This is a genomic window from Anoxybacillus sp. CHMUD (genome assembly GCF_013096965.1).
GTDB classification, from domain to species: domain Bacteria; phylum Bacillota; class Bacilli; order Bacillales; family Anoxybacillaceae; genus Anoxybacillus; species Anoxybacillus kestanbolensis_A.
Genome location: NZ_SDLG01000009.1, coordinates 1 through 57,671 on the forward strand (window position 1 = coordinate 1; position 57,671 = coordinate 57,671).

Annotated in this window: 53 protein-coding genes, 1 pseudogene and 2 other annotated features (1 of these 56 running past the window's edge); of the genes and pseudogenes, 17 read left to right on the top strand and 37 right to left on the bottom strand. The window is 40.9% G+C overall.

All coding sequences use genetic code 11. The features are described from left to right. Nucleotides 1-501: 501 nt before the first annotated feature. The 3 genes from ETB99_RS07910 to ETB99_RS07920 form a co-directional block, all read right to left on the bottom strand. A complete protein-coding gene (locus ETB99_RS07910; RefSeq protein ID WP_006320794.1) occupies nt 502-693 on the bottom strand; it encodes an alpha/beta-type small acid-soluble spore protein in 192 nt (63 codons plus the stop codon). Nucleotides 694-755: 62 nt separating this feature from the next. Continuing rightward, nucleotides 756-1,949, bottom strand: coding sequence for a tRNA uracil 4-sulfurtransferase ThiI (gene thiI, locus ETB99_RS07915; RefSeq protein ID WP_171700349.1), 1,194 nt, complete (start codon nt 1,947-1,949; stop codon nt 756-758). Further along, nucleotides 1,946-3,097 (bottom strand): cysteine desulfurase family protein, encoded by a 1,152-nt coding sequence (locus tag ETB99_RS07920; RefSeq protein ID WP_171700350.1) that lies wholly within the window; start codon nt 3,095-3,097, stop codon nt 1,946-1,948. The genes thiI and ETB99_RS07920 overlap by 4 nt, the downstream gene beginning before the upstream one ends. A gap of 177 nt (nt 3,098-3,274) precedes the next feature. Between ETB99_RS07920 and brnQ the strand changes: the two genes are divergently transcribed. After that, the gene (gene brnQ / locus ETB99_RS07925) at nt 3,275-4,603 is read left to right on the top strand and encodes a branched-chain amino acid transport system II carrier protein (RefSeq protein WP_077429278.1); all 1,329 of its coding nucleotides are present in this window, start codon (nt 3,275-3,277) and stop codon (nt 4,601-4,603) included. Nucleotides 4,604-4,626: 23 nt separating this feature from the next. Here the strand turns inward: brnQ and ezrA are convergent, their stop codons facing one another. Next, a complete protein-coding gene (ezrA, locus tag ETB99_RS07930) occupies nt 4,627-6,318 on the bottom strand; it encodes a septation ring formation regulator EzrA (protein ID WP_171700351.1) in 1,692 nt (563 codons plus the stop codon). A 166-nt stretch (nt 6,319-6,484) separates the two neighbouring features. Here ezrA and hisJ point away from each other — a divergent pair, with 166 nt between their 5' ends. After that, complete coding sequence (hisJ, locus tag ETB99_RS07935) at nt 6,485-7,282, top strand: histidinol-phosphatase HisJ (protein WP_077429276.1); 798 nt, start codon at nt 6,485-6,487, stop codon at nt 7,280-7,282. Between the two features lie 5 nt (nt 7,283-7,287). Beyond that, a complete protein-coding gene (locus tag ETB99_RS07940) occupies nt 7,288-7,773 on the top strand; it encodes a GAF domain-containing protein (protein WP_129000736.1) in 486 nt (161 codons plus the stop codon). Nucleotides 7,774-7,799: 26 nt separating this feature from the next. Here ETB99_RS07940 and ETB99_RS07945 read toward each other — a convergent pair whose 3' ends face one another. Further along, the gene (locus ETB99_RS07945) at nt 7,800-9,647 is read right to left on the bottom strand and encodes a sensor domain-containing diguanylate cyclase (protein WP_216366116.1); all 1,848 of its coding nucleotides are present in this window, start codon (nt 9,645-9,647) and stop codon (nt 7,800-7,802) included. Between the two features lie 380 nt (nt 9,648-10,027). Between ETB99_RS07945 and rpsD the strand changes: the two genes are divergently transcribed. Next, nucleotides 10,028-10,630: a 30S ribosomal protein S4 gene (gene rpsD, locus ETB99_RS07950; protein WP_077429273.1), complete on the top strand. Its 603-nt coding sequence runs from the start codon at nt 10,028-10,030 to the stop codon at nt 10,628-10,630. Nucleotides 10,631-10,666: 36 nt separating this feature from the next. Here rpsD and tyrS read toward each other — a convergent pair whose 3' ends face one another. Beyond that, on the bottom strand, nt 10,667-11,926 hold the full coding sequence (tyrS, locus tag ETB99_RS07955) for a tyrosine--tRNA ligase (RefSeq protein WP_077429272.1): 1,260 nt from the start codon (nt 11,924-11,926) through the stop codon (nt 10,667-10,669). Between the two features lie 52 nt (nt 11,927-11,978). Beyond that, nucleotides 11,979-12,203, bottom strand: a binding site (T-box leader). A gap of 138 nt (nt 12,204-12,341) precedes the next feature. On the opposite strand from tyrS, the gene ETB99_RS07960 reads away from it, so the two are divergent. Beyond that, nucleotides 12,342-15,128 (top strand): transglycosylase domain-containing protein, encoded by a 2,787-nt coding sequence (locus ETB99_RS07960; protein WP_171700353.1) that lies wholly within the window; start codon nt 12,342-12,344, stop codon nt 15,126-15,128. Between the two features lie 25 nt (nt 15,129-15,153). Here the strand turns inward: ETB99_RS07960 and acsA are convergent, their stop codons facing one another. Continuing rightward, nucleotides 15,154-16,872 (bottom strand): acetate--CoA ligase, encoded by a 1,719-nt coding sequence (acsA, locus tag ETB99_RS07965; RefSeq protein ID WP_171700386.1) that lies wholly within the window; start codon nt 16,870-16,872, stop codon nt 15,154-15,156. A 167-nt stretch (nt 16,873-17,039) separates the two neighbouring features. On the opposite strand from acsA, the gene ETB99_RS07970 reads away from it, so the two are divergent. From ETB99_RS07970 to ETB99_RS07980, 3 genes are read left to right on the top strand one after another with little or no spacing between them, the layout of a single operon-like run. Further along, a complete protein-coding gene (locus ETB99_RS07970; RefSeq protein ID WP_171700354.1) occupies nt 17,040-17,672 on the top strand; it encodes a GNAT family N-acetyltransferase in 633 nt (210 codons plus the stop codon). A gap of 19 nt (nt 17,673-17,691) precedes the next feature. Next, on the top strand, nt 17,692-18,336 hold the full coding sequence (locus tag ETB99_RS07975) for an acetoin utilization AcuB family protein (RefSeq protein WP_004889004.1): 645 nt from the start codon (nt 17,692-17,694) through the stop codon (nt 18,334-18,336). Then, entirely contained in the window at nt 18,333-19,505 is a 1,173-nt protein-coding gene (locus ETB99_RS07980; RefSeq protein WP_171700355.1) for an acetoin utilization protein AcuC, read from the top strand. The genes ETB99_RS07975 and ETB99_RS07980 overlap by 4 nt, the downstream gene beginning before the upstream one ends. Before the next feature lie 72 nt (nt 19,506-19,577). Here the strand turns inward: ETB99_RS07980 and ccpA are convergent, their stop codons facing one another. Both ccpA and ETB99_RS07990 read right to left on the bottom strand, forming a co-directional pair. Beyond that, the gene (gene ccpA / locus ETB99_RS07985) at nt 19,578-20,576 is read right to left on the bottom strand and encodes a catabolite control protein A (RefSeq protein WP_004889002.1); all 999 of its coding nucleotides are present in this window, start codon (nt 20,574-20,576) and stop codon (nt 19,578-19,580) included. A 150-nt stretch (nt 20,577-20,726) separates the two neighbouring features. Next, nucleotides 20,727-21,809: a bifunctional 3-deoxy-7-phosphoheptulonate synthase/chorismate mutase gene (locus ETB99_RS07990; protein WP_004889001.1), complete on the bottom strand. Its 1,083-nt coding sequence runs from the start codon at nt 21,807-21,809 to the stop codon at nt 20,727-20,729. 150 nt (nt 21,810-21,959) lie between these two features. Between ETB99_RS07990 and ETB99_RS07995 the strand changes: the two genes are divergently transcribed. Next, nucleotides 21,960-24,116 carry a cell division protein FtsA gene (locus ETB99_RS07995; protein ID WP_171700356.1) on the top strand — a complete coding sequence of 719 codons (2,157 nt, stop codon included), beginning with the start codon at nt 21,960-21,962 and terminating at the stop codon, nt 24,114-24,116. 22 nt (nt 24,117-24,138) lie between these two features. Here ETB99_RS07995 and ETB99_RS08000 read toward each other — a convergent pair whose 3' ends face one another. Next, entirely contained in the window at nt 24,139-25,254 is a 1,116-nt protein-coding gene (locus ETB99_RS08000; protein WP_171700357.1) for an aminopeptidase, read from the bottom strand. Nucleotides 25,255-25,382: 128 nt separating this feature from the next. Between ETB99_RS08000 and ETB99_RS08005 the strand changes: the two genes are divergently transcribed. From ETB99_RS08005 to ytxJ, 3 genes are read left to right on the top strand one after another with little or no spacing between them, the layout of a single operon-like run. After that, on the top strand, nt 25,383-25,775 hold the full coding sequence (locus ETB99_RS08005; protein WP_077429265.1) for a DUF948 domain-containing protein: 393 nt from the start codon (nt 25,383-25,385) through the stop codon (nt 25,773-25,775). Nucleotides 25,776-25,787: 12 nt separating this feature from the next. Further along, nucleotides 25,788-26,138 (top strand): hypothetical protein, encoded by a 351-nt coding sequence (locus ETB99_RS08010; RefSeq protein WP_004888997.1) that lies wholly within the window; start codon nt 25,788-25,790, stop codon nt 26,136-26,138. Then, a complete protein-coding gene (ytxJ, locus tag ETB99_RS08015; RefSeq protein ID WP_004888996.1) occupies nt 26,125-26,454 on the top strand; it encodes a bacillithiol system redox-active protein YtxJ in 330 nt (109 codons plus the stop codon). The genes ETB99_RS08010 and ytxJ overlap by 14 nt, the downstream gene beginning before the upstream one ends. An 11-nt stretch (nt 26,455-26,465) precedes the next feature. Here ytxJ and murC read toward each other — a convergent pair whose 3' ends face one another. The 8 genes from murC to ETB99_RS08055 form a co-directional block, all read right to left on the bottom strand. Beyond that, on the bottom strand, nt 26,466-27,767 hold the full coding sequence (murC, locus tag ETB99_RS08020; RefSeq protein WP_077429263.1) for a UDP-N-acetylmuramate--L-alanine ligase: 1,302 nt from the start codon (nt 27,765-27,767) through the stop codon (nt 26,466-26,468). Between the two features lie 160 nt (nt 27,768-27,927). Then, nucleotides 27,928-29,037 carry a nicotinate phosphoribosyltransferase gene (locus ETB99_RS08025; RefSeq protein WP_004888994.1) on the bottom strand — a complete coding sequence of 370 codons (1,110 nt, stop codon included), beginning with the start codon at nt 29,035-29,037 and terminating at the stop codon, nt 27,928-27,930. A 71-nt stretch (nt 29,038-29,108) separates the two neighbouring features. Beyond that, entirely contained in the window at nt 29,109-31,274 is a 2,166-nt protein-coding gene (locus tag ETB99_RS08030; RefSeq protein WP_171700358.1) for a DNA translocase FtsK, read from the bottom strand. Nucleotides 31,275-31,347: 73 nt separating this feature from the next. Further along, nucleotides 31,348-31,968, bottom strand: a complete 621-nt coding sequence (gene ytpR, locus ETB99_RS08035) for a YtpR family tRNA-binding protein (RefSeq protein ID WP_171700359.1) — start codon at nt 31,966-31,968, stop codon at nt 31,348-31,350. Beyond that, nucleotides 31,968-32,771 (bottom strand): DUF1444 domain-containing protein, encoded by an 804-nt coding sequence (locus ETB99_RS08040; protein ID WP_129000747.1) that lies wholly within the window; start codon nt 32,769-32,771, stop codon nt 31,968-31,970. The genes ytpR and ETB99_RS08040 overlap by 1 nt, the downstream gene beginning before the upstream one ends. Beyond that, nucleotides 32,764-33,090, bottom strand: a complete 327-nt coding sequence (locus ETB99_RS08045) for a thioredoxin family protein (protein ID WP_226373800.1) — start codon at nt 33,088-33,090, stop codon at nt 32,764-32,766. The genes ETB99_RS08040 and ETB99_RS08045 overlap by 8 nt, the downstream gene beginning before the upstream one ends. Continuing rightward, the gene (locus ETB99_RS08050) at nt 33,087-33,614 is read right to left on the bottom strand and encodes a DUF84 family protein (protein ID WP_129000748.1); all 528 of its coding nucleotides are present in this window, start codon (nt 33,612-33,614) and stop codon (nt 33,087-33,089) included. The genes ETB99_RS08045 and ETB99_RS08050 overlap by 4 nt, the downstream gene beginning before the upstream one ends. 12 nt (nt 33,615-33,626) lie before the next feature. Next, nucleotides 33,627-34,694: a M42 family metallopeptidase gene (locus ETB99_RS08055; RefSeq protein ID WP_077429258.1), complete on the bottom strand. Its 1,068-nt coding sequence runs from the start codon at nt 34,692-34,694 to the stop codon at nt 33,627-33,629. Between the two features lie 106 nt (nt 34,695-34,800). Between ETB99_RS08055 and ETB99_RS08060 the strand changes: the two genes are divergently transcribed. Further along, on the top strand, nt 34,801-35,097 hold the full coding sequence (locus ETB99_RS08060) for a PepSY domain-containing protein (protein WP_226373799.1): 297 nt from the start codon (nt 34,801-34,803) through the stop codon (nt 35,095-35,097). 23 nt (nt 35,098-35,120) lie between these two features. On the opposite strand, the gene ETB99_RS08065 is transcribed toward ETB99_RS08060, so the two are convergent. Both ETB99_RS08065 and trmB read right to left on the bottom strand, forming a co-directional pair. Further along, nucleotides 35,121-35,960 (bottom strand): YtnP family quorum-quenching lactonase, encoded by an 840-nt coding sequence (locus tag ETB99_RS08065; protein WP_171700360.1) that lies wholly within the window; start codon nt 35,958-35,960, stop codon nt 35,121-35,123. 80 nt (nt 35,961-36,040) lie between these two features. Then, nucleotides 36,041-36,691: a tRNA (guanosine(46)-N7)-methyltransferase TrmB gene (trmB, locus tag ETB99_RS08070; RefSeq protein WP_129000750.1), complete on the bottom strand. Its 651-nt coding sequence runs from the start codon at nt 36,689-36,691 to the stop codon at nt 36,041-36,043. Nucleotides 36,692-36,763: 72 nt separating this feature from the next. Between trmB and ETB99_RS08075 the strand changes: the two genes are divergently transcribed. Next, a complete protein-coding gene (locus ETB99_RS08075) occupies nt 36,764-37,033 on the top strand; it encodes a YtzH-like family protein (RefSeq protein WP_064214285.1) in 270 nt (89 codons plus the stop codon). Here the strand turns inward: ETB99_RS08075 and ETB99_RS08080 are convergent. From ETB99_RS08080 to pepV, 8 genes are all read right to left on the bottom strand, one after another. Beyond that, entirely contained in the window at nt 37,025-37,801 is a 777-nt protein-coding gene (locus ETB99_RS08080; protein ID WP_129000751.1) for a phosphotransferase family protein, read from the bottom strand. The genes ETB99_RS08075 and ETB99_RS08080 overlap by 9 nt on opposite strands. Before the next feature lie 81 nt (nt 37,802-37,882). Beyond that, nucleotides 37,883-40,003 carry a type I pullulanase gene (pulA, locus tag ETB99_RS08085; protein WP_171700361.1) on the bottom strand — a complete coding sequence of 707 codons (2,121 nt, stop codon included), beginning with the start codon at nt 40,001-40,003 and terminating at the stop codon, nt 37,883-37,885. 209 nt (nt 40,004-40,212) lie between these two features. Beyond that, nucleotides 40,213-41,169, bottom strand: a complete 957-nt coding sequence (locus ETB99_RS08090; RefSeq protein ID WP_077429252.1) for a glucanohydrolase — start codon at nt 41,167-41,169, stop codon at nt 40,213-40,215. A gap of 35 nt (nt 41,170-41,204) precedes the next feature. Continuing rightward, nucleotides 41,205-41,876, bottom strand: coding sequence for an LrgB family protein (locus ETB99_RS08095; RefSeq protein WP_077429251.1), 672 nt, complete (start codon nt 41,874-41,876; stop codon nt 41,205-41,207). Further along, on the bottom strand, nt 41,873-42,250 hold the full coding sequence (locus ETB99_RS08100; RefSeq protein WP_004888980.1) for a CidA/LrgA family protein: 378 nt from the start codon (nt 42,248-42,250) through the stop codon (nt 41,873-41,875). Before ETB99_RS08100 ends, ETB99_RS08095 begins: the two co-directional genes overlap by 4 nt. A gap of 22 nt (nt 42,251-42,272) precedes the next feature. Then, nucleotides 42,273-42,803: an RNA 2',3'-cyclic phosphodiesterase gene (thpR, locus tag ETB99_RS08105; RefSeq protein ID WP_077429250.1), complete on the bottom strand. Its 531-nt coding sequence runs from the start codon at nt 42,801-42,803 to the stop codon at nt 42,273-42,275. Between the two features lie 32 nt (nt 42,804-42,835). Continuing rightward, on the bottom strand, nt 42,836-43,987 hold the full coding sequence (locus ETB99_RS08110) for an MFS transporter (protein ID WP_171700362.1): 1,152 nt from the start codon (nt 43,985-43,987) through the stop codon (nt 42,836-42,838). An 86-nt stretch (nt 43,988-44,073) separates the two neighbouring features. Beyond that, a complete protein-coding gene (gene pepV / locus ETB99_RS08115) occupies nt 44,074-45,474 on the bottom strand; it encodes a dipeptidase PepV (protein ID WP_171700363.1) in 1,401 nt (466 codons plus the stop codon). A gap of 173 nt (nt 45,475-45,647) precedes the next feature. On the opposite strand from pepV, the gene ETB99_RS08120 reads away from it, so the two are divergent. Then, complete coding sequence (locus ETB99_RS08120) at nt 45,648-45,869, top strand: DeoR family transcriptional regulator (RefSeq protein ID WP_012574138.1); 222 nt, start codon at nt 45,648-45,650, stop codon at nt 45,867-45,869. Nucleotides 45,870-45,907: 38 nt separating this feature from the next. Here ETB99_RS08120 and ETB99_RS08125 read toward each other — a convergent pair whose 3' ends face one another. Then, nucleotides 45,908-46,630 (bottom strand): pseudouridine synthase, encoded by a 723-nt coding sequence (locus ETB99_RS08125; protein WP_171700364.1) that lies wholly within the window; start codon nt 46,628-46,630, stop codon nt 45,908-45,910. 106 nt (nt 46,631-46,736) lie between these two features. Between ETB99_RS08125 and ETB99_RS08130 the strand changes: the two genes are divergently transcribed. Beyond that, nucleotides 46,737-46,985, top strand: a complete 249-nt coding sequence (locus ETB99_RS08130) for a hypothetical protein (RefSeq protein ID WP_077429246.1) — start codon at nt 46,737-46,739, stop codon at nt 46,983-46,985. A gap of 14 nt (nt 46,986-46,999) precedes the next feature. Here the strand turns inward: ETB99_RS08130 and ETB99_RS08135 are convergent, their stop codons facing one another. Then, entirely contained in the window at nt 47,000-48,625 is a 1,626-nt protein-coding gene (locus tag ETB99_RS08135) for a putative polysaccharide biosynthesis protein (protein WP_171700365.1), read from the bottom strand. A 100-nt stretch (nt 48,626-48,725) separates the two neighbouring features. Here ETB99_RS08135 and ETB99_RS08140 point away from each other — a divergent pair, with 100 nt between their 5' ends. Continuing rightward, nucleotides 48,726-49,991: a BaiN/RdsA family NAD(P)/FAD-dependent oxidoreductase gene (locus tag ETB99_RS08140; RefSeq protein ID WP_171700366.1), complete on the top strand. Its 1,266-nt coding sequence runs from the start codon at nt 48,726-48,728 to the stop codon at nt 49,989-49,991. 37 nt (nt 49,992-50,028) lie between these two features. Here ETB99_RS08140 and ETB99_RS08145 read toward each other — a convergent pair whose 3' ends face one another. The 7 genes and pseudogenes from ETB99_RS08145 to dgt form a co-directional block, all read right to left on the bottom strand. Next, nucleotides 50,029-50,325: a rhodanese-like domain-containing protein gene (locus ETB99_RS08145; RefSeq protein WP_077429243.1), complete on the bottom strand. Its 297-nt coding sequence runs from the start codon at nt 50,323-50,325 to the stop codon at nt 50,029-50,031. A 58-nt stretch (nt 50,326-50,383) separates the two neighbouring features. After that, a complete protein-coding gene (gene leuS, locus ETB99_RS08150; RefSeq protein WP_171700367.1) occupies nt 50,384-52,801 on the bottom strand; it encodes a leucine--tRNA ligase in 2,418 nt (805 codons plus the stop codon). Between the two features lie 62 nt (nt 52,802-52,863). Further along, nucleotides 52,864-53,076, bottom strand: a binding site (T-box leader). 210 nt (nt 53,077-53,286) lie between these two features. Further along, nucleotides 53,287-53,862: pseudogene (locus ETB99_RS15300) on the bottom strand (UPF0236 family transposase-like protein). Nucleotides 53,863-54,011: 149 nt separating this feature from the next. Further along, nucleotides 54,012-55,163 carry a 3-phenylpropionate MFS transporter gene (locus tag ETB99_RS08160; protein ID WP_216366119.1) on the bottom strand — a complete coding sequence of 384 codons (1,152 nt, stop codon included), beginning with the start codon at nt 55,161-55,163 and terminating at the stop codon, nt 54,012-54,014. Between the two features lie 11 nt (nt 55,164-55,174). Next, nucleotides 55,175-55,798, bottom strand: coding sequence for a dienelactone hydrolase family protein (locus tag ETB99_RS08165; RefSeq protein ID WP_171700368.1), 624 nt, complete (start codon nt 55,796-55,798; stop codon nt 55,175-55,177). A 70-nt stretch (nt 55,799-55,868) separates the two neighbouring features. After that, entirely contained in the window at nt 55,869-57,128 is a 1,260-nt protein-coding gene (locus ETB99_RS08170; protein ID WP_238583539.1) for a cytochrome P450, read from the bottom strand. A gap of 29 nt (nt 57,129-57,157) precedes the next feature. After that, nucleotides 57,158-57,671, bottom strand: partial view of a dGTP triphosphohydrolase gene (gene dgt / locus ETB99_RS08175; RefSeq protein ID WP_171700369.1) — the final stretch only. 710 nt of this gene lie beyond the right edge of the window; the window shows 514 of its 1,224 coding nt (coding positions 711-1,224); its start codon lies beyond the right edge, outside the window — the gene reads right to left on this strand; it ends in the stop codon at nt 57,158-57,160.

Sequence of the window (57,671 nt, forward strand, 5' to 3'; positions counted from 1 at the left end):
AAGCGGACGTTTGTTTGTGTCTAACACAAAAACCATAGAGTCCTCCCCTTTCCTCTGCATAAAGCAGGTCATATTCTCCTCGACCATGTTATAGATGCTTGTTATGTGCAAGACACTAGCGCTACCCACCACGCTTGTTTAACCTTGCACGACAGAGGAACGGGCTGGAGAAGCACCCGAACGTGTCATGACATCTATAACGTAGGCTCTGTTTCAAGCCTTGGTCTGGTCAACATGGGGCTTACAAGCCCATGACTTTAGTCATTGGGTTGTTGACTCTCCCATTTCAACGCCATTCGGTTTGGATCGTCCGCATACTTTTCAAACTCGCTTGTTAAATTGTACTTTTCTGGTGCAATTAAATTCATTTTCCTCTCCCCCTTACCGTATGATACAAAAAAATTATACAAAAAAATCGAATAATTTTGTATAATTTTTCTAAAAATTTTTAAAAAATAAAAAACTCGGTAGGATGAACTACCGAGTTTTTTCACCTAACATTTATTTTTGACTACCTAATTGTTGTTCTGCCATTTTCACGAGGCGTTTCGTAATCTCGCCACCCACAGAACCGTTTGCTCGCGCAGTTGTATCTGGGCCTAACTGCACGCCAAACTCTTGAGCGATTTCATATTTCATTTGGTCAATCGCTTGTTGCACACCAGGGACGAGCAATCGATTTCGATTTGCCATTTGTCTTCACCCCCTTGTAACGATAGGTTGTGCAAAACAAATGGACTCTATGCATCTCCTCGTTAAAATAGCTCGTCCAATGGTTGATCTGGTTTCAATGTAATCGTTTCGACGCGAGCAACTGTTTCAGCAATCATCTCATCTAAAGGTAAAAATTGTTCATATTGGATTACCTTCTCTTTTTTCGGCTTCGTTTTTGGTGCTTTTGGCGTAAAAATTGTACAGCAATCTTCATACGGTCGAATCGAAATATGATGTGTACCAATTCGCTCAGCAATCGCAATAATTTCCGTTTTATCCATCGAAATAAGCGGACGAAGAATCGGTGTCGTTGTCACATCGTTGACAACAACCATACTTTCAAGTGTTTGACTAGCAACTTGTCCTAAACTTTCTCCTGTCACGATCGCCAGTCCGTTTTGTTTTTTACGAATTTCATCTGTAATGCGCAACATCGCACGCCGCGTAGCGATCAACGAATAATTTTCCGGCACTTGTTTATAAATGGCTTGTTGCAACTCTGTAAACGGTACAATATGAAGACGAATCGTACCACCAAATTCCGTTAAACGCTGCGCTAAGTCGATCACTTTTTGCTTCGCTCGCTCACTTGTGAATGGGGGGCTAAAAAAGTGAACAGCCTCAATTTGCAAGCCGCGCTTCATTGCTAAGTATCCAGCTACAGGGCTGTCGATTCCGCCTGAAAGCATCAACATCGCTTTTCCACTCGTTCCAACAGGTAAACCACCCACTCCTGGTACATCGTATGCAGTAATATACGTTCCTTCTTTCCGCACTTCTACGCGAACATCTATGTCTGGATGATGGACATCAACCGTTAAGCCCGTTGTGTTTTTCAACACATAACTGCCCAGCTCATAGTTTAATTCATTTGTTGTAACTGGAAATTGTTTATCTGCTCTTCTTGCTGATATTTTGAATGTTTTCCCTTCGTATGGAAATTGTTTCACGAAAAATAATGTTGCTTCTTTTATTTTTTGCAAGTCGTTCTCTGTCTTTAATGCCAAACTTAACGATTGAATACCGAACACTTCTTGCAATTTTTCGATGACAGGTTGCGGTGGTGTATGATGTAGTCGAATGTACATCCGATCGCGCAACGCTTCAATTTGAAGGTTCGGAAAATGTTTCAATTTTTTTGCTATATTTCGTTTTAAACATCGTACAAATTGTAAACGATTTTTTCCTTTTGTCGACATTTCACCGTAACGAATTACAATATGATCATACGTCATTTCGTTCCCCTCACTACTATTTTTAATCGTTCATATGCTTGCTCAATGGCTTCAATAATGATTGGGACATGCTCCATTTGTTGTTCGTATGATAAACTTATGCGAATCGAACGCTCCGCCCGCGTTTTTTCGATTCCCATCGCTAACAATGTTTTACTTGGCGCTTTTTTACGGGATGAACAAGCTGATGTTGTCGATACGTATATATGTTGCTTTTCTAATTCATGAACAAACGCCTCTGATTTAATTCCTTCTAGTGAAAAATGAATAATATGTGGAGCTGATTGTTCAAATGGCGTGTGAACACGAATACCTTCAATCGTTTGTAAGCGTTCGATGAGCGCTCGTTTCATTTTCTCAAGTCGATCATATGCCTCATGATACTTTTCCACCGATAATCGTAACGCTTTCGCCATCGCAACAATAGCAGCGACATTTTCTGTTCCTGAGCGCAATTGCATTTCTTGTGCCCCTCCCGATAAAAGCGGAGAAAGGCGCACACCTTCGCGAACGTACAAAACTCCTGCTCCTTTTAGACCGTGAAATTTATGCGCCGATACCGAATATAAATCAACGTTTGCCTGTTTCAAATGAAGTGGTACTTTCGCCGCACCTTGCACCCCATCAACATGAAATAGCACTTTCGGATATTTTTTTAACAACATGCCAATTTCTTCAATTGGTTGGATAGAGCCGACTTCGTTATTTACATGCATAACGGAAACGAGAATTGTATCATCACGCAACGCTTGTTCAATGTGCAACGGCGAGACAATCCCACGTTCATCAACAGGTACATATGTAACTTGAAACCCGAGTTGTTCAAGCTGTTTGCACGCTTCTGTTACAGATGGATGTTCAATCGCCGTTGTAATGATATGGCGGCCGCGCTGCTGATGTTGCCAAGCCGCACCTTTAATGGCTAAATTGTTTCCTTCCGTCCCACCTGATGTAAAAATCACTTCGGTCGGCTTCACCTCGAGCAAACGTGCGATTTGTTCTCTCGCTTGCGTGAGCAGTCGCTCGGCTTGCATACCTAGTCCGTGTAGCGAAGACGGATTGCCAAAATAATCGCTCGCGACTTTTAAAAAAGATTGTAGCACTTCTGGAAACGGTTTTGTTGTGGCGCTATTATCTAAATATATCATCGCCCAAACCTCCATTACGTTCGTATACAAACAGCCTTCTTATATTATCACATCCTTATGCAAAAAAGAAATAATCAAAGAATATTTTAAAGATTGAAACTTTTTATAAAAACGACAAAATTTTTATTTTGTATGGTAGTATATATGCTGGTACGGAGACAACAAAGGAGGATCAGCATGTCGAAAAAAGATTTAATAGCTGTCGGTTTTATGTTATTTGCTTTATTTTTTGGCGCTGGTAACATGATTTTCCCTCCAGCTCTCGGGCAAGCAGCAGGGGAAAACATGTGGCTTGCCATCGTAGGTTTTTTAATTACCGGTGTCGGATTGCCAGTTTTAGCAATAATCGCGATTGCAAGAACAGGGAACGACTTGCAACAATTAGCTAGCCGAGCACATCCAGTATTTGGTGTCATCTTTACGATCGTTATGTATTTAGCGATCGGTCCGTTTTTTGGTATTCCACGAACAGGTACGGTATCATTTGAAATTGGGGTAACACCATTTTTACCTGAAACGGTCGATCGATCCGTCATGTTAGCGGTGTATACTGTTGTTTATTTTAGCATATCCCTTTGGTTAGCGTTAAACCCTTCGAAATTAGTTGACCGAATTGGCAAGTTGTTAACACCTCTTTTACTCATCGGTCTTGCTTTATTTTTTGTCAAAAGCATATGGACGCCTATGGGAGACATTCAACCGCCAACGGATGCATATACAGACGCCCCGTTTTTTAAAGGGTTTGTTGACGGGTACTTAACGATGGATGCCATCGCGGCACTCGTTTTTGGTATCATCGTCATTCAAGCCATTCAACAAAAAGGAATTACAAATAAAAAACAATTAACGAAGCTTTGTATTCAGGCCGGGTTCGTGGCTGCTTCTGGATTAACGCTCGTGTATGTATCGCTCGCTTTTATTGGAGCATCCAGCGTACAAGCGATCGGTTATCGCAATAACGGCGGCGAAATCATTAGTCAAACCGCGACCTATTTATTCGGTCAAGCGGGTACAATCATTTTATCGATCATCATTATGCTTGCGTGCTTAACGACATCAGTTGGTTTATTATCTTCTTGCGCAAGTTATTTTTCGAAAATTTCGCCAAAGCTTTCCTATCGAATGCTCGCCATTGTTATGAGCTGCTTTAGCGCATTCACCGCAAATGTCGGTTTAACGAAACTCATTTCGTTATCCGTTCCTGTGCTTATTATTATTTATCCATTAGCCATTACCCTCGTCGCCCTATCGTTTCTCCATGACTATTTCAGGGGAAAACAAACCGTTTACATCGGGGCGCTCGCTGGTACGCTTCTCGTCAGCATCGTTGATGGACTGAAGGCAGCAGGATTTGATGTATCGTCCATCTTACATGTATACGAAAAAACATTGCCGCTCTTTGAACAAGGGATCGGCTGGCTTACACCAGCACTCATTGGCGGGGTCATCGGTTTATTACTAAACAAAACAAATCGTGTCACACGTACCGAAAGAAAAGTAAGTTAAAAGACGAGTGAAAGGACATCCTTTCACTCGTTTTCTTTTAGCCACTCTCGAATACGTTCAAATGCCCCTTCTTCGACTTGTTCGACCACAGCGATTGCTTTTTGTAATGCCAGTTCGTATTCGTATCTTCGAAACAGTTGTTCCGCTTCTTCTAATCCTTCTTTTACCACCTGAAAACGTCGACGATAGCGGTTGCCATACTGTATAACTCTTTCTGCTAATTGGGCTTGTTCAATCATTTCTTTTGTTTGATCATACACGTTTTGCACAAAAACGATCGCCTCATCTAACGCTTGATGAACCGCCTCCATATTCAATGGTTTTCCATCTAGCGTAAGGGAAACGCGTGTTAAGCTTTCGCGCGCTTCACTCACTTGTAACATATAAGACTCTGGCAAACCTGGGAGCTTGCTTTTTTTCACAAGTCGAATCGCTTCCGATAACTGTTTTTTCATTTCCGACAGCTTCTCGCGCGCTGCTAATTCGTCTTTGCGTAACGCATATAAATGCTCGCGAAACTGGGCATGCTTCTCTTTTACTGTAGCAATTTGCGCTAAAATTTCTTCAAGCTCTTCACGAATAAGCGAGTAAGCTAAACGCTCCTCGGCCATTTTCGTTTGGATGAGCATAAAACGTTTCATTAGTTGTTGTACTTGCTTCTCGATTTGTCGATATTTATCTAAGTCGCTTTGCGATAAATGATAGCTTTGTTGCACAAATAATGTTTCATCACGCGTTTCTTTCGTTTCTTCTTCCAAATCGTAAAGCGTTTGTTCGATCTTTTCTGTTTCATCATGAACGAACCGTTCAGCATACACTTCTTTTTCTAATAAGTCGTACAACGTATCGACATCTTCTTGTGTTTCACGAAGGAGCGCTTCTGCTTCATCGACTTTAAGCTCTTCTAATAATGCAACCACTTGAGACACTTTTCCTCGAACCTCTTCAACCTCTTTATCAACCGGAAGATGGTCAAGCACATACCCTTTTTCTAACAGTTCACGATATCCCTCGACAATGTTGTCGAGTTGCGCAGGGATTTCAATTTGTGCGTCGCTTAATAAAAGCGGAATTTGTTCAATAAAACGGTTCAATTCATGTAGCTCGTTTTGAATAACCACTACGACTTCGCGAGCAGCCAAATAATTCCCTTCCGTTGTTAACTGTTCAAATGTCTGGAATTGGTTTTGAAGAGCATTTAATCGCTCCTCAAGCGCAACTTCTGTGCAACCAAATGCATGACGTTGAGTAAGCATCGCTTTTTTTACTTGACGATACTTTTCCTTCAGTTGCTCAATTTCTTCTCGATTTTTCTCTTCGCTTCCGACTAATTCTTGCAGCTCTAATAAAATACGTTGAATGTTCCCTTCAATTTCTCGTAGTTGTTGCTCCGTTTGACGTAACGCCTCTTTTGCTTTCATAAATCGGTATTTGACAACCGCTTCCTCAATGTCGAACAACTTTTCCTCTATATTCGGAAGCTGAACAGCAACAATATCGTCCCACTCATTTCGCCATTTTTCAAACAGCTGCTCTGTTTCCCCCATCATATTTAACGACTTAATTTTAGACAGTTCCTCTGGCACAGGTCGATTCATCAAGGAAATTTTCCATTGTTCTAATTCGTCAATTTGTTTATATAAACGTTTTCGATGCACATATGTATATGTAAGTCCTCCGATGACGAGGAGCGCACTAATCGCTACAAATTCCATAATGGGCCTCCTTGTTGTCAATCTTTCTTTTTTTTATGGAGAAGGCATTTTCTTTTCAATGATTTTATGATACCATGTTAGCAACATTTTTTGAGCAAAAATTTTAATTTTTTTCCTAAAAAACGTGATTTTTGTCGAACTGTGCATGCAAAAAGGGGGGAAAAACGTGCGCGATGGACATATTCATACACCTTTCTGTCCCCACGGAAGCAAAGATGCGCTACATGAATATATTGAAAAGGCTATTTCGCTCGGCTATACAGACATTTCATTCACCGAGCACGCACCGCTTCCAAAAGGATTTATAGACCCAACCCCTTACCAAGATAGTGCAATGAAAGAAGAGCAACTAGCGTCGTACGTATCCATTTTACAATCATTAAAAAAACAGTACGAAAGACATATTCGTATTCGCATCGGGCTCGAAGTTGATTTCATCGTCGGTTATGAACGAGAAACGACAGCATTTTTAAATGAAGTTGGCCCACAATTGGACGATAGCATTTTATCTGTTCATTTTTTAGCTGTCGGCAACGGCTATATGTGTGTTGATTACAGCGAGGAGATGTTTGGTGAAATCGTCGCCTCGCTCGGTTCCGTTGAACAAGTGTACGACGCATATTATAACGCCGTGTTAGCGTCCGTTGTTGCGGACTTAGGACCGTACAAACCAAAACGGATCGGTCACATCACGCTCGTTCGAAAGTTTCATCGGGCATACCCGTGTGAATATGATGCATCTAACATCATCGCACGTATTTTAAAAGAAATGAAATCCCGCCAATTAGAGCTTGATTATAACGGGGCTGGCGCAGTAAAACCACTTTGTCTAGAGCCTTATCCACCCCATTGGGTCGTCAAAAAAGCATTGGAGCTCGGCGTTCCGCTCGTTTACGGCTCGGATGCCCATTCAGTCGCTGGACTTCATCAAGGGATTGAACATATGTTGATGTATAAGGAGTGAAAAACATGTTTCATACACAAGCATACACAGGGACGAAAGAAGAAAATTACGCGCTTGTCATCGAACAGTTACAAGCTTTAATTTCAGATGAAAAAAATGTGATTGCTAACTTAGCAAATGCTGCAGCTTTATTGAATTATTTTTTGCACGATATTAATTGGGTCGGTTTTTATATAGCCGAAGGAAACGAACTCGTTCTCGGGCCGTTTCAAGGGTTACCGGCTTGCGTGCGCATTCCGTTCGGCAAAGGGGTATGTGGAACGGCTGCTATTGAAAAACGAACAGTACGTGTTGCCGATGTTCACACCTTCCCGGGTCACATCGCATGCGATGCGGCATCTCAATCTGAGATTGTCGTCCCAATGATGAAAAACGGTGTTGTCATCGGTGTGCTCGATATTGACAGCCCGATCAAAAATCGCTTTGATGAAATAGATGAACAATATTTACAACGTTTTGTTGAAACGCTTGTTCAGCATCTCAACATATAAGAAAGAGGCCGATGAATTGGCCTCTTTTAATATTCTTGCACAACAACTCGGTTCTTTCCCGCCCGTTTCGCTGTATACAGCGCTTCATCCGCACGATTAAATAGCTCTTTCACAGAGTCAACACGATTTTTCTTCCAATACGACACGCCACAAGAAATGGTCACAGGTGGATTCGTTAGTTCACGAACTTTTTGTACTAAACGATTGGCGATCGATACACCCGCATGAATGGACACTTTCGGTAAATAAATAGCAAGTTCCTCTCCACCCCATCGAGCTCCAATATCGTTTTGGCGAATGTTTGCTTTAATAATGTTTGCCACTTGAATAATGATTTCATCACCTACTTGATGTCCGTACGTGTCGTTTACTTTTTTGAAATTATCAATGTCTATTAAAATAAACGTACCTAATCCGTCCTCTTCCATCGAACGTTGGATGCGTTCGTCTAAGTAATGACGTGCGTATAAATTCGTTAACCGATCGGTAATGACCATCCGTTCGAGTTCTTCACGCAACGCCGCGTTTGTAAACGCCAACGTCGAGTGATGAATAAGCGACTGCAACAATTTAAACATATCAAACGAAAAATGATACGCCTCTTGATGCAATACAATTGCTACACCTTTCATCATACCACGCATCATCGGCACAGCCATAAGCGAGCGAAAACGTTTCGTATCATTGCTACGGATTTTCACATCACCTAAAAATAACGTATCACGTGGATGTTGAATACGATGAAAAACGAAATCTACATATGCTTTTGCTTCACGCGATTGGAAAAAAGATGTACTACCCGGAAGCACTTTTCGCTCTTTTTCTTGTAAAATAATAAAACCGACTTCTTCCGCATCAAACGATGTTTTGATTTTTTCGATCATAAACTGCAAGGCGTCTTGGAAACGTAAATTTGTGTTCAAGTGGTGAATCGTTTCATTAATGAGTTGTAAGTCAGCAATTAATCGTTTCGACTGTTCGTACAATTTTGCATTTTCTAAGGCGCTACCAGCTGTATTTGCCAGCAAGGAAATAAAACGCATCTCTCGCTCTGGAAGTTCCATAACTGTCGGAGCAATCATTTCGATGACGCCATAAATCCCTTGCGCCCCTTTAATCGGAGCATAAATGACAGACTTTTTATGGACAAGCGAATCGTGGAGCTGAATTTGCCCCGTCACGTACGCCTGCATTGCTCCCATATGCTCATCTTCATTTTCAAATGTGAGCAATTTAATCGGCAAATCACGATCTGTTGTACTATCGTGTGATAAAAATAGATGGCACGTAAACGCCGGATACACGTCCTTTAACGTTTTCACAATTTCTTCAAGCACATCACCAATATTCATCGAGGCATGAATTTTTGTTGTCGCTCGATGCAACTGTTCATATCTTTTTTCCTCACTCAATACTTCAGATACTTTACGAATACGGGCAAACACTTTTAAAAAATCGTGTTTCATTTGTTTAATAGACGATGTTGGTAGCATATCCCGCTCATGTATGCGAAAACGAACGAGACTGCATGAATCTTCTGAAAAATACACCCCGAACTGCACCGTTTTAATCTCGCTTCCGTCATCAATAATCATAACGTCGTCAAACTGTTCTTTTAGATGACTATCAAATGGAATCGAGGCATGTTCCCGGCGCTGCTTAATCATACAGTCAGTCGTCACTTCAGGCTCAAAAGCATGTTTAAACGGGTTAAGTACGTAAAAGGTGACATCTAACAAATGAAACTCTTTTTGCAATAAGGTGATGAGCGCTTGAATGATGCGAGGTAAATCGGTAAAATCTTCTTCACTTAAAAACCAATCAAAAAACTTTTGTTTAAATATTGCGTATTGATCGCGCTCTTGAACGTCCATTTTTTTCACTCACCCGCACATACTTCCTCTCTTTATATGTACAAACCATATAAATAAAAAAATGAGAGTTTCTGCAATATCCCTAAAACTTAAGACCTATTAATTATATCATACCATAATCCTTATTACAAAGACCATACAAAAATGATTGACTCAGACGCAAAAAAAAACTATAATAGCCTTTGTGTAAAATATTGCAGCCTTTGTGCTCACATTTGTATGTCCATTTTGTTCCCCTTAGAGACGTGCGTCTCTAATTGGAGGTTGTATCGTGTAACTCTCAGCTGCTAGGGCGAGGATACATGAAAACAAAATGGCGATAAATAGTGAGGCACGACTGTTTTTATTTTACCAAAAATAAAAACAAAGGAGGAGCATTTATGGCTCGTTATACAGGTCCAACATGGAAAATTTCTCGCCGCCTTGGCATTTCGTTAAGCGGTACAGGTAAAGAGTTACAAAAACGTCCTTACCCACCAGGTCAACATGGTCCAGGACAACGCAAAAAACTATCTGAATATGGCATTCAGCTTCAAGAGAAGCAAAAACTTCGCCATATGTACGGTGTAAACGAACGTCAATTCCGTAAAACGTTCGAAGAAGCAGGTAAAATGGCTGGTAAACACGGTGAAAACTTCATGATCTTACTTGAGTCTCGCTTAGACAACCTTGTTTACCGTTTAGGTTTCGCACGCACTCGCCGTCAAGCTCGTCAGTTAGTTAACCACGGTCACATTTTAGTTGATGGCAGCCGCGTTGACATTCCTTCTTACCGTGTAAAGCCAGGCCAAACGATTTCTGTTCGCGAAAAGTCTCGCAACCTTCAAATCATTAAAGAAGCGCTTGAAGTGAACAACTTCGTACCTGACTATTTAACACTTGACGCAGACAAATTAGAAGGTACTTACACTCGTTTACCTGAACGCTCTGAGTTGCCTGCGGAAATTAACGAAGCATTAATCGTTGAGTTCTACTCTCGTTAATGAAAAAATCCTCTCTGCTTCGGCAGAGAGGATTTTTTATGCATAACGAATTAAGTAATACTTTTTCTTACCACGACGAATGATGGTAAAACGTCCTTCCATACGGTCTTCTTCTGTCATCATTTTATTCACATCTTGCACACGCTCACCATTGATATAAATCGCTCCGTTTGTGACATCCTCACGAGCTTGACGCTTCGATGGGCAAATACCACTTGCTACAAGTAAATCAACAAGCGCCATCTCTTTTTCATCGCAGACGTACGATGGCACATCTTTAAACCCTTGTTCAATTTCATCCGCTGTTAGTTTGGCTACATCTCCGCTAAAGAGCGCTTCAGAAATGTTGATCGCCTGCTGCAACGCTTCTTCCCCATGAACGAGGCGCGTCATCTCAGCAGCTAGCGCTTTTTGCGCTGCCCGTTTTTCTGGCGCTTCAGCTGTTTGCTTTTCCAATTCGATAATTTCTTCATGTGATAAAAACGTGAAGTATTTCAAATATTTTACGACATCACGGTCATCTGTATTAATCCAAAATTGGTAAAATTCATATGGAGATGTTTTATCAGCATCAAGCCATACTGCTCCACCTTCCGTTTTCCCAAACTTCGTTCCATCCGCTTTCGTTACGAGTGGGACAGTTAGTCCAAATACTTTGGCATCTTCTTCTGTTTTTCGGATGAGCTCTAACCCTGCTGTAATATTCCCCCATTGGTCACTTCCACCAACTTGCAATTTACAACCATACATTTCATATAACTTTAAGAAATCGTATGCTTGCAAAATCATATAGCTAAATTCTGTAAACGAAATTCCTGTTTCTAATCGAGACTGTACAGATTCCTTTGCAAGCATGTAGTTAATTCCAAAATTTTTCCCCACATCACGTAAAAACGTAATGACATCAAGCGATCCGATCCACTCGTAGTTATTCGCAATAATCGCTCGGTTATTTTCTTTTTCAAAATCTAAAAAACGACTTAACTGCTGTTTAATTCGTTCACTGTAATGAGCAACTGTCTCTTTTTCATTCAACTTTCGCTCCGCTTTTTTCCCACTCGGATCCCCAATGAGCCCCGTCGCTCCACCGACGAGCGCAATCGGTTGGTGTCCCGCCTGTTGAAAGCGACGCAACATTAAGATCGGAAGCAAGTGACCGATGTGCAAACTATCCGCCGTCGGATCAAAACCGCAATATACTTTTACTTGCTCTTCTGATAGCAATGCTTTCAGACCTTCTTCATCCGTCATTTGATTAATTAAACCGCGAAATTGTAAATCTTGGAGCAAATCCATTGCAATCACCCTTTCTAGTCTATAGTCACAACAAAAAAACTCGTCCTTCACATGAAGGGACGAGTTTATATCGCGGTACCACCCTACTTAGAGAACACCTATGTTCTCTCACTTCATTGCCATAACGGTCGACACCGTCTTTTGCTACTTGGCACACGCCGTTCGCAAAAGATGCTCCCGGAGGTAATTCATGCTCATCTATGCGCTAGTTCGCACCAACCACTAGCTCTCTGGTCGCAGGGAGATAAGCACTACTCATTCCGATCATCGCTCAATTATTTACATGTCGGTATATCCTCTTTTATCATAAAACATTCATCGTTGTCAAGATATTGAAACAAATTTAGACATTTACCGATATGAAAAGACAAATTATGATATAATAATGAAAATACAATACGGATGGGAGGTCACTATGTCTGAAAAACAAGTCAGATTTTCTTGGCAAAAGCTATGGCGCCATTTCACAATTACATATGAAGTCATTTGGAACGTATGTTTAATTATATTCATTGCTAGCTTATGTGCGTTCAGTTTTGCCTTTGGTGTCGGGGCCGGGTATTTCGCTTCGCTTGTGAAAGATGCCGAACCGATTCCTTACAAAGAAATGAAAAAAGATATTTATAACTACGAAGAAACGACACATATTTATTTTGCTAATCATCAATATCTTGGTTATTTTCGATCCGATTTAGAGCGAGACGAAATTAAACTTTCAGAAGTTTCCCCTTATTTCATTCAAGCGATTATCGCGACGGAGGATGAACATTTTTATGAGCATAAAGGGGTTGTACCAAAAGCAATTATACGTGCCATTTTTCAAGAAGCAACAAACTCCTCAACACGTAGCGGTGGGAGTACATTAACACAACAGCTTGTTAAAAACCAAATTTTAACAAATGAAGTGTCATTTGAACGAAAAGCAAAAGAAGTATTACTTGCTTTACGGCTTGAGAAATTTTTTTCAAAAGATGAAATTTTAGAGGCATACATGAACGTCGTACCTTTCGGTAGAAACGCATCTGGACGAAATATTGCTGGCGTTCAAGCTGCCGCAAAAGGCGTTTTCGGTGTTGATGCAAAAGAATTAACATTGCCGCAAGCTGCATTTTTAGCAGGATTGCCACAAAGTCCGTTTCGCTATACGCCGTTTACAAGCAAAGGGGAGTTGAAAAACGATTTATCCCCAGCGTTAAATCGGATGAAAACTGTATTATCGCGCATGAAAAAAGCAGGGTATATTTCAAAAGAGCAGTATGAGGAAGCGATTGCATACGACATTACGAAAGATTTTGTTTCTTCCTTACCTTCTCCAATAGAGAAATACCCGTGGTTAACGTTTGAAATTGAGCGTCGTGCAAAAGACATTTTCATTGATTTACTAGCTAAAAAAGATGGCTATGAACGGCAAGATGTGCGTTTGAACGATCAACTATATAGGGAATATGCGGAAAAGGCTGAAAAACAATTACGACAAAACGGTTACACGATTTACACAACGATCGACAAAGATATATATGAGCGCATGCAAGCAATCGTAGAAAAATATCCTTACTTCGGAAGCGATACACTCGTACGAAAAAAAGACGAAAAAACAGGACAAATCGTTTCCGTACGTCAACCGGTAGAAGTCGGTGCGATGCTCATCGAAAACAAAACGGGACGCATCATTAGCTTTGTTGGAGGAAGAGATTATAAACGCGAGCAGCTAAATCACGCTACACAAGCATATCGCTCAAACGGATCAACGATGAAGCCGCTTCTTGTTTATGCACCAGCAATGGAAATGGGGATCGTTCAGCCGGGGTCCGTTATTCCAGATGTCGCGTTGGAAATCCCAACGAAACAAGGTCCGTACCGACCGAAAAACGCGGATGGAAAAACGCATGGCTTAACATCCGTACGTCATGCGCTGAAAAAATCGTATAACATTCCTGCTATTCGGACATATGCGCGCATCATCGACCAACGACCAATCTCATATTTGGAAAAAATGGGCTTTACAAGTTTAACAACAGGAGATGGACACAACTTATCGCTTGCGCTTGGCGGATTAACAAAAGGTGTAACGATTGAGGAAAATGTAAATGCATATGCTACGTTTGCAAACGGAGGAAAGTTTGTTGACGCCTATTTAATTGAAAAAATTGTCGATAAAAACGGCAAAGTCATATATGAACATGAACCAAAACAAGTCGAAGTATTTTCGCCACAGACAGCTTACTTAACAATTGATATGATGCGCGATGTCATCCGCTCAGGCACGGCCGCCTTTTTGAACGGTAAGCTAAAGTTTTCAGCTGACTGGGCAGGAAAAACTGGAACGAGCCAAAATACGAAAGATGCTTGGTTCGTAGCAACAAACCCGAATGTTACATTCGGTATATGGATGGGATATGATACACCAAAGCCACTCGAAAAAAGTTATAAAGGACTATCATATTCCCAAAGAAACTTACTACTATGGGCGCAATTAATAAACGGGGCATACGACATTCGTCCAGAGCTGATTGCGCCACAAGAGCGATTTCACATGCCAGGTGGCATTGTACAACGTTCATATTGTGTCATTTCCGGATTACTTCCGTCAAAAACGTGCAAACGGTTCGGACTTATAGAAAGTGATTTATTCAATACCGCCTTCGTACCGAAACAAGAAGATCAGTATTTAGTGAGCGGGGCTTTCGTCGAATTAAACGGAGAACGATACGTTGCGCTTCCATCAACACCGAGGGAATTTACAAAGGAAGGCGTAATGATTGACGGTTCATTGCTTGAACAATGGGGAATTCAACATATAAAAGATATGAGCCAACTGCTTCCTCGAAACGACAAGTGGAAACATGTATTTGTAGCAAAAACACTTCAAGAAAACGGTAAAAAACCAGATCCGCTTGCAGTGCAACAAAAAGGAGCAACGCTCGTCTGGGGCGAACATCATGAACAAGATGTGATCGGTTATCGCGTATATTATGCGGCAGCTGAAACCGCTTCATTTCAAATCATTACCACGATACGTAAAGGGGAACAAAAAAGCGTACCATTAAAACAAGGGATATATTATGTTACCGCTGTTGATATTGCTGGATTGGAATCGAATCCGTCAAATATCGTTCGCATGTTACCTGCGACACTACCTGAGCAATCAACCGATGAACAACCGATAGAAATACCAGCAGAAGAACAGTCATCAACAAACTAAAAAAATCGGGTCATGCCCGATTTTTTTAATCTTCCATTGTTGATAAGTCACCTGTCGGTAAGTTTAGCTCCCAAGCTTTCAAGACGCGGCGCATAATTTTTCCGCTTCTCGTTTTTGGAAGTTTGTCACGAAACTCGATTTCGCGTGGCGCTGCATGCGCAGCTAAACCTTTTTTCACGAAGTTGCGAATGTCTTCTTTTAGCTCTTCAGACGGCTCATACCCTTCACGTAAAGCGACAAATGCTTTAATAATTTCGCCGCGCACCGGATCTGGCTTTCCGATGACACCCGCTTCAGCTACGGCTGGATGTTCAACGAGTTTACTTTCTACTTCAAACGGGCCAACGCGCTCTCCAGCTGTCATAATGACATCATCAATCCGCCCTTGGAACCAGAAATATCCATCCTCATCCATATATGCCGAGTCTCCAGAAACGTACCAATCCCCCGGTAAAAAGTACGATTCGTATTTTTGTGGATTATTCCAAATTGCGCGCATCATCGATGGCCAACCTTTTTTAATCGCTAAATTCCCCATGCGATATGGCGGCAACTCATTTCCTTGATCGTCAACGATCGCTGCTTTGACTCCTGGAATTGGTTTCCCCATTGATCCTGGTTTAATTTCCATACACGGATAGTTGCAAATGAGTTGTGCTCCTGTTTCTGTCATCCACCATGTATCGTGAATGCGACGATTAAATACTTTCATTCCCCAGCGCACGACTTCTGGATTGAGCGGTTCACCGACACTTAAAATATGGCGAAGTGAACGTAAATCAAATTTTTTCACAAGCTCGTCCCCAGCACCCATTAGCATGCGGAACGCTGTCGGTGCACTATACCATACTGTTACACCATAATCTTCAATCGTTTTATACCATGCTTCAGGATTAAAACGTCCACCGACAATGACGTTGGAAGCTCCGCAAAGCCACGGACCGAAAATGCCGTATGATGTTCCAGTCACCCAACCTGGGTCAGCTGTGCACCAATATACATCGTCTTCTTTTAAATCTAATACCCATTTTGCTGTTTGATAATGTTGAATCATGGCGTTATGCACATGCAATACACCTTTTGGTTTTCCTGTTGATCCAGATGTATAGTGTAAAATGAGTCCATCTTCACGTCCGACCCATTCAATATCAAAATGTTTGCTTGCTGCGTTCATTCGTTTTTTCAAATCAAAAAATGGACCTTCTTCTTTAATGTCATCGCCAACTAAAAATACGTATTTTAATGTTGGCAACTCATTTACCGGTACGCGCGGTAAAAGTTCAGGCGTTGTAATAATCACTTTTGCCTCGCTATCTTCTAAACGGTCACGCACAGCCCCTTCCATGAACGCTTCAAAAAGCGGCCCAACAATCGCCCCAAGTTTAATTGCTCCAAGCACAGAGAAGTACAGTTCAGGCGAGCGAGGCATAAAAATGAAGATGCGATCACCTTTTTCTACATCAGCTACTTCTTTTAATACGTTGGCTACTTTATTTGAAAACTCTTTCATTTCTTTAAACGTATACTTTTCTTCTCTTGTCGCATCACGATAATAAAGAGCTACTTTGTTTTTTCGAAACGTTTCCGCATGGCGATCGATCGCTTCATACGCCATGTTCACTTTCCCAGTTTCATACCACGAAAAATGTTTTTCTGCTTCGGACCAGTCAAACGTTTGATACGTTTCTTCATAGTTTTTCAAGTTAAAATCCCCTTGAATGACTGGTAGCGCTTCCACTTTAATCATCCCAAACTCCCCCTTGTTTGAAGTCTTTACACTCGTATTATATTATACCATAAATTATTTCTCAATTTTTAAAAAATTTTCATTTATGTTTATTATGAAAACGATTTAATTTTTATTTTTTTATGTATAATTGAAATGAGATCATTTCAGTAGGCGGTGGGGCAATGGAACATAGAAAAACATATAACGCAAAACAATTAAAAACGCCAAAAGGAACGTTAATTATTGAGGGACCAATTTCTCCTAAAACATTGGCTAGCTATGAATTTCACCATGACTTAACAGCATTTCGGCAACCGCATCAACAACATCAAGCGCTCATTGAAATTGCTGGCCTTCCAGAAGGACGCATTATTATCGCCCGCCACGGTCATACGATCGTTGGTTATGTCACGTTTTTATATCCCGATCCACTTGAAAGATGGTCACAAGGAAAAATGGAAAACTTAATTGAACTTGGGGCCATCGAAGTCATCCCTGATTTTAGAGGTTGCGGGGTTGGGAAAAATTTATTGAAAGTGGCTATGATGGATGATGCGATGGAAGATTACATCATTATTACAACAGAATACTATTGGCATTGGGATTTAAAACGAACGGGTTTAAACGTGTGGGAATATCGAAAAGTAATGGAGAAAATGATGAACGCAGGTGGACTCGTCTGGTACGCAACGGACGATCCAGAAATTTGTTCACATCCAGCTAATTGTTTAATGGCTCGAATCGGAAAACGCGTCGATCAGCAATCTATTCAAAAATTTGACCAATTACGCTTTATGAACCGCTTCATGTATTAAAAACAAAGGGGATGGGGAAATGATTGTCGAACAAATGATGAAAACGGATGTCATTGCACTAAAGCCGTCAAACACAATCGCTGACGCACTAAACATTGTTAAGCAAAAAAATATTCGACATTTACCGATTGTTGATGATGAATATCGTGTTGTTGGTATCGTTACGGATCGCGATTTGCGCGATGCAAGTCCATCGATTTTCCATGCAAATGAACATCTCGAAGATTTGCAAAAACCGTTAAGCACCATTATGAAAACAAACGTCATTACAGGACATCCACTTGATTTTGTCGAAGAGGTCGCGGCTTTGTTTTACGAACACCGCATTAGCTGCATGCCCATTGTCAAAGAAAATAAACTTGTCGGCATCATTACAGAAAGCGATTTGTTGTACACACTTGTGCAACTGACAGGGGCTCACCAACCTGGATCGCAAATCGAAATTAAAGTGCCGAATCGGGCAGGAATGTTAAGCGAAGTCGCTTCTGTTTTCCAAAAACGTAACATCAATATTTCAAGTGTTCTCATCTATCCTGATCAAAATGAAATGTATAAAGTACTTGTTTTTCGTATTCAAACGATGAACCCGATGGCGATTATTCATGATTTAAAGGCACAAGGATACGACGTTTTATGGCCGAACTTGCCGGGGGTTTCATCATGAGTAAAAACAGCGTATTCGTTTATTCCGATGCGTTTCAAACGTATAAATTCCATGATCGCCATCCATTTAATCAATTACGTGTCAAACTGACGTATGACCTGTTGCAAACGCTCGGTGCACTTCATGATACACAAATTGTAGCACCACGTCTAGCAACAGACGAAGAGTTAGCACTTGTTCATGATACCGATTACATTGAAGCAGTAAAAAAAGCAGGAAGAGGACAACTGCCAGAAGAAGTTGCCCTCAATTATGGATTAGGGACAGAAGATACACCCATTTTTCCAAATATGCATGAAGCAAGCGCTCTTCTTGTTGGCGGAACATTAACAGCAGTTGATTACGTACTTTCCGGCAAGGCTGAGCATGCGCTCAGTTTGGGGGGAGGGCTCCATCATGGATTTCGTGGCAAAGCATCAGGTTTTTGCATCTACAATGATAGCTCTGTCGCCATTAAATATATGCAAGAAAAGTACGGTGTGCGTGTTTTATATGTGGATACAGATGCCCACCATGGCGACGGGGTGCAATGGACGTTTTACGATGACCCGAATGTATGTACATTTTCGATTCATGAAACAGGACGCTATTTATTTCCGGGAACAGGAAATGTGAATGAACGAGGACAAGGAAAAGGATATGGCTACTCTTTCAACATTCCCGTTGATGCGTTTACAGAAGATGAGTCGTGGTTAGCAGCATATACAGAAGCGCTAATCGAAATTGCTGACTTTTTCCGTCCGGACGTCATCTTGACTCAAAATGGAGTGGACGCACATTATTATGATCCATTAACACATTTGTGTGCAACGATGCGTATTTATCGCGAAATTCCAAAAATCGCGCATCAAATCGCGCATCAATATTGCAACGGCCGTTGGATTGCGGTCGGAGGAGGAGGGTATGACATTTGGCGCGTTGTTCCACGTGCATGGGCGTTATTATGGCTTGAAATGACAGAACAATCCGATATTTCTGGAGCTTTACCGAAGGAATGGATTGCCCGCTGGCAACGGCATGCTCCCGTTTCTTTACCACTCAAGTGGGACGATCCAGAAGACTTATACCCACCTATTCCGAGAAAGGCTGAAATTACAGAAAAAAATGCCCAAACTGTCATGAAAGCACTTCATCCTATTCGAAGTAATAAACAACGATTAAACTTATAACAAAATAACAAGGGTGTTCCGAAAGTAGCGAACACCCTTTTCTATGTTCGTACGCACAGTTAGCTGCGCCGCCTATTTTGTCGAATCGCGATATTCAATGCGATGCGGCAACACAACGATGTGATTGTCGACATGTTCTTTATTCATATATTTCGTTAATAAACGCATCGCCACCGCACCAATATCGTACATCGGTTGCACAACTGTCGTCAGCTTCGGACGAACCATGGTGGCTAAACGTGTATTATCAAAACCGACAACTTCCAATTCATCAGGAATGCGTACGCCGCGATCTTGCGCACCATGAATGACCCCGAGAGCCATTTCATCTGTTCCAACAAAGATCGCTGTTGGACGCTGTGCAAGTTCGGCTAACTTGTCATACGCTTCGATGCCAGAGTCATATGTGTAATCCCCTTCAACAACAAGCGCATCATCATAAGCAATACCCGCTTCTTCCAAGGCACGACGATAGCCAGCTAATTTTTTTAATCCGTTAATTGGATCATTTAAAGGGCCTGTTACATAAGCAATGCGTTTATGCCCTTTTTCGATTAACATATGTACCGCATCATACGCTGCTTGCTCGTAGTCAATGTTGACGGACGGAATAATATTATTTTTTTCAATTGTGGCAGCTAATACGATCGGTACATCTGACTTTTTAAACTGCTCGACATGTTCTTCTGTTACGTCGCCACCCATAAATAAAATACCATCAACTTGTTTAGCGAGCATCGTGTTTAATAAATGCAATTCTTTTTCCTTATTTTGATCCGAGTTACTTAAAATGATGTTATACTTGTACATTGTTGCAATGTCTTCAATTCCGCGTGCCATTTCTGCAAAAAAGATGCTCGAAATATCCGGAATAATGACGCCGACTGTTGTCGTTTTTTTACTTGCTAATCCGCGCGCTACCGCATTCGGACGATAACCAAGCCGTTCAATCACTTCCAACACTTTTTTGCGCGTCGAAGGCTTTACATTTGGGTTCCCATTCACAACACGTGAAACGGTTGCCATCGACACGTTTGCTTCTCTTGCTACATCATAAATTGTTACATTCATCACATACACTCCTTTTTTACGCTCTATATATCGAAAACTGTCGTACATCGCAATTTTATGTAAAATTATCATACGATAAATGATTGCCTAAGTGCAACGTTTTCACAAATAAATTCATAAGAAAAGCTGGTGAACAATCACCAGCTTTTCTTATGCTTTGACAAATTGTTTTTGGAATGATTTTAATTCTTCCATAAACTCATTGAATTGATTAATATCCATTTGTTGTGCGGAATCAGATAACGCAACCGCAGGATCTGGATGTACTTCCGCCATGACCCCGTCTGCTCCGATGGCAAGCGCAGCTTTCGCGCAAGGTAAAAGTAAGTCACGACGTCCTGTTGAATGCGTTACATCGACAAAAACAGGCAAATGCGTTTCTTTTTTCAAAATCGGTACGGCTGAAATATCAAGCGTGTTGCGCGTCGCCTTTTCATATGTGCGGATGCCACGCTCGCATAAAATGATTTGCCCATTTCCTTGCGACATAATGTACTCCGCTGCATGAATAAACTCTTCGATCGTTGCAGCTAATCCCCGTTTTAATAATACCGGTTTATTCACTTGACCCGCGGCTTTTAACAACTCAAAGTTTTGCATATTGCGCGCTCCGATTTGAATAACGTCAATATAATCGAGCGCTGTTTCAATATCTGCTGGCGTTACAATTTCACTAATGACTGCTAAATCAAATTCATCTGCTACACGCTTTAAAATTTTCAATCCTTCTACGCCGAGTCCTTGGAAGTCATACGGTGACGTACGTGGTTTGTAAGCGCCGCCGCGCAACAATTTTAAGCCGTGGCGTTTAATTGCTTGTGCAACTTCCGCTACTTGTTCATAGCTTTCAACCGCACATGGCCCCATAACGAAATATTGATTACCATCGCCGATTTTTTCCCCTTTTACATCGACAATCGTATCCTCCGGCTTTTTCTTTCTTGATACAAGCAACGCCTTTTTATGGTCATCTTCTTGCAAATCAAGCCCTGCTTTAAAAATTTCTTTAAAAATATGTTTTAACGTCGCCGTATCAAACGGTCCGTCGTTATGTTCTAGAATTAAATCTAACATTTTTCTTTCACGAACAGGGTCATAAAAGTACGTCCCTTGAGCATCTTTAATTTTCCCAATTTCTTGAACAACACGTCCGCGTTCATTAATTAACTTTAACAGCTGTAAATTCAACTCATCAACCTTTGCTCTCAGCTCGTCTAATCTTTCGTTACTCATACATCTCATCCTTTCTTTATATAAGATAAAAAATATGGTACATTTCTATATAATTAGAGATTATTATAAACGAAGTGGATAAAGTTGTCACCCCTTTATTTATAAAACGCGTTTAAGTAATAAAGAATTTTTTAATTTTCGAAAAAGAAGGTGGGAAGCTTGATTTTTGCATTAGACATTGGCACACGTTCAGTAGTTGGCATTATTTTAAAGGAAACAGACGGACGATATCAAGTTGAAGACATTGTCATAAAAGAACATGAAGAACGAGCGATGCTTGACGGACAAATTCATGACGTACTTGCTGTTTCTAACGTCATTCTCGACATAAAGAAAACGTTAGAGGAGCGGCACGGGCCTTTGACGCGCGTATGCGTCGCAGCGGCAGGTCGTTCATTAAAAACAGAAAAAGGAAAAACAACGATTTCAATTAAAGGAAAGCCGCTTTTAACTCATGAAGATGTCGCGTACTTAGAACTCACCGCCGTACAGCAAGCTCAAATGACGTTAGCAGAAAAATCAGCGAATGAAAAAAGTTATCACTATTATTGCGTCGGTTATTCCGTCACGCGCTATGAAATTGACGGCGAAGAAATTGGTAACTTAATTGATCAGCAAGGAGACGAGGCAAGCGTTGAAGTGATCGCTACATTTTTACCGAGACTCGTTGTTGAGTCACTTCTTGCAGCACTACAACGCGCTCATTTAGAAATGGAGGCGCTAACACTTGAGCCGATCGCCGCACTAAACGTGCTTATTCCTCCAACGATGCGACGATTAAATGTAGCACTTGTAGACATTGGCGCAGGAACGTCTGACATCGCCATTACCGATCTCGGTACAGTCATCGCCTACGGCATGGTACCGATGGCAGGAGATGAAATTACTGAAGCCATTTCAGACGCCTATTTGCTTGATTTCCCTCTCGCTGAACAAGCGAAACGCGACTTGCATTCGAAAGAAACGGTAACAATTACAGACATTCTCGGGTTTGAAACAGAAGTGACTCGCGAACAAATGATTGCCACGATTTCAGATGCCATTGATCGACTTGCTGATGCGATTAGCAAAGAAATTTTACGATTAAATAATCATCAATCTCCGAAAGCAGTTATGCTTGTTGGAGGAGGGAGCTTGACGCCTGAACTTCCAAAACGGCTTGCTCACAAGCTTCATCTTCCAGAAAATCGCGTTGCTATTCGTGGTATTGATGCTATTCAAAAATTGCATATCGATCGTGAAGAAATGAAACATCGACCAGAACTCGTCACCCCGATCGGCATCGCAATTGCCGCAAAGCAAACACCGATCCAGTACGTGACAGTCCATGTAAATGAACAAACAATTCGCCTATTTGACATGAAGCAACTAACAATCGGTGATGCCTTACTCGCTGCAGGCATTCAACTACATAAACTATATGGAAAACCTGGCTTAGCGTGCGTCGTTACGTTGAATGGACAGGTTATTACAGTTCCCGGGACACACGGAGAACCACCAACCATTATAAAAAATGGTGAGCTAGCGACATTTGATACACCAATTAAAAATAATGACGAGATTGTCATTGAAAAAGGAAAAGATGGACAACAAGCAACGATTCGGCTTCGTGATTTGCTCGAATCATTGCCGACAAAGCATGTAACAATAAACGATCAACATTACAACATTGAACCACTTGTATTACGAAACGGAGAAGCTGTTTCTCTCGATGTCGTCTTATGTGATCGTGATGACATTGTCATTCATATGCCTGAAACGATTGAGCAGCTTCTAAAAGCAACAAAAAACGACCACCTTCTGAAACAACTTGAACCGTTTACAATCACGTTAAACGGAAAACAAATAAAATTTCCTGAATGGTGCGGAACAGTGTATCGCAACGGGCTAGAGTGCCAACGTTATACAACGTTTGAAGACGGCGATCATATTACTGTTCACGAACAAAAGCCGCGCACCATCGCTCAAATTGCTGAAGCAAAACAAATAAAGCTTCATTATACGATGCCGATTATATTTCATGGCGAAACATTTACATTGACAAAGCCGATCGGTATATTTTATCGCAACGGTGAACAGCTCAAAGAAGATGGTCTCGTTCACCATGAAGATGAGCTCCAATTTCATGAACAAAAAATCGAACCGTTCATTTTTCAAGATATATTTCAATATGTCGAAGTTGATATTCCTCACGGGGCATCAACAACATTTACATTGCTAAAAAATGGAGAACAAACAACATTTTATGAACCGCTTACCCCGGGAGATCAACTTGAAATTGTTTGGCATAAGAAAAAGCAACTATGAGCAAGTCATAGTTGCTTTTTCTTTATTTTAAGTTTTCTGGATTTAATGGCTCTAGCTCAGGGAGAACAAAACGGCCGTCTTTTCGGATGAGCACACCGTCAAAATATATTTCACCGCCGCCATATTCCGGACGTTGAATCATAACCATGTCCCAATGAATATTCGAGTGATTGCCGTTGTACGCTTCGTCATAACATTGTCCCGGCGTAAAATGGAAGCTTCCATCAATTTTTTCATCAAACAAAATATCTTGCATTGGATGTTGAATATATGGGTTTACTCCGATCGCGAACTCACCAATGTAACGCGCACCTTCATCTGTATCAAAAATTTGATTAATGCGTTCTGTGTCGTTTGCTGTTGCTTCAATAATTTTTCCATCTTTAAATGTTAATTTCACGTTTTCAAACGTAAATCCTTGATAAGGAGAAGGTGTATTAAACGTAATGGTACCATTGACAGAATCGCGGACTGGAGCCGTATATACTTCTCCGTCTGGAATGTTCATTTGACCTGAACATTTTATAGCAGGAATATCTTTAATGGAGAACGTTAAATCTGTACCCGGTCCTGTAATGCGCACTTGATCCGTTTTATTCATTAACTCAACTAGAGCATCCATCGCTTTACCCATTTTACCGTAATCTAAGTTACATACGTTGAAATAAAAATCTTCGAACGCCTCTGTACTCATTTTTGCAAGCTGTGCCATCGATGGATTCGGATAGCGGAGCACAACCCACTTCGTTTTCGGTACACGAATGTCACGATGTACTTTTTGCATAATTGTTTTTCCATGAATTTTCATTTTATCCGCTGGCACGTCAGCAAACTCATTAATGTTGTCCCCAGCACGTAAGCCGATATAAGCATCCATCTCTTTCATAACATTCGCTTCGAACTCAGCCATCATGTTAAACTGTTCTTCTTGTGCTCCAAGCAAAAGGGCACGATCAACTTGGTGGTCTTTTAATGAAACGAACGGATGCGCACCTACCGCATATGCTTCACGCACAAGCGCGATCACAAGCTCTCGTTGCAAACCGAAGTTTTCGATTAATACCTTTTCTCCTTTTTGTAAACGAAGCGAGTAATGAATTAAGTTTTTCGCTAACTTTTCAATACGTGGATCTTTCATTTGTCTTCCTCCATTCCATCATATGTACATGTATATTGTAACCGATCTACAAAAAATTTGGAGTTTTTTGCAGGATTTTTTCTTTTTTTGTCGAATGAAATGTAAAATATACAGAAAGGAGTTTTACAATGAACGTTATTTTATACGGGAGCATTGCACTCATCGCCATCGCCTTTCTCATTTTAGTCATTTATGTTATCCAAACGTTAAAAACGTTGCAAACAACTTTACAACACGTTGCGAAAACCGTCGAAGAAGTTGAAAAACAAATGCATGAAATCGGAAAAGAAACGGCACAATTACTACATAAGACGAACGCGCTTGCGGATGATGTGCATAAAAAAGCAGAAAGTTTGCAAGGTGTATTTGATGCAGTCAAACAAGTAGGAGTCACCGTTCAAACATTTAGCGACTCCATTTCTAAAACGTTAACAACAAATGAAAAAAAAATTACACAAGCCATTCAATGGGGACAAACGCTTGTAGAAATATGGACAAAATGGAAAGGGAAACGAAAATAAGGAGGGTTTCATATGGCTAAAAATAGTTCTTTTCTACTTGGGACAATTGTCGGGGGAATTGCAGGCGCAGCAACAGCACTATTCTTGTCGAGCGAACGTGGAAAGCAGTTATTAACCGAATCAGCACAACATGGAAAACAACTGCTGAATGATTTAAAAGAAAGCAATATAAATGAATGGAGAAAAAGTGAAGAAAAAGAAGAACTGATAAAAAGCGAACAAGAGAAATCACATTCCGTTTCATCTATTCCGATTCCGCTTCCTTCATCAGATGTGGAACAGTTGTTAAAAGAGACAGAGGAAGCTGTGAACGATGTGGAAAAACATTTAAATAAAGGAATGGACACGCATGGAGAAAATTGAGACAGTAGAACAGTTTGAACAAATTTGTTTGTCCCATCGTCCATTTTTATTGATGAAACATAGTCTCACGTGTCCGATTAGCCATCGAGCATGGGGGGAGTTCGAACGTTTCACAAAAGATTTTCCGCACATTCATGCATATTATTTACATGTACAACACGCACGCCCATTGTCGCAACATATTGCAGAAACGTTTCATGTTAAACACGAATCTCCTCAAGTGTTATGGGTGACAAATGACGGAGTAGCGTGGCATGCTTCGCATTGGAACATCACATACGAACAAATGCAAAAAGCAACTATGAACGCATCATAGTTGCTTTTTGCTTATACGTGAACGGATTGTTCATATCTTTGTTGAAATTTTTGAATATCGCCTGCTCCCATAAAAATAAGCACAGCGTTATCATGTTGCTTTAATACATCGACTTGCTCCTCGTCTAAAAGCTTTGCCCCTTCGATTTTAGCACGCAAATCCTCGATAGATAATTTCCCTTGATGCTCACGAGCAGAGCCAAAAATATCGCACAAATATACCGCATCAGCTAACGATAAGCTTTCAGCAAATTCATGTAAAAATGTTTGTGTACGCGTGTATGTGTGCGGTTGAAAAATCGCAACAATTTGACGATCTGGATACTTTTGTCTTGCTGCTTCGATCGTTGCACGTATTTCAGTCGGATGATGCGCATAATCATCAATAAGCACTTGTGAACCAAACGTTTTCTCATGGAAGCGACGTTTCACGCCAGGAAACGTTTTTAATCGCTCTTGAATAATGCTTACATCGATCCCTTCATAATGGCAAAGCGCAATGACAGCAAGCGCATTAAGCACGTTATGATCGCCATATCGCGGAATATGGAAAGAAGCAAAAAACGTATGGCGCACAAATACATCAAACGATGTCCCTTCTGGTGTTTTCACAACATTTCGGGCTTGAAAATCGTTATCTTCACCGAACCCGTAAAAAACGACAGGAACTTTAGCTTGAATTTTTTGTAAATATTCATCATCCCCACAAGCAATAATTCCTTTTTTCACTTGCCACGCCATTTGTTGAAATGCTGAAAACACATCTTCAATATTTACAAAGTAATCTGGATGATCAAAATCAATATTTGTCATAATCGCATAATCAGGGGAATATGCTAAAAAATGACGGCGATATTCACACGCTTCAAATACAAAATACTTGCTCCCTTCTCTTCCTTTTCCAGAACCATCACCGATCAAATACGACGTCGGTTCTGCTCCCTGCATTACATGAGCAAGCAATCCTGTTGTTGATGTCTTCCCATGGGCGCCTGTCACAGCGATACTCGTAAATTTTTGTAAAAATTCACCTAAAAACTGATGGTAACGAATGACGGGTACACCGAGTTCACGAGCGGCTACAATTTCTTCATGTGTATCAGGAAAGGCGTTACCAGCAATCACAACCATATTTTTCTGAATATTTTGAGCACTAAATGGAAAAATCGGTATCCCACGTGCTTCTAAAGCTTCTTGCGTGAAAAACCGCTTATCATAGTCCGATCCTTGCACGACGCATTTCATATCATGTAATACTTGTGCGAGTGCGCTCATTCCAGTTCCTTTAATGCCGACAAAATGGTAAATAGTCATAAGAAAACCTCCACCAACTATCGTTGATCTATATCACAGTATATGACATAAATTCCGTTTTGCTATTTTCACGATATGTAACAAATTTCATTATACCATCGTTTGCCCACGATGATAAGAAAAACTGATAGAAGAACGTTCTTCTATCAGTTTTTCCGTGTTATTGAGGCGTATACTCCACTTTTTCAAGGCGCGGATTTGGACGATAACGCCGTCCTGCTTTCGCTTGATGTTTTCCATTTAACAATACATTATCTCCTGTAAAACCAATGTGCACTTTCAATAAACTACTTCCCACACCATACATATCAACTGGCACACCTTGTTTTTCAAACTCAATAATGCGCTGTTCATTAAATCCGCCACTAACAACGATTTTAACATGTTCAAATCCTTCGCGATCAAGCGCTTCGCGTAAAGCAAAAATAAGCGGTGGATTGACGCCACGTGGATCAAATGTGCCAAGCACTTCTGGATGGCGAATAAAATATTGATCGATCATCGTCCGAGACGTATCAACGCGAACAGCCTTTAGCTTATCGCCAAATTCACGAGCCACTTTCAGCGCATCTGTAATACAGTCATTGTTGTAATCAACAAGAACAATTAAATCATCATCTGGATATTTTGCATGATACGCTTTTGCTGCCGCAACAACGTCACCATCAAACAATTGAATGAGGGCATGCGGCATCGTCCCCATGCCTTGTTTTCCCCACCACTCGTTCATCGCATGGGTCGCTTGAGCGGTGGAACCACCAATAAACGCAGCGTATCCATCACCAGCTTGCATCATAAAATGATCATCCCGATCTCCCATAAAAATGACCGGCTTTTGTACACCAGATAATGCCGCCGCTTTAACTACATTGTATACGTTTGTTGCTACAGATGTTCGGCGCGCTAAAATTCCATCAATAATGCCTTCTAAATACCCAAAATTTTGATACGGCCCTGTAATCGTAAGCACCGTCTCAAACGGACTAATTTTGTCTCCATCTTTTAACGAGTAAATCTCTAATTTTTCTGGTTCATCTGCAAACGTATGCAACAAGGCGATCACTTCATCGGTGCCACATAAAACAGCATGTTCTTTTTGAAAAAATTGCATTGTGACGATATTATCCGGACGAAATTCTTTGACGATTTCACGCGTTTTTAAAAAATATACGGCTGAAAACCATCCGTCTCGCACACGCTCATCAAATTTAAACGTTTTATTTGTTAGCCGTTTAATTTTCCCTTGTAATTTCAACTCGATCTCTTTCATTTTTCTTTCCCCTTCAGCCATCGTTTTCACGTCTTTAGCATAGCACGTTTTCTATTTCACGACTACTCCGTCTAAATTGTATCTTGTAGTTGCTCAAGATCTGGCTCGTCAATTAGCACATCGCGTGGCTTGCTTCCTTTTGGTGCCGATACAATCCCGCGCTGCTCCATCATTTCAATTAAGCGCGCTGCCCGATTATAGCCGATACGAAAACGACGTTGCAAACTCGACGTCGAAGCACCACCTTGTTGAACAACAAACTCACATGCTTCATAAAAGAGCTCATCATCTTCCTCAGCTTGTACATGTTGTTGCAACAACTCATCGTGTTGAAATAAATAAGACGGTTCCATTTGTTGACGCACATGGGCAACGACGCGCTCAATTTCTTCATCCGATACAAAATTGCCTTGTAAGCGAATTGGTTTTGCTGTTCCGTTTTCTAAAAATAACATATCGCCTCGCCCAAGTAATTTTTCAGCACCGTTTATATCAATAATTGTACGTGAATCAATTTGTGACGATACAGAAAAGGCAATGCGCGTTGGGATATTTGCCTTAATTAAGCCGGTAATGACATCAACAGACGGTCGTTGTGTAGCAACAAGTAAGTGCATCCCACACGCCCGCGCTTTTTGGGCAATACGGCAAATGGCTTCCTCTACATCGGCTGGAGCAACCATCATTAAATCCGCAAGTTCATCAATGACAATAACGATATACGGTAAGTGTTGTTCTGGTTTTTGTGCTTTTCGTATTAACTCATTATAACGAACAATATCGCGCACCCCTGTATGTGCAAACAACTCATATCGCCGCTCCATTTCAGATACAGCCCATTTTAATGCTGCTGTTGCTGCTTTTGCATCTGTAATAACTGGGCTAACTAAATGTGGAATATGATTGTACGGTGCAAGTTCGACCATTTTCGGGTCGATCAATAATAACTTCACTTCGTGCGGTGTTGCTTTATATAACAAACTTACTAACATCGCATTCATGCAGACGCTTTTCCCTGATCCAGTTGCTCCCGCAATCAATCCGTGCGGCATCTTTTTTAAATCAGTAACAACTGGTCTCCCTGAAATATCTAATCCTAAGGCAACAGCTAACGGGGATTGTGATTGTTGGAACACCTCGCTTTGTAATACTTCACGAATGAAAACAGGGCGGCTTGAGCGATTAGGCACTTCGATTCCGATCGTGTTTTTCCCAGGAATAGGCGCTTCGATACGAATATCTACAGCCGCTAAATTTAATTTAATATCATCCGCTAAATTCGTAATTTTATTCACTTTTACTCCAAGTTCTGGTTGCACTTCAAAACGAGTCACCGTCGGACCTTGGGTCACGTGAACGACTGTTGCTCCAACATTGAAATTTTTAAACGTCTCATTTAACCGCTCTGTTTGCTCTTTTAGCCACGTTTCATCGCCCTCATGCTGAATCGCTGGAGCATGCAATAGCGATAACGGCGGAAACGTATAAGATCCCTGTTGCTGTCGCTCTTTCCATTTTTCTCGATCTTGTTTTAACATTATCACGTTATATGGCACACCGCTTCTCTTTCTCTCTCGTCCCTCGTTCGCCTGTTCAATTTTTTCTTCTCTACACTCCTGCTCTTTACTTTCTCCTACTTGTGTTTGCGTAACTTGTTCTTCACCAGCTTCCCTCTGCACTTCTTCTTGTTGCATTTCTTCTTTTTCATGAACAACATCTTTCTCTTCATGATGAATTGGCTCACTTGCTGGCATATGCACATGTTCGTTTGTTTCATCAACAAGCTGCTTTCCTACAGATTCATCTCTTTGTGTATGCGCATATTCGTTTGTTTCAGCTTCTTCAACGATCGGAAGTTCAAATTCAACAACCGCATCATGTTCTTTTTTTCCCTCAACACGCTCCATTCGCTTATAACCAAATATAGGCGATGGCACATCTGTCGGACGAAACGTGCGTGATTCGTTTACTGTGCGCTCTATGCGTGTTATTTTTTTCTCAGAGGAAACGGTTTGCGGTGATGAGCGCTTTTGTTCATATATTCGCTCTTTTTGTCTTTCTTTTGGTTCATCTGGAATTAATGGAAAGCGAAATTTCCCTTTCGGATATTCATAAACAACTTTTGCCTCCACATGTTTATGATCATTTTTTTGTACGGAAGGGGGGCGTTTGCGCGTTTCTTTTGCCTTATCATTTTCTCCAAATAAATAACGAAGTAATGCCTTAAACCAACCCATTTAATCCTCACTCTTTCTCTTGTACATTCGGTTTTATTTTACCACAAAAAAAAGCTGACTGCCGTGACGGAAGTCAGCTGAAAAATGGTTGACCTACTTCGTACTCATCATCTAAAACGAGAATCCCTTTCTCTTGTGGGGCGTTTGGCAAATCGAGTTCACGGGCAGAACAAATCATTCCGTAAGACTTCACCCCACGAAGTTCTGCCTCTTGAATGACTAGACCGCTTGGCATGACTGCTCCGACTTTTGCGACAACGACTTTTTGTCCTGCTTCTACGTTTGGAGCCCCGCATACAATTTGCAATGTTTCCGTACCAATGTCTACTTGACAAACACTTAATTTATCAGCATTCGGGTGCTTCTCCTTTTCTTTCACGTAACCGACAACAAATTTTGGTGAAAAATCAGCCTTTAATTGTTCATTCACACCATTTTTTTGCAATATGTCGTTAATCGTAGCGATTACTTGTTCGTTTAGTTCAACGACTCCATTTCCTTCAAATGTGCTATATGTAGATGCACGAAAAATATTGTAACCAACTGTTTCACTTGTTTGCTCATCATAAATGCGCACAACATCCCCTTTTTTCTCAAAAGCACGCACTTCAAAAGCACGCACTTGTGGATCAACAACTTTTAAAGTAATGAGTAACGTGTCGCCAATGCCTTCTCGATTGTAAAATACGTTCATCATTTCTCATCCTTTCGATGATTTTTTCCAAGAATAAAAATCGGTTGCAATTGCCCACCTTCATATAAAAATGAGAGCGCAGTAATCGGCACTCTACCGCTTGCAAAAAAGCTCATCGTTAACTGCGCAAGTACATCATAGCCGATTTCGTTTTCAATGTCAGCAATAATGAGCACATCTTGATGAGGAACTGCAAGCAGCATCGTTCCTTTTATTTTTTCAGCAAAGTTTTTCAAAAAAGCATCATTCAATATGCGGCTTGCATCATATCCATCATTTGTGTTTACGAAATAAAATGTATTTCCAGCGACATGATCTTCTTTTACTGTCGTAGGCAATGAACGAACGTTAAAACGGGCAATTTCTTTCAATTGTTGCACATTCCAACGCTCGGATTCAACTAAACGTTCATCAATGAGCCGATACGTTGTTCCTAAATCGAGCGCATAATAAATGCGCGTTTCTGCTGTATGATCGTCATAAATAAACGCAGCGCCTTCGTTCGTCGTTGTCGGGAATGAGGTAGAGCGAATAACCGGATATATATGTTTTTCTTTTCCATGTAACGGCGAATCATCATGTAATGCCGTTAACGTTTGTTCGACATAATAAACAATTTCGTCAATGGCACGCTCTTTCTCAACCTCCCATTTTGCGATAATAGGGGGTAACGAAATCGTCACCCCTTTTTTCGTGTCACGATGCTCAATGCGAAGTGTATCTTTTTTTCGATCCCATCGAAATTCCCATGGGTAGTGGGATAATCGTTGTTGAATATGCTCGCTTATTTGCTTACTATTCATCACGCTCACCTAAGCTTTGAATAAAAGCGACGATTTCTTCTTTCGTTTTCCGATCTTTGCTGACAAATCGCCCTTTCTCTTGGCCATTTTCATATGCAATAAAACTCGGAATGCCAAAAACGTTGTGCTCCGCAAACAAGTCGAGCAATTGATCGCGATCGACCGCATAAAACGTATAATCGGAAAATTGCGCTTCAATTTCTGGTAAAACCGGTTTGATGAATTGACAATCCCGGCACCAATCAGCTGTAAACATCATAATGACTTTCCCATGTTGAATCGCTTCGTTATATTGTTCGATCCGTTCAATCGTTTTCATTGATTTCTCCATCCTTTCTTTTGATGTTCGTATTGCCCTTTCAACATATGAACAATATGTGTATACATCGTTGTTCGGTCGATGGCTCCGTTCGTCAAAATGCCGATCGCTCCTTCATTTGAACGAACATCGCGACGATCGGCGTATTCGTCTATCACTTCAGCTAATTCTTTCCCAGTTTTTAATTGTTCACTAATTTCGGCAGGAAGCGGAATGCGCGCCCCTCCTGCCACAACGACAACGCCGTCCCGATCTACAAGCGCACCCCAATTACATAGCCAGACTGTTCCATTACGTGCAACAAATACGCCTCCTTCTAAACCTATTCCGATATGTGCTTGTTGTTCATGAACAGCTAACGTTGCACGCTCAATCGCACCTTGCAACGTTTCTTCATCGGAAAACGGCTGTTTTGACACGTTCGGCTGCACGTCACTCGCTATAATCGCATGATGCGCCTCATGAAATACAGCTTTTACCGCTTTTACTTTCGTGTTGTTTTTTGTTCCAACTGCAATTTTCATCGCTCAATCACCTTAACCGTTATGACGAATCGCATCGACTGTCGCACGGTCACATTGTTTTACAAGGGCGATTAATAACTGTTTTGCCGCTTCATAGTCATCCACATGAATGATAGAAGCATGTGTATGAATATAGCGTGCACAAATGCCAATGACAGCTGAAGGAACGCCGCTATTCGCGATATGCACTCTCCCCGCATCTGTTCCCCCACCTGGTGAAATAAAATATTGGTATGGAATATTGTTCGTTTCCGCTGTATCTAAAATAAATTCGCGCATGCCGCGATGAGTAATCATTGTACGATCATAAATGCGCACGAGCGCCCCTTTCCCAAGATGCCCGAACTCTTTTTCGTCTCCTGTCATGTCGTTCGCTGGGCTTGCATCTAGCGCAAAGAAAATATCTGGTTTAATCATCGTTGCTGCCGTTTGTGCACCGCGCAGTCCGACTTCTTCTTGAACCGTTGCTCCAGAATATAATACGTTCGGCAACGTTTCATCTTTTAATTCCTTTAACAACTCGATCGCCAAGCCACAACCGTAACGATTATCCCATGCTTTCGCCATAATTTTTTTCTCGTTTGCCATCGGTGTAAACGGACAAAGCGGTACAATTTGTTGCCCCGGACGGATGCCCATGCGCTCTGCATCGGTACGGTCATCTGCTCCAACATCAATAAGCATATTTTTCATATCCATCGGCTTTTTTCGTTGCTCTTCATCAAGCAGATGAGGCGGGATCGAGCCGATGACTCCAACAATCGGACCTTGATCTGTTATGATTTGTACACGTTGAGCGAGCAGTACTTGCCCCCACCAACCTCCAAGCGGTTGAAAGCGAATCATTCCTTGTTCTGTAATGGCAGTGACCATAAAACCCACTTCATCCATATGCCCTGCAACCATCACAACTGGACCATCTTCCGTTCCGCGCTTCACTCCAAAAATGCTCCCAAGCCGATCTTGCACAATTTCATCGGCATATTTTTGTAACTGTTCACGCATGAAGGCGCGCACCGCATGTTCATTTCCCGGTGCTCCCGGCAATTCCGTTAACGTTCGAAATAACTGCAAATCCATCGCTGTATCCCCTTTCTTTTCTCGCTATTTGTCATTGTAGCGAATTTTACATGTAGTTTCCACTCGAACAATTCGGTATACTAAAAGAAAAAGTGGAGGAATGCATATGCGCATGAAAACATTTCTTACCGGTATCGTTGTCGGTGCAACAGCAGCATACATATTTGACCAATGGCAACATAGACGTTTGATTTCATCTGAACAAGCGCTTCAAAAAGCGAAAGAAGCTTTTCAACAAACGGGTGACATTACAGGATCGTGGATTCAAACAACCGTTGAAATGATTGAAAAAAACGGGTTGCGCTATACTGTCTATCGAGGAGGAATCACTCGTCCAACCGATGCATATGAATGTCTCATTGATGCAAAAACAGGGACGATTATTGAAGCACGAAAATTGTAAAACCCAAGCAAAGCCGCTTGGGTTTATTGACGTTTAACGGATTCAACAATTTGAAACTCATCATTCCAACGAACAGCCCGATAGTACGCATCGTGATAAAATGTAAACCATGCGTTTTTTTCCATTCCATAGGCGAGCCATTTTTGCTTAGCAAAAATAGACGTCATCGGGTAATCATCGTATGCCATAACCCAAAGCGGATTTTGATGGGCGTGTGTCGGCATTAAGTCACCGAGATGAATGGCTGTTTCCCCTTCGGATGTGATCATAATGATCGCATGTCCGTCACTATGACCGCCTGTATGAATCATCGTTACCCCTGAAACGACTTCCAACTGTTCCGCAAACGTATCGACTTGATCAACAATGGCTTCCCAGTTTTCTTTCCAATACGTGTTGCGCGAGCGCATGTTTGGTTCTTTCATCTCCGCCCACTCTACCGCCGACGTAATAATGCGCGCACGTGGAAACGTTGGAACGAGCGTATCTCCTTCCCATGTTGTTAAACCGCTCGCATGATCAAAATGTAAATGTGTCATTAATACAACGTCAATGTCTTCAGGTGTTAAAGAAAGAAGCGCCAATTGCTCTATTAAAGAAGATTCTTCTGTTACCCCAAAGTTCCGCTTTTGTTTTTCATTCAGCTTTCCACGTCCAATACCCGATTCAATAAGTATGTTTTTCCCATCCACTTGCAATAAAATCGGATCCGTACGAAGTGGAATTTGATTTTGTTCGTTGCATGGGTATTTTTTCGTCCAAAGGGGCTTTGGTACAACACCAAACATCGCTCCCCCGTCTAAATGTGTAATTCCCCCATTCAACCACGTCATTGTTATTCGACCGATCGTTAAATTCCCCATCTTTTCTCCCCCTTGTCTTCTCTCATCATCCATTTTAACATTACGAAAATATTCAGAAAAGAAGAAAAACCTATGCCTGATTATGACATAGGTTCTCGATACTTCACTTCACAACGGTAAATCGGATTTCCTTTTTCTGAAAATTTTTGTTCATATTCAGTCATCACATTTCCTTCAAAATCACTTCGGTGAAGATCAAGGCTGACGTATTGAAGCACTAAACCGTATTGTGAAAAACTAACAAGGGAGTATTCAAACAACCCACGGTTATCCGTTTTAAAATGAATTTCTCCCTCATCCATTAAAATATTTTCATATAACTCCAAGAACGAGCGATACGTTAGACGTCGTTTCTCATGGCGCTTTTTCGGCCACGGATCGGAGAAGTTCAAATAAATACGCTCTACTTCTCCTTTAGCAAAAATATTCGTTAAGTCTTTTGCATTGACATTTAATAAGCGCAAATTTGGCAAATCGTTCTCGATCAATTTGTCGAGGGCGCATACAATGACGCTCTCATATAACTCAATTCCAATATAGTTAATGTGAGGATTCATTTTTGCCATTTCGGTAATAAAACGGCCTTTCCCTGTCCCAATTTCGATATGAATCGGATGACCGTTTGAAAACAATTCATGCCAACGTCCTTTATATTGCTCTGGTTGTGGAATAATGTATTGCGGATATGATGCAATTTTTTCTTTCGCCCAAGGCTTATTTCGTAAACGCACGTCTCATCCTCCGTTTCTTTGTATATAAAAAGATAAAAACGGCCATATTATAAAACGAATAGGGGGATGAACATGGCCATTAATCATGAACATCAATTAACTGTGTTAAAAGACATTTTATCGGAACATCACCTTGATCGTTCAGGAACCGTTTCAGAATGTGAACAAATTGAACGGCTCGCCAAATCATTGATGGCGAACGATGCTATCCACTCCGAACTCAAACAAACATTGTCTCATATTTACACATACAGTCAAAACGGTAAAAATGCAACCGATCTTTCTTTACACATCGATCAACACGAACAGCAACTTGCGAATTGGATGGATCAATTAACGTAGCACATGTTCAAGGAAATGCAACAGTCGTTGCATTTCCTTTTCATTATTCCGTCCTTTATGCCATGCAAGCAACGTAACCGTTTGAGCAATCGTATACCATTTCATACGTAGCTGCAATTGCTCATCGAACTTCTTACCATATTCTTCTAGCCAACTCACCCACTGCTCTCTTGGAATGTAAGCATATAACAACATTCCGATATCAATCGCCGGATCGGCAATCATTGCGCTATCCCAGTCAATTAAATACAATTGATCATCTTCTGTTAAAAGCCAGTTATTATGATTCATATCGCAATGACAAACGACATAATCCATACAATACACATCATCTACGTGTCGCTCTAAAAATGCCAATGCGTCCCGAACGGTCGGATGCGCCTTTAACTCAGCATATTCATTTTTCTTTACTTCCTCTAGCAAACGATGAGGTACTAAAGGTTTTTTACCAAGGCGCTCCATCATTCCCAACAATTCTTTCGAGTGATGAATTTTCCGAAGCAATTGAGCAACTTGTTTGCTAGTCATATCACTCGGCTTTAATTCACGCGCTTGTAAAAATTGTTGGGCGGTAATTACGTCTCCATTTTCCATTCGTTTCGTCCATACCAATTTTGGGACGATTCCTTCCGCTGATAAAACAGCTAAAAATGGTGAAGAATTGCGCTTTAAAAACAACTTCTTCCCATCGTACTCCGCAATATATGCATCCCCTGTCGCACCACCTGCCGGGGAAATTTCCCACTCCTTACCTAGTAACTGTTCCAAGTGAGCTCACCTTTCGACTTAGTCAAAATAAAAATTGCAATTGTCATCTTACTAGATTTTATCTTTCCCATCGTTTCCCCGTCAACATTCAATTAATACCCACGTCCCGATTCCATTAATTTCAATAAAGTGTTCGCACTTTTTCTCTACTTCTTCCCGATTTGAGCTGAAAACGACTTTCCATTTTCCTTCAGAAAGAGGTAATGTCGTTTTTTTCTCCTCATTATGATGAACGACAACAATTTGTTCCCATGGACCATACACACCCACATCGACAAGCTGATAGGCGATCACAGATGGATGGGTATCATAAAACTTGATATGACGCCGAACTTGATCGGCAGTAAAAAAACGAAGCGCAGCATGTTTTTTACGAAGCGCAATGAGAGCCGTTATCTCTCGAATATCTTCTTCCCATTCACTTTTCCGCTCCCAATCGATTCGATTCACTTCATCAGGAGCGTTATAGCTGTTTTCAATTCCTTGTTTCGTTCGATAAAACTCTTGACCGCTATGCAAAAATGGAATACCTTGGGATAATAAAACGATCGCGGTCGCTAGCTTTTGGCGCTTCCGACGAATATATTCGCTCTCATGCGCATTAGCAATCATCATTTTATCCCATAATGTATGGTTATCGTGACATTCGACATAATTGACACTTTGCCTTGGCGAAAAAAATAGATGGATGCTTCCTCGAATAACTTCCATTACCGCTTCCTTATATGAACAATCACCTAACGCAAATCCTCGATCGTGGACTTGAAACGTACTTCCTTTTACATAATCCCGAAATCGATCGTTAAAATAAGCAATACGAGGCGTATGTTTCGCGTTTGCAATCGTTGTCTTTTTTTCTTGAGGTAATGGAGTAGCTAACTCCCATCCCTCTCCAAGAACAAGAACAGTCGGATCAATTGCATCGATAGCTCGGCGAACGTCATTCATCATGTCGACATCTAAAATGCCCATTAAATCGAAACGAAATCCATCGACACCATATTCACTTAGCCAATACGTCACCGAATCAACGATAAATTTTCGTACCATTTTCCGCTCAGATGCTAAATCATTCCCAACTCCTGTTCCATTCGATGGATAACCGTTTGATTCGTATCGGAAATAATAACCCGGTACAAGCTGTTCAAACGATGATGTTTCTCGAATATATACGTGATTATAGACGACGTCTAAAATGACGCGAATGCCTTCTTGTTGAAACGCACGAATCGCCTGCTTTAACTCGATGATACGTGCATATGGATCGGTTGGATCCGTCGCATAACTTCCTTCTGGAGCGTTGTAATGAACCGTGTTATATCCCCAGTTGTATTCAAATGGCTCGAGCTCATCCACTCCTTCGAAATCTTGCACAGGCATAAGTTGAACATGTGTCACACCGAGCTGTTTTACGTACGAAAGACCCGTCACCTTTCCGTTTGGTCCTAATGTATCCTGCTCCGCTAAACCGAGATATTTCCCTTTATGTTCCACGCCACTTTTAGGATGGATCGTAAAATCACGAACATGCATTTCATAAATGATCGCATCCGTCATAGAAATAAACGGAGGCATCGTTGTTTTTTTTATGTTTGTCTTCGAAAGGTCAACAACAACACCGTATGTGCCGTTAACTGAAACTGCTTTTGCATAAGGATCCACTGCTTCTCGCCAAACAAAATTGATATATGTCTGATACGTATACAAAAAATATTCCATGTTTTCATAAACGGTATAAGTCCATACTCCTTTTTGTTCGCGCACCATGGCATAAGTTGTTTCTTCTTTCGTCTTCGGATGAATAAGCTTTAATAACACCTTTGTTGCCGTCGGCGCCCACACTTTAAACGTCGTTTTTTCCGGTTTGTACGTTGCACCAAGATCATTTCCGTCATATGCGTATAAATCGTCAAACGCTTTTGTTCGCATCACCGCCCCTACCAGTAAAGGTGTTTGCCATCCTTCTTCTGTATAAACGACATATCGTTTCCCTAATGGAACGATAAAAGGGACGAGACACTCATATTTTGTAAATGAGTGTTGTTTCTCACTTGAACGAACTGTTAAACGGTATGCTGTTTGTTCTTCATCGCATAAAAAAAATATTGGTGCACGTTCTTGAACAACATCGTTCGGTACCAAAATAGTAATTAACGTCAACTCATCTAAATAGGCTTCAAACGAGTGTTGTTTTGTCATCATTATCGGTCACCAACTTCCAGTTTTGAAGTCAATTATTTTTGTTGTAAAATGAACTCAATAAAAAAGAGGGGGAAAATCATGCATTCATGTATTTCATGTAGCGTTCCATTTCCGCTTTTACCATCTGGTTACTTACTTATTATGCAAGAAGAACAAAAAAAGTATTTATCCTTACCATAATTATAAAAAATCGAAAAAGAGGCTACGCTTCATTCGTCAGCCTCTTCTATTTCTTCAATAACGAGCGGATCGTAATAGCGTGCATCACAATATGTGAGCAATGATTGCGCCGCCTTCAGTTGCGTATGTTTCAATGGCATCGTCAACTGTCTGAGTGACATAAACCATGTCTCATAATGACGGCGATCGACGATATCAAGATCGCTCGGTGCGTAGCGATAATCAATATACCCTTCTCGATTAATCAACACTTTTTTGATCGGCATATCGACGGAAAATTGCTTATAAATCGTTTGAACAACTTTTTCCGTTCGATGAAGCGAAATCATCGGATTGACGATTTTTCTCTCCACATCATCGACAATCTCCGTCCAAAAACGTTCAGCTGAGCCAACAATAATGTTATTTTTCCGTTCTTCCGTAAACGCAACGCACCACGTCGTTGTTGGACTAATCAAAATCGTATTAAGCTCGACAGGAGCTTTTTTCAATAAAAATACAGGCTTGTACATACATAAGTATGTATCTGGAAAACGTTGCAAAAAATATTTTAAATATACGTCATAATAATATTTCGGATCAATAACGGATTCTTCCGTTAACGTCGAGCTCGCCCAACGAATTTGCAGTTGAAACAGCTTTTCTAAAAATAATATTTTCAATTCTTCAATCGTTCTTGGTTCGGACGGAATAGAAAACATAAAGTCTTCCTCTTCTTGCGACTGTTCATTTTCATCCGTCACATCTTTTACTTTTTTCCGTTTCCATATGCGCTTAATCTTATCAAAAAGTGACGGTTCCTCTTCAAGCCATTTCCATGACTCATGTACATGCGACTCCACTTGTGGCACCAATTGACCCGTCTCCCATGCATGCTTCATTCGTTCCCATTGCTTCTTTTTTAAACGAATAAACTCGCTCGGATAATGATAAATATCTAGCTCGTAGCGCGAAATATAGTCTTGAAGCTTAATGAGCTGTCCCACGCCTTAACCTCCAGCAATCAATTGTTACTTTCATTCTACAACAAAAGCAACAACGGGCAAAGAAGAGAAGCGAAAATTGCACTTAATGTCATCGCTACCGAGCTAATCGCTGCTTCTTTTTTACCAATTTCAAGCGCTTTTGCAGTACCGATGCCGTGTGAAGCCGCCCCTAGTCCGCTCCCGACCCCTAAAGCTGTGGTCAGACGCAAGCGTTGAAAAATAGTCGGTCCAAACATGGCACCAAAAATCCCTGCAACCATGACATATACCGCTGCAAGCGTCGGTATACCGTCAATCAACTTTGCAATATCCATCGCAACAGGCGAAGTAACCGATTTCGGAATAATCGAGCGAACAACTCGTTCTGGTAAATGAAAAAGACGCGCTAATAATAAACCGCTACCCATTCCAATGATCGTCCCGAAAAATGTACTACATAACAACGGCCATAAAAACTGTTTTAACGTATGCCGATGTTGGTAAAGCGGCAAAGCTAGCGCGACAACGGCTGGTCCAAGCAAATGAACAAGCCATTTTCCTCCGCTCATATATTGTTCATACGACAAATGAAAAAGCGATAACGTGATGATGATGACTACTGTGCTCGTAGCGATTGGCACAAGCAAAGGAAAATAAAAGCGAGCATACAATTTGCGCATCGCCATATACACGACAATCGTCCACAAAAGCATAATTGCGCCGATCATGCTCCTTTCACCTCATGCATTCGCTTTTGTTCACGTGTTTGTGCCCATTGACCGATGAAACCAGCAAACAACATGACGATCATTGTGCTCACGATGACAACGAAAATAGACCATATCCCTTTCCCTAAAAAAAGTTCAACATAATCAATGATGCCAACAGTTGCCGGAATAAACAAAAGTGTTAAATGAGACAAAAGCATGTTAGCACCACGGGAAATCCACTCTTCCTTCACCATTCCGGTCATTAACAATAAAAATAGCAACAACATCCCTATCATACTACCTGGAATAGGGATGTGTAGCAGTTGCTGAATAATTGAACCAAAAATATACAGCATATACAATACCCCGATTTGAATGACCGTAATCCCCATTTTTTCTCCCCCTGTTATTGAATTATGAAAGAGGAAAACGCATCAACGGCTTATATTTCGGCGTTTGATCCATATGTGTTTCGTATAGCACAACGTCGTGTACGAAAAAGCGAATGTCCTCTCCTTCAATCTTTCTCGGATATGTTTCAAGTGAGAACGGAAACGATCCGTTCCATTTTTTCGCCAACGTAATATGTGGCGTGAACGGTCGAGCATCAAGAGAAAAACCTATCTGCCGGCAAACGTCATACACATCTTGACGAAGGGAAAACAAACGGGACTCTTCTTTTACGCCATACCATAAAATACGAGAACCAAACGAATAAACTTCGCTCAGCTGTAACGAAAATGACTGATGTTTTCGAACTACTTTTGGCATATACTCTGCAATTTGTTTCCGCTCTTCTTCCGTTGCCCTCCCTAAAAATGCAAGTGTAATATGATAATCTTCTTCATGAACGAACAAACGAAATGGCGCTTTCCATTCAGATATAAAGCTATGCAACTGCTTTTTTACTTCATTTGGCAAAGGTATTGCCAAAAAGTAATGCATATATCGTCCCACCTTTAATTTTCTAAATTTTATCAAAATTCATGTAGTTTTCGCAACGCCTTTTTTGACTGCCAAGCAAAAATGATCATTCCTCCAAATGTCAACAATCCAAAAAATAAATATACATGCTCGATTGTCCAACGTTCTAAAATATATCCACCTACAAATGTACAAAACCAACTACCCAGTCCATTTCCAACCGTGGCATAAAGCGATACAGCCGTCGTACGCACGTGTGCAGGGGTAATGTCACGCACATATTGAAGGGCAGCTGGGATAAACAAACCGACAGACGCCCCTTGTACAATTGTCGTGGCATACACGATCATTAAAGGTGGTTCAAAAAAATAAAACAACCAACGGGCACAAGACAAAGCTGTCGCAACGAATAACACATTCATCATCCCAAACTTTCGGACGACGCCGTCAGCAAATTTCATAAACGGCGCTTCACTTCCCGCCGCTAATAAAAAAGCAAGTCCTACCCCTGTAAGCGTTCCACCTAAATCAGTAATCAAAATGCCGAAATAAAAATTATTAGCATAAACGGGACCGAAAACAAGAAACGTCGTTAACAAAAATAAAAGAAACCGAGGAATATGAATTAACTCTTTCATTCCTTCTCGGATGTTCACTTTTGCACTTGACTGTTCTCGCGGCAACTTCCATGCAAGCACGCCCGAAATAATGAGCAAAGCAACGAAAATGTAAAAAATAAAACGAAGATCGAACCACTCAGCTACTTGCCCAGCAACTGGAACAGCAGCAGCAAATCCAAGCGCACCCCAAAGACGGATCGATCCATATCGTTCATTCGCCTTTTGTACATAATGAAGCGTAATACTGTCAGACAATGGAACGATACCACTTTGCGTGACTGCAAGCAGTGCGGCAATCACAAGCAACCATGCATATGAATGAACGAACGAATACATAAAACCAAAAAAAGCTGTACCTAATAAAGATACGATTAACACTTGAACTGGCTTACGCGTATAATCGCTTATCATTCCCCAAATTGGCTGGATAAAAATCATAACGATCGGACTAATCGACATAATCATCCCGATTTCCGTTCCCGATAATCCGACTTCATCTTTTAAATACACAGATAATAATGGAAAAAGCGAGCCGAAACTAAAAAACTGCAAAAAGTAAAATATGCGAAAAATACGTGTATACACAAAAAATCCCCCATATCAATATAAAATGACGAAAAGTACCGTCATGATCGACGGCACTTTTCATTATAACATATTTTTGGAAATTGTCATTTTGCTAATTCATAAATCGCTTGGGCGTAAATGGCTGTTGCTTTAAGTAAATCATCGATAAACATATACTCATCTTTTTGGTGCGCAACATCTGGGCGATTTGGGAATAACGGACCAAACGCTACCCCTGCTTGTAAAGAACGCGCATATGTCCCCCCACCGATCGCAAGCAATGATGCTCGTTCTCCCATCTGTTCTTCATAAACGCGTTGCAACGTTTGAACGAGCGGATGGTCTTTTGCTACATAGTGGGGTGAAGAGTTAGAAAAGTTTGTTAACGTAAAGTGATGACCGTTTGCGACTCGCTCGATCACTTCTTTCGTATGGGCAATGTCGCTCGTCACAGGGTAACGTAAATTGATACCCATCTTCCCACCATGCTCACGCGTATATGAAAGAACACCGACATTGATCGTTAAATCTCCTAATTCCTCATTTGTATGTGCAACCCCTAATTGCTTTCCGCGCGTATCTCCATAAAAGTATTGAGAAACGAAACGAACAAATTCGTTTGCTTGTGGATCGAGTGTTTCATCTGCTAAAAATTTTGCAAGCCATAGTCCTGCATTCACTCCGTTGTTTGGTTCCATCCCATGCACAGAAACACCGCGAACACATAACTTCATCGTTTCGCCATCTACATACGCCTCACCTTCAAGTGTGTGTACTTGTAAAAATTTGATAAAACGCTCTTTCATATCGTTTCCGTTCGTTAACTGCAAAACAGCCTCTGCAAAATCAGGAACCATATTGTATCGACGACCGGCTTGAAATGAAAGAAGAACTGCATCCATTTGTTGATTCATTGGTTGTTGAATAAGATCAAAATCGGCAATGCCTTTTTCAGCATAAATAATCGGAAAGTCGGCATCTGGGGCAAATCCGAGCGTCGGCATTGGCTCGGTTTGAAAATATCGTTCGACGCATTGCCAATCGCTTTCTTCATCTGTTCCAATAATCATGCGCACGCGTTTAGATAATGGTAATCCAAGCTCTTTTACAATTTTCATTGCATAAAAGGCAGCAATCGTCGGCCCTTTATCATCTAATGCACCACGTGCGTAAATTTTCCCATCTACAATCGTTGCCCCAAACGGATCAAACGTCCATCCGTCACCAGCGGGAACAACGTCAACATGACATAAAATACCAACCATCTCTTCTCCATGACCCATTTCAATATGTCCAGCCAACCCATCAACGTTTTTCACAACAAATCCTTCTTCTTCCCCACGTTTCAACATGTAACAAAGTGCTTCATAAACTTCTTTTCCTAGCGGGGCTTCTTCTGTTGCTGTTTGTTCATTGCGTACACTTGGAATACGCAAAAATGTTTGTAAATCTTGCAAAAGTGCTTTTTCTCGCTTCTTCACTTCTTCCATCCAGTTCATATTCATCGTCACTTTCACCTTTCCTCAAGAAAAATATGGTATTAATTGTGTAAATATTGTGTAAAATTCAGCAAATTTATAGCATTTTTCGTATGTTTTCGTGTAAAATAAATAGTGAGACATCTAGTTTTTCATCTTTGTTGTACCATGCGAATGATGTGACGATAGGGAGTGATCATTTGAAACCATCTACCGATCGCATGCTAACCCGTATTAAGTCCGTCTACATGTTCATTAATGAGAGAGGGACAGTGACAACGCAAGAGCTCGTGGACGAATTCGGCATTACTCCACGAACGATTCAGCGGGATTTAAACGTGTTAGCATACAACGACTTAATTCACAGCCCTAGCAAAGGTAAATGGACAACAACTAAAAAAAGAGTGAAGATGTCGTCATAACGAAATGGATATAGACGGAACCTGAGCGATGCAGGTTCCTATTTTTTGTCTTCTCCTTTTAATAAAGCAATTTCTTCATCTGTCAATTCACGGTACTCTCCCGGTTCTAACGTTTCATCAAGCGGGATTGGCCCCATTTGTATGCGCTTTAAGTAAATGACACGTTTACCGACCGCTTGAAACATTCGTTTAATTTGATGAAACTTTCCTTCTGTAATTGTAATTCGTACGTCTGAACGCAAACCCGAGCGGATGACCACAAGCTCTGCCGGCTTTGTTTCGTATCCATCATCGAGCACAACACCACGTTGAAATGCGACAACATCATCTTCAGTCACTTCCCCATCAATAATTGCTTCATATATCTTCGGCACATGTTTTTTCGGCGACAGTAGCTGATGGGCAAGTTGTCCATCATTCGTTAACAGCAATAACCCTTCCGTATCTTTGTCAAGCCGTCCGACAGGAAATGGATCAAATATGCGATCTTCCTCTTCTAGCAAATCAACAACTGTCTCTTCGACCGCATCTTCTGTTGCTGAAATGACCCCTTTTGGCTTGTTCATCATTAAATAAATGAACGGTTTATACTCCACTTCTTCTCCCCACACAGTAACAACTTGTGCTTTTGGATCGACATGCGTTTTCGCATCTTTTATCGTCATCCCATCGACTTTAACGACGCCTGCTTTTAATAGCTTTTTCACTTCCTTTCTCGTTCCGTATCCCATATTTGCCAACAGTTTATCGATTCGCAGCACTAAAATCCCTCCAAATGTTTTTCGTTTTTAGGCATCCGTCCATACACGTATGGTAATTGTCACATATACTGCCTACGTAACGATCAAAGCGAAAGGAGTTTTCCGAATGGATGAACGCCAACAACAACAGCAAATGCCTGGTATGCCTTATTACGGAGGCACTCCGTTTATGCCGGGATTCCCTGGAACACCAACATTCCCAGGAACACCTGGATTTCCAAGCGGCTCTCTTGAGCGTCGCGTCGACCGTCTTGAACGCATCACCGAGCGACAACAACAACAAATTAACAATTTAAATCGACGCCTTCAACGCGTTGAGCGTCAACTTGGATTCCCGTTTAGCAGCGATTTTTAATAGAAAGAAGAAGGCTACGATACGGCCTTCTTTTCTTTTTTTCGCAAAAATGAAAACCTGTTTCCAAATAACATATACAACAAGTTTGAACGCTCACTTAAATAAAAATAAACAGCCGCTCCAATGAATCCACCGAACGCAACGATCGCGACCGATTGGATCATGCTACCATTGTAATGAAAGAAACGATCCATAAGCTTTACAATTGGCCAAACGACTGCGCACATCATTGTCGTCAAAATCCCCATAAACAATACACGCTTGGCAACAAAATGATACCGATAATTTGTATAACGATGAATAACCCATAAGTTTAACCCGACCGATAAAGCGTATCCAATCGTCGTTGCCAAAATAGCTCCCACCGTTTCAAAAGAAACGATAAACATATAGTTAAAAAGCAATTTGAACAACAACCCAATACATAAACTAATAACGGTAAATTTTTGTTTATTGATTCCTTGTAAAATGGCAGCCGTCACAGAAAATAATGCAAAGAAAATAGCTGTCGGTGCATATGCGCGCAACACTTCTGTTCCGAGTGGATCATAGCTATAAAACGCAGCATATACGTATTCAGATAAAAGAGCCATGCCAATAACTGCAGGCAACGTAATAAACATGACGACTTGAAACGTATCGTTTAAATATTTGCGTAACCGCTTGCTTTCCCCTTGCACGTAAGCTTTCGTAATGGTGGGAATAAGCGTTAAGCTAAACGACGTTGCTAACGTGACCGGAATAATGACGAGTTTTTGCGCCCATACGTTAAAAATACCGTATGCGTCCTCAGAAATCGCACCGAGCCCGATACTTGCCATCGCTTTATTAAACGTAAATTGGTCAATCAATTGATATAATGGCATCGCTAATCCAACAAAAGCAAAAGGCGCAGCATAGGCGATCAATTCTTTATACATTTCTGTTAATGACATATGGATCGTGCCACGATCTTGTTTTAATAGTTCATCTAAAAACGATTTCCGCTTAAACCAATACATAAATAAAACAGCTAGTCCACCAACGGCACCGATAAATGCTGCAAACGTCGCCACTTGAATAGCCGTCACAAGTGAGCCATCGAAAATGCGCAGCACGATGTAGCTACCCGCAAGCAAAAAGACGATGCGTACAAGTTGTTCAACAACTTGCGACAACGCTGTCGGCCCCATTGACTCATACCCTTGAAAAAAACCACGAATTAAACTCATCATCGGCACAAGCAATAAAGCGAAACTGACTGCCCGAATGACAGAAGTGACATCAGCAATGGAATTGCCATGTCCGTCATCATTGACAACGAACGGTGCTAATAGCGGTGCACTCATATATAAAATGAGCCAAGCGAGAAATCCGGTAATCACCATTAACGTAACGCCTGAACGAAACAATTTTCGCCCGATCGCATATTCCCCAAGTGCATTGTATTTCGAGACAAACTTTGATACCGCAAGCGGCACCCCCATCGTTGCAATACTAATAAACAACGTATATGGAACGTAACCGTACGAATAAAGCGCTCCCCCTTGTTTCCCAACAAGTTGATAAAACGGGAAGACATATATAAGACCTAATATGCGCGATAAAAACACGCCTCCCGTTAAAATAAATGTGCCTCTTAACAACTTTGATGATGACATATTATCCCTTCCTTAACGGATTCATTGCTTCACTTATTTTAGCACACTTTTTTCTTTTTCATAAAATCATTATAATCATAACAGAAAGGGCGTGAAAGTGATGACATATGATGTTATAGTCATCGGTGGAGGACCGTCAGGACTCATGGCAGCCATCGCCGCTGGGGAACGAAGTAAGCGTGTGCTCCTCCTTGATAAGGGAGATAAGCTCGGACGAAAATTAGCTATTTCTGGCGGCGGGCGTTGCAATGTGACAAATAGACGACCAGTCGATGAACTTATTCAACACATTCCAGGGAACGGTCGTTTTTTATATGGCGCATTTTCAATGTTTAATAATGAAGATATTATTCGCTTTTTTGAACGACTCGGTGTTCCGTTAAAAGAAGAAGACCACGGTCGTATGTTTCCGGTGAGCGATAGTGCGCAATCTGTCGTACAAGCTTTGCTTCGAGAATTAAAACGATTGCGCGTCGACATTCGCGTCCATACCCCTGTAAAAGATATTGAATATAAAGACAGGGCTGTTTATGGCGTGAGGCTACAAACAGGGGAAGTCATTCAAACGAAAGCAGTTGTCGTTGCCGTCGGAGGGAAATCTGTGCCACATACCGGTTCGACAGGGGACGGCTACGCATGGGCAGAAAAAGCTGGACATACGATTACAGAACTGTTTCCAACCGAAGTGCCGATTGTTTCACATGAACCATTTATTCAAAAGCGAACGTTACAAGGATTATCACTACGCGATGTGGCATTAAGTGTATTAAACGAAAAAGGAAAACCAATCGTCACACATCGAATGGATATGATTTTTACACATTTTGGTATTTCCGGACCCGCTGCACTACGATGTAGCCAGTTCGTTGTGAAACAGTTAAAAAAACAGTCTTCTGTTACCATGGCGATTGATGCGTTACCAGATGAAAAAGAGGAGATGCTATTTCAGCAAATCATACGCACCATGAAAGAAGAGCCGAAAAAAACGATAAAAACTATTGTCAAGGGAACGATCTCTCTCCCAGAGCGGTATGTATTGTTTTTACTCGAGCAAGCAACAATTGATCCACATACGGTCGCAAGCACACTCAGTCGTGAGAAAGTGCGGATGTTCGTTTCGTTATTAAAAAAATTTTCTTTTTCCGTACATGGCACGTTGCCGCTTGAGAAAGCGTTCGTCACAGGTGGAGGAGTATCCGTCAAAGAAGTCCATCCGAAAGAAATGGCATCCAAACTGATGAATGGCCTTTATTTTTGTGGGGAAATTTTAGATATTCACGGCTATACAGGTGGCTATAATATTACCGCTGCGCTCGTGACCGGTCGGCTTGCAGGTATGCATGCTGCTATGTATGCAAACCAATAAGATCGCCGATCAAGCGATCTTATTGGTTCCTTCTATGTTATACAAGTTCTCCATTCCAGCCAAGCATGCCATCAATGACATTACAAACATCATACCCATGTGCCTCTAAATAACGGCAAACGTGTTCACTACGCACGCCAGAACGACAAATAATCACATATGTTTTCTGTTTGTCTAGTTCACTCATTCGTTCAGGAATGTCCCCCATCTTTATATGAATCGCTGATGGAATCATTCCGAAAGCGACTTCTTCATCTTCGCGTACATCAATGATATGGACACGCTCTCCCGTTTGCATTATTTGTTTTAATTGAGCGGCTGTCATTTCTTTCATCAATCTCTTCCTTTCTTTAGCGAAAGCCCCCCGCCACATGTGCGAGAGGCTTTGTACATTAATTTGCAACAATGTTCACTAATTTTCCTGGTACAGCGATCACTTTACGCACTGTTTTTCCTTCAATTTGTTCTTTAATTTTTTCGTCTTCCATCGCCAATTGTTCAAGTTGCTCTTTCGTTGCATCTGCAGGAACGTGTAATTTCGCACGCACTTTTCCATTCACTTGAATGACGATTTCAACTTCATCTTCAACTAATTTCGCTTCATCATATGCTGGCCAAGCTTCATATGCGATCGTATTGCTATACCCAAGCTTTTCCCATAACTCTTCAGCGATATGTGGGCAAACTGGCGACAGCAACTTCACAAACCCTTCCATATACGCTTTTGGCAATATAGGTGCTTTATATGCTTCATTAATAAACACCATTAACTGTGAAATCGCTGTATTGAAACGAAGCGCTTCGTAATCTTCGGTTACTTTTTTCACTGTTTGATGATATACGCGTTCAAGCGTATCTGTTTCTGGATTGTCAACGATTTTTGGATTTAATTCACCGTTTTCTTCAACAAATAAGCGCCATACACGATCTAAAAAGCGACGTGCACCGTCCAGACCTTTTGTCGACCATGCAATCGATGCTTCTAAAGGACCCATAAACATTTCGTATAAACGTAATGTGTCCGCCCCATGACTTTCAACAATATCGTCTGGATTGACGACATTTCCTTTTGATTTGCTCATTTTTTCATTGTTTTCCCCAAGAATCATCCCTTGGTTGAATAGCTTTTGGAATGGCTCTTTTGTCGGTACAACGCCAATATCATATAAAAACTTATGCCAAAAACGCGCGTATAACAAGTGCAATACGGCATGTTCTGCCCCGCCAATATAGATGTCAACAGGTAGCCATTTTTCTAGCTTTTCAGGATCGGCTAATTGTTTATCGTTATGCGGATCGATGTAACGCAAGTAGTACCAGCAGCTTCCTGCCCACTGTGGCATCGTATTCGTTTCGCGGCGACCTTTTTTGCCTGTTTTCGGGTCAACAACGTTCACCCATTCTTCGATGTTTGCTAGTGGAGACTCTCCTGTGCCTGACGGTTTAATTTCATCTGTCTTCGGCAATACAAGCGGCAATTCTTCTTCTGGCACTGGTGTCATCGTTCCGTCTTCCCAATGGATAATCGGAATCGGTTCGCCCCAATAACGTTGGCGGCTAAATAACCAATCGCGAAGGCGATACGATACTTTTTTCTCTCCTTTTCCGTTGGCCTCTAGCCATTCGATCATTTTTTTCGTTGCTTCTTCTTTATTTAAACCGTTTAAGAAATCAGAGTTAATATGTTCTCCATCGCCTGTGTACGCTTCTTTTGAAATGTCGCCACCGGCAACGACTTGTTTGATCGGCAAATTGAATTTTTTTGCAAATTCATAATCGCGCTCATCATGCGCTGGTACCGCCATAATGGCGCCTGTACCGTAGCTCATTAACACATAATCTGCAATCCAAATTGGCAATTTTTCACCATTAACCGGATTGATCGCATACGCTCCCGTAAATACACCTGTTTTTTCTTTCGCCAAATCTGTGCGCTCAAGATCGCTTTTGCTTTGAATTTGTTTTAAATAAGCTTCAACCGCTTCTTTTTGCTCAGGTGTTGTAATTTTTTCAACGAGCGGATGTTCAGGGGCAAGCACCGCATAAGTGGCTCCAAATAACGTATCTGGACGCGTTGTAAACACCGTAAACGTTTCATCATGTCCATCAACTTGAAAATGAATATTTGCCCCTTCAGAACGGCCGATCCAGTTGCGTTGCATTTCTTTTATGCTTTCAGGCCAGTCTAATTCTTCTAAATCTTCAAGTAAACGGTCCGCATATGCCGTAATGCGAAGCATCCATTGTTTCATCGGCTTACGAATGACTGGATGTCCCCCGCGCTCGCTTTTTCCATCGATCACTTCTTCATTCGCTAATACCGTTCCTAATGCTGGGCACCAATTGACCGGCACTTCATCCATGTACGCTAATCCTTTTTCATATAGCTTTAGGAAAATCCATTGTGTCCATTTGTAATAGTTCGGATCAGTTGTATTCACTTCGCGATCCCAGTCATATGAAAAACCGAGCGATTTAATTTGACGGCGGAAGTTGTTAATATTTTTTTCTGTAAATTCGGCTGGATCATTTCCTGTATCCAGTGCGTATTGCTCCGCTGGCAATCCGAACGCATCCCACCCCATCGGATGCAATACGTTATACCCTTGCATGCGTTTCATACGCGCTAAAATGTCCGTTGCTGTATATCCTTCTGGATGACCAACGTGCAATCCCGCCCCTGATGGATATGGGAACATGTCAAGCGCATAAAACTTTCGCTTTCCGTCGTCTTCTGTCGTTTTAAACGTTTTATTTTCTTCCCAATACTTTTGCCATTTTTTTTCGATTTCTCGATGATTAAAACTCACGTGACAAACCTCCTTTTAATCCATTTTTAACAAAAATGAAAAACAAAAAACCTCCCATCCCAAAAAGGGACGAGAGGATTCTCCCGCGGTACCACCCTTGTTAGCGCACGAATCGTGCACTCACTTTCATCATTAACGCAGATTCACGGCGCATGCTACTTCATTCGCACACGCGACTCCAAGGCGAGTTCGTAAACAAACTTCGGTTGACTCGCACCACCCGTCAACTCTCTGCCGACCATTTGTTTACTACTACTCCTTTTCACCGTCATTTTCCATTATTTCATTATACACATTATTTTAAAAAATTTACACCCTCGTTGCAAGTGTATTCAAGTATGGGTTTGAGTCAAGACTTTGTGGGAGATTTTTTTCTCGACCGATTTTATTGGTTATATATGGTTTTATGGACTTGTTTCATGTAAGCGCTTTTATCTACTCTTATCCTGTAGGTATGTGCCTATATCTGTGTTGTTAAAAACCTTTCAATGCTTGCAATACCTCGTAAATCGGTGCCCCTGAAGATTGCAAAGGTAGGAGATATGATGTCGTACCACTTCTGCCATTTGCGTTTGCACGCGCTTCAGTGCCTTTTTCACGATCTCTTCTCGTTTCGTTTCTTCTCGTTCTTCCACGCAACACATCACTCCATGGCGTGTCCGAATAAGTAACGTATCTTTTATCGCGGCGATCGCTCGCAACATCGCTTCAATTCCTGCATCCCTCCAGCTTCGACCGTTTTTACTTCGTTTCGCAAACACATGCATCGTTCCTTGTGCCCCCTCAAACTGAAGAAAAGCATCCAACAGACAGACATACCTCCGTTTTTCCCGATCGAAGTAATAGTTCCGCTTGACTTCCACTTCTCCAAACATCGTCTACATCCGTATCCCTCGTTTATCTTTGAGCGCGTATCGTTTTTTATCTCGTTTTTCCGCCAATGTGCGGTCGATATCCTCCAACACCTGTTGAAGCAGTTGACCATATTCTTTTTGCATATGCCGAAACAATAACTGTTCAATGTCTTTCCATGTGACTCCATCTGTGATATAATCCTGCATGGGCTCCACTCCTTTCTTTGGTTATTTTTTCGCACTTACTACCTTACAGGAGGAGAGCCCATTTTTCATCTATTTTGCTTACATATCGGACAGGTTCCTGATTATACCAAATCAGGAACCTGTCTTTTTTTCTCCCACAAACATTTTACTCATACCTGAAATGTGCTGGATTGACGGGTAAGCTTTTTAAGCATCGGGCATAGGAATAAACTAGGTGCCACGACCAATGCCATTCCGAGAAATGGGAATCCAGGTGAATACAAGTACAAGTATCCACTGACAAGTGTTAAAACCCCAGTGGTTAAACTCATGGCAAGTGATGCGTAGAGTCCATGAGCTGAAGGAATTTTGTCCTTACTAATATATTGATTAACAAAAGTCATGAATGCAAAGTGCGTGAGACCAAATGTTAAAGCGTGCAACGGTTGAGAAAACACAAAAACCAGTGGATTCTCAAAAAAATAGACACTTGACCAACGGATAATTGATGCAATCCCGGCCAATAGAAACATAGTCGCTACATCGAACTTAGTGAATACTCGGTTTGAAATGTAAAAGAACCCGATTTCAGCTAAGACAGCCAAAACAAGGATTCCACCAATATAAACACTATTGATTCCTATGTGTTTAAGATAAATAACTCCGTAATTATAATAGGCAGCATGGGTACCTTGTAAAACCATACTCAGGAGGAGACATATTAAAAATGATTTTGATTTCAGTAATTCAAAGGAACCTCCTGCCCGTTGAGAAAGCTTAACTCTTAAGCTTGATGGAGATCGAATTAATGATAGGATTAAAATGAATAGATTACCGAGTAAAAACAAATAGATAATATTGTTCGCATTTTTTGAGGCTACCCATCCTGTTAACACTGATGAGAGAATAAAACCGAACGATCCCCATAATCTGCATTTTCCATAGTCAATCCCATTTTCTTCTTTTGATAGAATGGAGGCCTTTGTCTCGTTGATAGGTAACAACATGGGATAGATGAGGCTGAAAAAGACCATTACTAACATAAGCCCTGCCAAATTATTAAAAGGCAAAAAACATACTAGGATGATTAGAGATAAAAAAGCGACTATAAGCGAAACGTGTGATAACCAATACCTTTTGCACAAGGCAGGAAAAATGTACGAAGTTGAAAAAGCTCTTACTAGTAATCCGATGGATATCACGATCCCTGCTTGTTGAGCAGTTAACCCTTTTGTAATCAGCCAAACGGTCCAGTACGGTAAGAAAATCCCCCAGGTGAAGAAAAATACAAAAAAGTTTGTGGATAACCATGTTTGTTTCATAACACTTCCCCTTATGTCAATACATTTTTTTTCGTTTTCTGAATGGTTTCAATAAGTTGTAGGGACAGTTCAAAAGCCTTTCTTTCTGAATCCGGATGATAGTTATCGGAGAAGGGATTAGCGAACCCGTGCTGTCCTTTAAACAACTCGACTTTTATCCCTGATTTACAGGATAATTGCTCGACGAGCCAGTTAACATTAAATGACTTTTCGTGCTCAGAAAACAGTAATAGTACGGGTAGTTTTGGGAATAAATTGAGATAGTCTCTAATCCGTGATCCATAGTAACCTATGGCCGCATCTCCTATGCCATAATGTTCGCAACATAACCAAGCTACGGTTGCACCGACGCTATACCCCCAGAACACAATGGTTTTGTATCGAGACTTTAAGGAATCTACTAAATTTAAAACTTGTTTTTTCGCTTTTCCAAATCCAATTTCATTTTTGAAATATTGGTAAGCATCTGCCTCATCATCATAATGAAAATGATCTCGATTTAATAAATTGGGGCAGTATACGTCATACCCTTTAGTGGCAATCATTTGAGCTACGTGTTTCATATGATCGTTAATCCCATAGATTTCATGTATTAGGATGACAGCAACATCAGAATAATTACAGTGTTTTAACATGATATGACAAACTCCTTATCCTTATAATTAAAGATAGAGGGGGTGTCGCACTCCCCCTCAGTATAGGAAGTTAGTATTTGATCGGCATTGTAACAATACCATGAAAGGTAGGGTTAGGCGTCCATTCAGGTCTTTCAAGATTATATAAAGGTGTAATGTGAGAAAAACGTTGAATAACTTCTTTTAAAATTTCGGCGATTTCTACGCGAGCAAATGCTGCAGCAATGCATGCATGATAACCACCACCAAAACCAATATGCTGTTTACCTGTCCGATTGATATCAAATTTTTCTGGATTTTCAAAAACGCGTTCATCACGACCAGCGGAACCGAGGAAGAAATAGACCGAATCTCCTTCACGAATAAGTTGGTTATGAATAGTAATATCTTGGGCAGCGTGTCTTGTTATGTATTGAATTGGTCCTTCAAGTCGCATAGCCTCATCCAAGACCTTAGGAATTAGAGACAGATCTTTTTTGAGTTCATCAAATACTTTTGGATGTTTGAACAATAGATGCAACGTATTACTTAACATGAACTGCGGAATTTTATGTCCACCAAAAATTAGATGAATGGTTTGTGCGATAAGTTCATCGTCACATAATTCTCCTTCCTCACCCGGATTATCTGAGATTAAACGGCTTAACAAATCGTTGCGTTTTTTGATGCGTCTTTCAGCAATTGCTTCTGAAAGAAACATGTACATTTCTTTCATACTTTTTTTGGTTTGATCGCTGATATCTTTGTCAGGGACGTGGGAAACAACAAAGTTTTGCATAAATTGAGCAATGTCATCTGACCAACGGATAAAACGTTCAACCTCTTCACCTGGAATACCAAGCATTTTACAAAGTACCAACGCCGGAATTGGATGAGCAACTTCAGAAACGAAGTCAAACTCGTTCGAATGTTTTTCAACCACTTGATCTAAAACTGATGTTACAATTTTCTTGATTTCAGGAGTGATAGCCTCAATCTCTTCTTTCCAAAAGGCACGGTTCATGTATTTTCTTAAACGTGTATGGATTGGACGGTCGTTATAAATCATCCATGTGGATATAATGTCGATGATCTCCTTAAAGTGCTTGTCTTCGCCTTCAGGGAGATTTTTCATTTTGTGCCAAATTAGTGGGCTAGTGATAAAGGTGTCTCCCTGCAAATATTTTGTGATGTCATCATATCTTGTTATAAACCACGAACGCATTTCTTCATTCCAATAAACTGGAGCATTATCTCTTAATCTCTTGTAATAGTTGTAACGATTATGCAAATAATCATCACTGTAAACACTAAATTGTTCTACATTTTGGGATTCGATAATTGTTTCCATTATAAAATTCCTCCTTAAAATATAGTTATTTATATAAAGACCTTTAGGTCTTTTTCCTTTTCTACAAAGTTAATGACTTCTCTTTCGGATAGTTGACAAATTAGGTCACAAGTAATTCTAGCTTTTTCGGTATCGTTTAAATGGTCTAATATTTCTAGCTGTCTCATGTTAGTGTCTGAACCTCTGTTTTTGTGGTTATCAAAAAATAGAAAATTAAATATTCTTTTAATATAATCATCTATTCTGATTTCAAATTTGAGGTTTATATCATTTTTCAGAAAACATATCTTTGTAATTTGGATTAATATTGCTAGTTTCAAGCTGCTATGTAATGGTAATTGTATTTTGCTGTAGTAAGGCTTTGCTGAATTTATATAAAATTCTAAGGAATCAATAAATTCAATAACAATTTTATTTAATGCATATCTTTCCCTAGATATTTGGCCAGATAAAAAATCTTCCAAGAAATTATCTTTGATTTCATTGAAAAGACAATTGATTATTCTCTCTAAATTATCAATATTCTTATAATTAGGGTTAGAT

Bases quoted from the DNA above. Each gene is read 5' to 3' on its own strand.
- rpsD (WP_077429273.1), top strand. From the start codon at position 10,028: ATGGCTCGTTATACAGGTCCAACATGGAAAATTTCTCGCCGCCTTGGC.
- ytxJ (WP_004888996.1), top strand. From the start codon at position 26,125: ATGGAGAAAATTGAGACAGTAGAACAGTTTGAACAAATTTGTTTGTCC.
- ETB99_RS07975 (WP_004889004.1), top strand. From the start codon at position 17,692: ATGATTGTCGAACAAATGATGAAAACGGATGTCATTGCACTAAAGCCG.
- ETB99_RS08055 (WP_077429258.1), bottom strand. From the start codon at position 34,694: ATGGATTTGCAGTTATTTCGAACGTTAACGGAATTGCCGGGAGCACCG.
- thpR (WP_077429250.1), bottom strand. From the start codon at position 42,803: ATGCATTACTTTTTGGCAATACCTTTGCCAAATGAAGTAAAAAAGCAG.
- ETB99_RS08095 (WP_077429251.1), bottom strand. From the start codon at position 41,876: ATGATCGGCGCAATTATGCTTTTGTGGACGATTGTCGTGTATATGGCG.
- ETB99_RS08135 (WP_171700365.1), bottom strand. From the start codon at position 48,625: ATGTCATCATCAAAGTTGTTAAGAGGCACATTTATTTTAACGGGAGGC.
- ETB99_RS07990 (WP_004889001.1), bottom strand. From the start codon at position 21,809: ATGAGTAACGAAAGATTAGACGAGCTGAGAGCAAAGGTTGATGAGTTG.
- pepV (WP_171700363.1), bottom strand. From the start codon at position 45,474: ATGAATATGAACTGGATGGAAGAAGTGAAGAAGCGAGAAAAAGCACTT.
- ETB99_RS07980 (WP_171700355.1), top strand. From the start codon at position 18,333: ATGAGTAAAAACAGCGTATTCGTTTATTCCGATGCGTTTCAAACGTAT.
- ETB99_RS07920 (WP_171700350.1), bottom strand. From the start codon at position 3,097: ATGATATATTTAGATAATAGCGCCACAACAAAACCGTTTCCAGAAGTG.
- ETB99_RS08030 (WP_171700358.1), bottom strand. From the start codon at position 31,274: ATGGGTTGGTTTAAGGCATTACTTCGTTATTTATTTGGAGAAAATGAT.
- ETB99_RS08140 (WP_171700366.1), top strand. From the start codon at position 48,726: ATGACATATGATGTTATAGTCATCGGTGGAGGACCGTCAGGACTCATG.
- ETB99_RS08040 (WP_129000747.1), bottom strand. From the start codon at position 32,771: ATGAATAGTAAGCAAATAAGCGAGCATATTCAACAACGATTATCCCAC.
- pulA (WP_171700361.1), bottom strand. From the start codon at position 40,003: ATGATGACAAAACAACACTCGTTTGAAGCCTATTTAGATGAGTTGACG.
- ytpR (WP_171700359.1), bottom strand. From the start codon at position 31,968: ATGAACGTATTTTACAATCGAGAAGGCATTGGCGACACGTTACTCATT.
- ETB99_RS08000 (WP_171700357.1), bottom strand. From the start codon at position 25,254: ATGAAAGATCCACGTATTGAAAAGTTAGCGAAAAACTTAATTCATTAC.
- tyrS (WP_077429272.1), bottom strand. From the start codon at position 11,926: ATGGATTTGCTCCAAGATTTACAATTTCGCGGTTTAATTAATCAAATG.
- thiI (WP_171700349.1), bottom strand. From the start codon at position 1,949: ATGACGTATGATCATATTGTAATTCGTTACGGTGAAATGTCGACAAAA.
- ETB99_RS08170 (WP_238583539.1), bottom strand. From the start codon at position 57,128: ATGGAAACAATTATCGAATCCCAAAATGTAGAACAATTTAGTGTTTAC.
- ccpA (WP_004889002.1), bottom strand. From the start codon at position 20,576: ATGAATGTAACAATTTATGATGTAGCAAGAGAAGCAAACGTGTCGATG.
- ETB99_RS08100 (WP_004888980.1), bottom strand. From the start codon at position 42,250: ATGGGGATTACGGTCATTCAAATCGGGGTATTGTATATGCTGTATATT.
- ETB99_RS08060 (WP_226373799.1), top strand. From the start codon at position 34,801: ATGCGCATGAAAACATTTCTTACCGGTATCGTTGTCGGTGCAACAGCA.
- ETB99_RS08010 (WP_004888997.1), top strand. From the start codon at position 25,788: ATGGCTAAAAATAGTTCTTTTCTACTTGGGACAATTGTCGGGGGAATT.
- brnQ (WP_077429278.1), top strand. From the start codon at position 3,275: ATGTCGAAAAAAGATTTAATAGCTGTCGGTTTTATGTTATTTGCTTTA.
- ETB99_RS08130 (WP_077429246.1), top strand. From the start codon at position 46,737: ATGGATGAACGCCAACAACAACAGCAAATGCCTGGTATGCCTTATTAC.
- ETB99_RS07940 (WP_129000736.1), top strand. From the start codon at position 7,288: ATGTTTCATACACAAGCATACACAGGGACGAAAGAAGAAAATTACGCG.
- ETB99_RS08045 (WP_226373800.1), bottom strand. From the start codon at position 33,090: ATGAAAACGATTGAACGGATCGAACAATATAACGAAGCGATTCAACAT.
- ETB99_RS08160 (WP_216366119.1), bottom strand. From the start codon at position 55,163: ATGAAACAAACATGGTTATCCACAAACTTTTTTGTATTTTTCTTCACC.
- ETB99_RS07970 (WP_171700354.1), top strand. From the start codon at position 17,040: ATGGAACATAGAAAAACATATAACGCAAAACAATTAAAAACGCCAAAA.
- ETB99_RS08145 (WP_077429243.1), bottom strand. From the start codon at position 50,325: ATGAAAGAAATGACAGCCGCTCAATTAAAACAAATAATGCAAACGGGA.
- ETB99_RS07960 (WP_171700353.1), top strand. From the start codon at position 12,342: ATGTCTGAAAAACAAGTCAGATTTTCTTGGCAAAAGCTATGGCGCCAT.
- ETB99_RS08050 (WP_129000748.1), bottom strand. From the start codon at position 33,614: ATGAAAATTGCAGTTGGAACAAAAAACAACACGAAAGTAAAAGCGGTA.
- murC (WP_077429263.1), bottom strand. From the start codon at position 27,767: ATGACTATTTACCATTTTGTCGGCATTAAAGGAACTGGAATGAGCGCA.
- ETB99_RS08025 (WP_004888994.1), bottom strand. From the start codon at position 29,037: ATGAAAGAGATCGAGTTGAAATTACAAGGGAAAATTAAACGGCTAACA.
- ETB99_RS07910 (WP_006320794.1), bottom strand. From the start codon at position 693: ATGGCAAATCGAAATCGATTGCTCGTCCCTGGTGTGCAACAAGCGATT.
- ETB99_RS08075 (WP_064214285.1), top strand. From the start codon at position 36,764: ATGGCCATTAATCATGAACATCAATTAACTGTGTTAAAAGACATTTTA.
- ETB99_RS07945 (WP_216366116.1), bottom strand. From the start codon at position 9,647: ATGGACGTTCAAGAGCGCGATCAATACGCAATATTTAAACAAAAGTTT.
- ezrA (WP_171700351.1), bottom strand. From the start codon at position 6,318: ATGGAATTTGTAGCGATTAGTGCGCTCCTCGTCATCGGAGGACTTACA.
- ETB99_RS08005 (WP_077429265.1), top strand. From the start codon at position 25,383: ATGAACGTTATTTTATACGGGAGCATTGCACTCATCGCCATCGCCTTT.
- ETB99_RS08165 (WP_171700368.1), bottom strand. From the start codon at position 55,798: ATGTTAAAACACTGTAATTATTCTGATGTTGCTGTCATCCTAATACAT.
- ETB99_RS08065 (WP_171700360.1), bottom strand. From the start codon at position 35,960: ATGGGGAATTTAACGATCGGTCGAATAACAATGACGTGGTTGAATGGG.